The sequence below is a fragment of the Blastococcus sp. SYSU DS0533 genome (assembly GCF_054050775.1).
On the sequence record NZ_JBJGZZ010000003.1, the window covers coordinates 55,648 to 113,318 of the forward strand.

General features: G+C 73.5%; 46 protein-coding genes and 2 pseudogenes (2 of these 48 only partly in view). 32 read left to right on the forward strand and 16 right to left on the reverse strand.

Going from position 1 to position 57,671, the window contains the following annotated elements; genetic code table 11:
* The 7 genes from ACI79W_RS05165 to ACI79W_RS05195 form a co-directional block, all read left to right on the forward strand.
* On the forward strand, positions 1–364 hold the final stretch of the coding sequence (locus ACI79W_RS05165; RefSeq protein WP_456561003.1) for a F0F1 ATP synthase subunit delta. The gene continues 509 nt to the left of window position 1, outside the view; the window shows 364 of its 873 coding nt (coding positions 510–873); its start codon lies beyond the left edge, outside the window; the stop codon is at positions 362–364.
* A gap of 49 nt (positions 365–413) precedes the next feature.
* Positions 414–2,051: a F0F1 ATP synthase subunit alpha gene (atpA, locus tag ACI79W_RS05170; RefSeq protein WP_456561004.1), complete on the forward strand. Its 1,638-nt coding sequence runs from the start codon at positions 414–416 to the stop codon at positions 2,049–2,051.
* 4 nt (positions 2,052–2,055) lie between these two features.
* Entirely contained in the window at positions 2,056–3,027 is a 972-nt protein-coding gene (locus ACI79W_RS05175; RefSeq protein ID WP_456561005.1) for a F0F1 ATP synthase subunit gamma, read from the forward strand.
* Positions 3,028–3,075: 48 nt separating this feature from the next.
* Positions 3,076–4,518 carry a F0F1 ATP synthase subunit beta gene (gene atpD, locus ACI79W_RS05180; RefSeq protein WP_456561006.1) on the forward strand — a complete coding sequence of 481 codons (1,443 nt, stop codon included), beginning with the start codon at positions 3,076–3,078 and terminating at the stop codon, positions 4,516–4,518.
* A 226-nt stretch (positions 4,519–4,744) separates the two neighbouring features.
* Positions 4,745–4,933, forward strand: a complete 189-nt coding sequence (locus tag ACI79W_RS05185; protein ID WP_456561007.1) for a hypothetical protein — start codon at positions 4,745–4,747, stop codon at positions 4,931–4,933.
* Positions 4,934–5,064: 131 nt separating this feature from the next.
* Positions 5,065–5,454, forward strand: coding sequence for a F0F1 ATP synthase subunit epsilon (locus tag ACI79W_RS05190; RefSeq protein ID WP_456561008.1), 390 nt, complete (start codon positions 5,065–5,067; stop codon positions 5,452–5,454).
* 19 nt (positions 5,455–5,473) lie between these two features.
* The gene (locus ACI79W_RS05195; RefSeq protein ID WP_456561009.1) at positions 5,474–5,875 is read left to right on the forward strand and encodes a DUF2550 domain-containing protein; all 402 of its coding nucleotides are present in this window, start codon (positions 5,474–5,476) and stop codon (positions 5,873–5,875) included.
* 41 nt (positions 5,876–5,916) lie between these two features.
* On the opposite strand, the gene ACI79W_RS05200 is transcribed toward ACI79W_RS05195, so the two are convergent.
* Positions 5,917–6,528 carry a cob(I)yrinic acid a,c-diamide adenosyltransferase gene (locus tag ACI79W_RS05200; RefSeq protein ID WP_456561010.1) on the reverse strand — a complete coding sequence of 204 codons (612 nt, stop codon included), beginning with the start codon at positions 6,526–6,528 and terminating at the stop codon, positions 5,917–5,919.
* A 183-nt stretch (positions 6,529–6,711) separates the two neighbouring features.
* On the opposite strand from ACI79W_RS05200, the gene murA reads away from it, so the two are divergent.
* Positions 6,712–7,992, forward strand: a complete 1,281-nt coding sequence (gene murA, locus ACI79W_RS05205; protein WP_456561011.1) for a UDP-N-acetylglucosamine 1-carboxyvinyltransferase — start codon at positions 6,712–6,714, stop codon at positions 7,990–7,992.
* Here murA and ACI79W_RS05210 read toward each other — a convergent pair.
* Positions 7,989–8,315: a hypothetical protein gene (locus ACI79W_RS05210; protein WP_456561012.1), complete on the reverse strand. Its 327-nt coding sequence runs from the start codon at positions 8,313–8,315 to the stop codon at positions 7,989–7,991. The genes murA and ACI79W_RS05210 overlap by 4 nt on opposite strands.
* Positions 8,316–8,415: 100 nt before the next feature.
* Between ACI79W_RS05210 and ACI79W_RS05215 the strand changes: the two genes are divergently transcribed.
* Positions 8,416–10,446, forward strand: coding sequence for a protein meaA (locus tag ACI79W_RS05215; protein WP_456561013.1), 2,031 nt, complete (start codon positions 8,416–8,418; stop codon positions 10,444–10,446).
* Here the strand turns inward: ACI79W_RS05215 and ACI79W_RS05220 are convergent.
* Both ACI79W_RS05220 and ACI79W_RS05225 read right to left on the reverse strand, forming a co-directional pair.
* A pseudogene (locus tag ACI79W_RS05220) lies at positions 10,364–11,058 on the reverse strand (YqjF family protein). The gene ACI79W_RS05215 and the pseudogene ACI79W_RS05220 overlap by 83 nt on opposite strands.
* Positions 10,989–11,333, reverse strand: a pseudogene (locus ACI79W_RS05225) (DUF2071 domain-containing protein); the annotation flags it as partial. The pseudogenes ACI79W_RS05220 and ACI79W_RS05225, both read right to left, overlap by 70 nt.
* Here ACI79W_RS05225 and ACI79W_RS05230 point away from each other — a divergent pair.
* Both ACI79W_RS05230 and ACI79W_RS05235 read left to right on the forward strand, forming a co-directional pair.
* Positions 11,238–12,008, forward strand: coding sequence for an enoyl-CoA hydratase-related protein (locus ACI79W_RS05230; RefSeq protein ID WP_456561014.1), 771 nt, complete (start codon positions 11,238–11,240; stop codon positions 12,006–12,008). The pseudogene ACI79W_RS05225 and the gene ACI79W_RS05230 overlap by 96 nt on opposite strands.
* A 189-nt stretch (positions 12,009–12,197) precedes the next feature.
* The gene (locus tag ACI79W_RS05235; protein WP_456561015.1) at positions 12,198–13,544 is read left to right on the forward strand and encodes a dicarboxylate/amino acid:cation symporter; all 1,347 of its coding nucleotides are present in this window, start codon (positions 12,198–12,200) and stop codon (positions 13,542–13,544) included.
* Between the two features lie 51 nt (positions 13,545–13,595).
* Here ACI79W_RS05235 and ACI79W_RS05240 read toward each other — a convergent pair whose 3' ends face one another.
* A complete protein-coding gene (locus tag ACI79W_RS05240; RefSeq protein WP_456561016.1) occupies positions 13,596–14,489 on the reverse strand; it encodes a hypothetical protein in 894 nt (297 codons plus the stop codon).
* 46 nt (positions 14,490–14,535) lie between these two features.
* Positions 14,536–15,753, reverse strand: coding sequence for a sensor domain-containing phosphodiesterase (locus tag ACI79W_RS05245; protein ID WP_456561017.1), 1,218 nt, complete (start codon positions 15,751–15,753; stop codon positions 14,536–14,538).
* 110 nt (positions 15,754–15,863) lie between these two features.
* Between ACI79W_RS05245 and nucS the strand changes: the two genes are divergently transcribed.
* The 3 genes from nucS to ACI79W_RS05260 all read left to right on the forward strand — a co-directional run bounded on the left by nucS (position 15,864) and on the right by ACI79W_RS05260 (position 18,734).
* A complete protein-coding gene (gene nucS, locus ACI79W_RS05250) occupies positions 15,864–16,535 on the forward strand; it encodes an endonuclease NucS (RefSeq protein ID WP_456561018.1) in 672 nt (223 codons plus the stop codon).
* A 108-nt stretch (positions 16,536–16,643) separates the two neighbouring features.
* Positions 16,644–18,425, forward strand: a complete 1,782-nt coding sequence (locus ACI79W_RS05255) for a 3-hydroxyacyl-CoA dehydrogenase family protein (RefSeq protein WP_456561019.1) — start codon at positions 16,644–16,646, stop codon at positions 18,423–18,425.
* Between the two features lie 3 nt (positions 18,426–18,428).
* Complete coding sequence (locus ACI79W_RS05260) at positions 18,429–18,734, forward strand: hypothetical protein (protein WP_456561020.1); 306 nt, start codon at positions 18,429–18,431, stop codon at positions 18,732–18,734.
* A gap of 9 nt (positions 18,735–18,743) precedes the next feature.
* Here ACI79W_RS05260 and ACI79W_RS05265 read toward each other — a convergent pair whose 3' ends face one another.
* The 4 genes from ACI79W_RS05265 to mce form a co-directional block, all read right to left on the reverse strand.
* A complete protein-coding gene (locus ACI79W_RS05265; protein ID WP_456561021.1) occupies positions 18,744–19,985 on the reverse strand; it encodes a class F sortase in 1,242 nt (413 codons plus the stop codon).
* A 71-nt stretch (positions 19,986–20,056) separates the two neighbouring features.
* Positions 20,057–21,313, reverse strand: coding sequence for a hypothetical protein (locus ACI79W_RS05270; RefSeq protein WP_456561022.1), 1,257 nt, complete (start codon positions 21,311–21,313; stop codon positions 20,057–20,059).
* Between the two features lie 160 nt (positions 21,314–21,473).
* The gene (gene ccrA, locus ACI79W_RS05275; RefSeq protein ID WP_456561023.1) at positions 21,474–22,805 is read right to left on the reverse strand and encodes a crotonyl-CoA carboxylase/reductase; all 1,332 of its coding nucleotides are present in this window, start codon (positions 22,803–22,805) and stop codon (positions 21,474–21,476) included.
* 97 nt (positions 22,806–22,902) lie between these two features.
* Positions 22,903–23,364, reverse strand: a complete 462-nt coding sequence (mce, locus tag ACI79W_RS05280) for a methylmalonyl-CoA epimerase (RefSeq protein ID WP_456561024.1) — start codon at positions 23,362–23,364, stop codon at positions 22,903–22,905.
* 211 nt (positions 23,365–23,575) lie between these two features.
* On the opposite strand from mce, the gene ACI79W_RS05285 reads away from it, so the two are divergent.
* The 6 genes from ACI79W_RS05285 to ACI79W_RS05310 all read left to right on the forward strand — a co-directional run bounded on the left by ACI79W_RS05285 (position 23,576) and on the right by ACI79W_RS05310 (position 30,632).
* Entirely contained in the window at positions 23,576–24,766 is a 1,191-nt protein-coding gene (locus tag ACI79W_RS05285) for an acetyl-CoA C-acetyltransferase (protein WP_456561025.1), read from the forward strand.
* On the forward strand, positions 24,763–25,785 hold the full coding sequence (gene meaB / locus ACI79W_RS05290; RefSeq protein ID WP_456561026.1) for a methylmalonyl Co-A mutase-associated GTPase MeaB: 1,023 nt from the start codon (positions 24,763–24,765) through the stop codon (positions 25,783–25,785). Before ACI79W_RS05285 ends, meaB begins: the two co-directional genes overlap by 4 nt.
* A gap of 62 nt (positions 25,786–25,847) precedes the next feature.
* Entirely contained in the window at positions 25,848–27,317 is a 1,470-nt protein-coding gene (locus tag ACI79W_RS05295; protein ID WP_456561027.1) for a phytoene desaturase family protein, read from the forward strand.
* Between the two features lie 55 nt (positions 27,318–27,372).
* Positions 27,373–27,900 carry a MarR family winged helix-turn-helix transcriptional regulator gene (locus tag ACI79W_RS05300; RefSeq protein ID WP_456561028.1) on the forward strand — a complete coding sequence of 176 codons (528 nt, stop codon included), beginning with the start codon at positions 27,373–27,375 and terminating at the stop codon, positions 27,898–27,900.
* A 40-nt stretch (positions 27,901–27,940) separates the two neighbouring features.
* The gene (locus ACI79W_RS05305) at positions 27,941–29,620 is read left to right on the forward strand and encodes an acyl-CoA mutase large subunit family protein (RefSeq protein WP_456561029.1); all 1,680 of its coding nucleotides are present in this window, start codon (positions 27,941–27,943) and stop codon (positions 29,618–29,620) included.
* Between the two features lie 49 nt (positions 29,621–29,669).
* Complete coding sequence (locus ACI79W_RS05310) at positions 29,670–30,632, forward strand: tetratricopeptide repeat protein (RefSeq protein WP_456561030.1); 963 nt, start codon at positions 29,670–29,672, stop codon at positions 30,630–30,632.
* Between the two features lie 9 nt (positions 30,633–30,641).
* Here ACI79W_RS05310 and ACI79W_RS05315 read toward each other — a convergent pair whose 3' ends face one another.
* From ACI79W_RS05315 to ACI79W_RS05335, 5 genes are all read right to left on the reverse strand, one after another.
* Positions 30,642–32,033: a neutral zinc metallopeptidase gene (locus ACI79W_RS05315; RefSeq protein ID WP_456561031.1), complete on the reverse strand. Its 1,392-nt coding sequence runs from the start codon at positions 32,031–32,033 to the stop codon at positions 30,642–30,644.
* Between the two features lie 118 nt (positions 32,034–32,151).
* The gene (glgB, locus tag ACI79W_RS05320) at positions 32,152–35,079 is read right to left on the reverse strand and encodes a 1,4-alpha-glucan branching protein GlgB (protein ID WP_456561032.1); all 2,928 of its coding nucleotides are present in this window, start codon (positions 35,077–35,079) and stop codon (positions 32,152–32,154) included.
* Between the two features lie 52 nt (positions 35,080–35,131).
* The gene (locus ACI79W_RS05325; protein WP_456561033.1) at positions 35,132–36,514 is read right to left on the reverse strand and encodes a maltokinase N-terminal cap-like domain-containing protein; all 1,383 of its coding nucleotides are present in this window, start codon (positions 36,512–36,514) and stop codon (positions 35,132–35,134) included.
* On the reverse strand, positions 36,511–38,328 hold the full coding sequence (treS, locus tag ACI79W_RS05330; protein ID WP_456561034.1) for a maltose alpha-D-glucosyltransferase: 1,818 nt from the start codon (positions 38,326–38,328) through the stop codon (positions 36,511–36,513). Before treS ends, ACI79W_RS05325 begins: the two co-directional genes overlap by 4 nt.
* Before the next feature lie 95 nt (positions 38,329–38,423).
* Positions 38,424–40,457, reverse strand: a complete 2,034-nt coding sequence (locus tag ACI79W_RS05335) for an alpha-1,4-glucan--maltose-1-phosphate maltosyltransferase (RefSeq protein ID WP_456561035.1) — start codon at positions 40,455–40,457, stop codon at positions 38,424–38,426.
* 148 nt (positions 40,458–40,605) lie between these two features.
* On the opposite strand from ACI79W_RS05335, the gene glgP reads away from it, so the two are divergent.
* A complete protein-coding gene (gene glgP / locus ACI79W_RS05340) occupies positions 40,606–43,155 on the forward strand; it encodes an alpha-glucan family phosphorylase (protein WP_456561036.1) in 2,550 nt (849 codons plus the stop codon).
* 122 nt (positions 43,156–43,277) lie between these two features.
* Positions 43,278–44,231, forward strand: coding sequence for an FHA domain-containing protein (locus tag ACI79W_RS05345; RefSeq protein ID WP_456561037.1), 954 nt, complete (start codon positions 43,278–43,280; stop codon positions 44,229–44,231).
* A gap of 237 nt (positions 44,232–44,468) precedes the next feature.
* Here ACI79W_RS05345 and glgX read toward each other — a convergent pair whose 3' ends face one another.
* Positions 44,469–46,619, reverse strand: a complete 2,151-nt coding sequence (glgX, locus tag ACI79W_RS05350) for a glycogen debranching protein GlgX (protein WP_456561038.1) — start codon at positions 46,617–46,619, stop codon at positions 44,469–44,471.
* A 70-nt stretch (positions 46,620–46,689) separates the two neighbouring features.
* On the opposite strand from glgX, the gene ACI79W_RS05355 reads away from it, so the two are divergent.
* The 10 genes from ACI79W_RS05355 to ACI79W_RS05400 all read left to right on the forward strand — a co-directional run.
* Positions 46,690–47,496, forward strand: a complete 807-nt coding sequence (locus ACI79W_RS05355) for an ABC transporter ATP-binding protein (RefSeq protein WP_456561039.1) — start codon at positions 46,690–46,692, stop codon at positions 47,494–47,496.
* 10 nt (positions 47,497–47,506) lie between these two features.
* Positions 47,507–48,295 (forward strand): enoyl-CoA hydratase/isomerase family protein, encoded by a 789-nt coding sequence (locus tag ACI79W_RS05360; RefSeq protein WP_456561040.1) that lies wholly within the window; start codon positions 47,507–47,509, stop codon positions 48,293–48,295.
* 5 nt (positions 48,296–48,300) lie between these two features.
* Entirely contained in the window at positions 48,301–49,413 is a 1,113-nt protein-coding gene (cds1, locus tag ACI79W_RS05365; RefSeq protein ID WP_456561041.1) for an L-cysteine desulfhydrase Cds1, read from the forward strand.
* A 134-nt stretch (positions 49,414–49,547) separates the two neighbouring features.
* Complete coding sequence (locus ACI79W_RS05370; RefSeq protein WP_456561042.1) at positions 49,548–50,327, forward strand: electron transfer flavoprotein subunit beta/FixA family protein; 780 nt, start codon at positions 49,548–49,550, stop codon at positions 50,325–50,327.
* A gap of 33 nt (positions 50,328–50,360) precedes the next feature.
* Positions 50,361–51,323, forward strand: coding sequence for an electron transfer flavoprotein subunit alpha/FixB family protein (locus ACI79W_RS05375; protein ID WP_456561043.1), 963 nt, complete (start codon positions 50,361–50,363; stop codon positions 51,321–51,323).
* A gap of 179 nt (positions 51,324–51,502) precedes the next feature.
* The gene (locus ACI79W_RS05380) at positions 51,503–52,903 is read left to right on the forward strand and encodes an MFS transporter (protein ID WP_456561044.1); all 1,401 of its coding nucleotides are present in this window, start codon (positions 51,503–51,505) and stop codon (positions 52,901–52,903) included.
* Positions 52,900–54,105, forward strand: a complete 1,206-nt coding sequence (locus ACI79W_RS05385) for a cysteine desulfurase family protein (RefSeq protein ID WP_456561045.1) — start codon at positions 52,900–52,902, stop codon at positions 54,103–54,105. The genes ACI79W_RS05380 and ACI79W_RS05385 overlap by 4 nt, the downstream gene beginning before the upstream one ends.
* A 2-nt stretch (positions 54,106–54,107) precedes the next feature.
* The gene (gene mnmA, locus ACI79W_RS05390) at positions 54,108–55,187 is read left to right on the forward strand and encodes a tRNA 2-thiouridine(34) synthase MnmA (protein WP_456561257.1); all 1,080 of its coding nucleotides are present in this window, start codon (positions 54,108–54,110) and stop codon (positions 55,185–55,187) included.
* 143 nt (positions 55,188–55,330) lie between these two features.
* On the forward strand, positions 55,331–57,190 hold the full coding sequence (locus ACI79W_RS05395; protein WP_456561046.1) for a bifunctional metallophosphatase/5'-nucleotidase: 1,860 nt from the start codon (positions 55,331–55,333) through the stop codon (positions 57,188–57,190).
* A gap of 50 nt (positions 57,191–57,240) precedes the next feature.
* On the forward strand, positions 57,241–57,671 hold the 5' end (the start) of the coding sequence (locus ACI79W_RS05400) for a methionine synthase (protein WP_456561047.1). Its footprint extends 580 nt past the window's final position; 431 of the gene's 1,011 nt are visible here — the first part of the coding sequence; it begins with the start codon at positions 57,241–57,243; its stop codon lies beyond the right edge, outside the window.

The window sequence follows — 57,671 nt, forward strand, 5'->3', positions numbered from 1 at the left end:
GGCCGCCCTGCTCGACCAGTTGCTCTCCGGCCGGGTCAGCCCGGTGACCGAGCTCCTGCTGCGGAACGTGCTCACCACCTCGCACGCCGGCACGGCGGGCGTCGCGGTCGAGCGCCTCTCCGAGGTCGCCAGCCGTCGCCGCGGCCAGTCCGTGGCCCGGGTGACGACGGCGGTGGCCCTGACCCCGGCGCAGGAGCAGCGGCTGGTCGACGTGCTCGGCCGCCTCTACGGGCGGACCATCGGGTTGCAGGTGACCGTCGACCCGACGGTCCTCGGCGGTCTCCTCGTCCAGGTGGGCGACGAGGTCATCGACGGCAGCATCGCCCACCGGCTGGAAGCCGCCCGACGGCAGCTCGCCGGCTGACCGCCCACCACCACAGATCACGACCCCGCAGGGAAGAGGACTCAGAGCCATGGCCGAGCTGACGATCTCCGCAGAAGAGATCCGCAGTGCCATCCAGAACTACGTCACCGAGTACTCGCCTGACGTGTCCCGCGAAGAGGTCGGGATCGTCACCGAGGCCGGCGACGGCATCGCCCGGGTCGAGGGCCTGCCCTCGGTCATGACCAACGAGCTGCTGGAGTTCGAGAGCGGCGTCCGCGGTCTGGCGCTGAACCTGGACGTCCGCGAGGTCGGTGTCGTCATTCTGGGTGACTTCTCCGGCATCGAGGAGGGGCAGCAGGTCCGGCGCACCGGTGAGGTGCTCTCGGTGCCCGTCGGCGACGGCTACCTCGGCCGCGTCGTGGACCCGCTGGGCAACGCGATCGACGGTGCCGGCCCCATCGCCACGACCGGCCGGCGCGCCCTGGAGCTGCAGGCCCCCACCGTGGTGCAGCGCCAGTCGGTGCACGAGCCGATGCAGACCGGCATCAAGGCGATCGACGCCATGACGCCGATCGGCCGTGGTCAGCGCCAGCTGATCATCGGCGACCGCCAGACGGGCAAGACGGCGATCGCGATCGACACGATCATCAACCAGAAGCAGGCCTGGGCGACCGGTGACCCGTCGCAGCAGGTGCGCTGCATCTACGTCGCGGTCGGCCAGAAGGGGTCGACGATCGCCTCCATCCGGTCCGCCCTCGAGGACGCCGGCGCGATGGAGTACACGACCATCGTCGCGGCCCCGGCCTCCGAGGCCGCCGGCTTCAAGTACATCGCTCCCTACACCGGCTCGGCCATCGGGCAGCACTGGATGTACGAGGGCAAGCACGTCCTGATCGTCTTCGACGACCTGTCCAAGCAGGCCGAGGCCTACCGTGCCGTCTCGCTGCTGCTGCGCCGCCCGCCGGGTCGCGAGGCCTACCCGGGTGACGTCTTCTACCTCCACTCCCGCCTGCTGGAGCGCTGCGCGAAGCTCTCGGACGAGCTCGGCGCCGGGTCGATGACCGGGCTGCCGCTCATCGAGACCAAGGGCAACGACGTGTCGGCCTACATCCCGACCAACGTCATCTCGATCACCGACGGCCAGATCTTCCTCGAGACCGGTCTGTTCAACTCCGGTGTCCGCCCGGCGATCAACGTGGGTATCTCGGTGTCGCGCGTGGGGGGCTCGGCGCAGATCAAGGCGATGAAGTCGGTCGCCGGCCGCCTGCGCCTGGACCTGGCCCAGTACCGCGAGCTCGAGGCATTCGCCTCCTTCTCCTCGGACCTGGACGCCTCCAGCCGCGCGACCCTGGAGCGCGGTCAGCGCCTCGTCGAGCTGCTCAAGCAGGGCCAGTACTCGCCGTACTCGGTCGAGCGCGAGGTCGTCTCCCTGTGGCTGGGCACCACCGGCAAGCTCGACGTCGTCCCGGTGAGCGATGTGCGGCGCTTCGAGTCGGAGTTCCTCGACTTCGTGTCCCGCAACCACGACGGCATCCTGGACACCATCCGGACGTCCAAGAAGCTCGAGGACGACACCGTCCGGAACCTGGAGCAGGCGGTCGACGCGTTCTACGGCCAGTTCACCACCGGTGAGGGCGAGTCGCTCCGGGTGAACGAGCCCGAGGCCGAGGCCATGGACGCCTCGGAGCGGGGTCAGGAGCGCGTCCAGGTCAAGAAGAAGGCCTGACGCCATGGCAGCCTCTCTCCGCGCGCTGCGGCGCCGCATCCGCTCCACCCAGTCGACGAAGAAGATCTTCTCGGCCCAGGAGCTGATCGCCGGTGCTCGCATCGTGCGCGCGCAGGCCCGGGTGGAGGCCTCCAAGCCCTACGCCCGGGAGATCACCCGCGTGCTGTCGGCGCTGGCGTCCTCGGCGTCCCTGGACCACCCGCTCCTGACCGAGCGGGAGAACCCGCGCCGGGCGGCGGTCCTGGTCATCACCTCCGACCGCGGGTTCGCCGGCTCGTACAACGTCAACGTGCTCCGGCGCACCGAGGAGCTGCTCTCCCTGCTCCGGCAGGAGGGCAAGGAGCCGGTCCTCTACGTGGTCGGCCGGAAGGGGGAGACCTACTACTCCTTCCGCAACCGCGAGATGGCCGACACCTTCACCGGCTTCTCCGAGCAGCCCGGCTACGCCGACGCCCAGCGCGTGGGGGAGCAGCTCATCGCCGCCTTCACGGCCGGTCAGGACGACGAGGACGGCGGCGCAGGTGCCGACGGCATCCTCGGCGTCGACGAGCTGCACATCGTCTACACCGAGTTCCGGTCGCTGCTCTCGCAGATCCCCGTCGCCAAGCGGATGGCTCCGCTGGAGGTCGAGGAGGTCGAGGAGTTCGACTACGAGCGGGAGGACCGGGAGCGGGAGAACGCCGCCGCCCACGAGCTGCCGACTGCGTACGAGTTCGAGCCCTCGGCCGAGGGGCTGCTCGACGCGTTGCTGCCGAAGTACATCACCACCCGCATCTACGCGGCGATGCTCGAGGCGGCCGCCTCCGAGTCGGCCTCGCGCCGACGGGCGATGAAGTCGGCCTCCGACAACGCCGAGGAGCTGGCGAAGAACCTCTCCCGGCAGGCCAACCAGGCCCGCCAGGCGGAGATCACCCAGGAGATCAGCGAGATCGTCGGTGGTGCCGACGCGCTGGTCTCCGCCGGTTCGAACGACTGATCCACCGAACAGCAGACCACCGAGCCCCAGGGCAGGAGAGCAGTACAGATGACCGTCACCGAGGACCGTCCGACCACCTCGCAGACCACCGGCAGCGGCCGCGTCGTGCGGGTCACCGGGCCGGTCGTCGACGTCGAGTTCCCTCGCGACGCGATGCCCGACCTGTTCAACGCCCTGAAGGTCGATGTCACGCTGGCCGACCTCGGCAAGACCCTCACCCTCGAGGTCGCCCAGCACCTGGGTGAGAACGTCGTGCGCACCATCTCCATGGCCCCGACCGACGGTCTCGTCCGCGGCGCGGAGGTCACCGACACCGGCAACCCGATCATGGTGCCGGTCGGTGACGTGACCAAGGGGCACGTCTTCAACGCCCTGGGTGACTGCCTGGACACCCCCGGCTACGGCGAGGACGCGCCCCACTGGTCGATCCACCGGCACGCGCCGCGGTTCGACCAGCTCGAGGGCCGTACCGAGATGCTGGAGACCGGCATCAAGGTCATCGATCTGCTCACCCCGTACGTCGCCGGCGGGAAGATCGGCCTCTTCGGCGGTGCCGGCGTCGGCAAGACCGTGCTGATCCAGGAGATGATCCGCCGCGTCGCCCAGGAGTTCGGTGGCGTGTCCGTGTTCGCCGGTGTGGGTGAGCGCACCCGCGAGGGCAACGACCTCATCACGGAGATGACCGAGTCCGGCGTCATCGAGTCGACCGCACTGGTCTTCGGCCAGATGGACGAGCCGCCGGGCACCCGCCTGCGCGTCGCCCTCTCAGCGCTGACGATGGCCGAGTACTTCCGCGACGAGCAGAACCAGGACGTGCTGCTCTTCATCGACAACATCTTCCGGTTCACCCAGGCGGGGTCCGAGGTGTCCACGCTGCTGGGCCGCATGCCCTCGGCCGTGGGGTACCAGCCGACCCTGGCCGACGAGATGGGTGAGCTGCAGGAGCGGATCACCTCGACCCGCGGCCGCTCGATCACCTCGCTGCAGGCGATCTACGTGCCCGCGGACGACATCACCGACCCGGCGCCGCACACCACGTTCGCCCACCTCGACGCGACGACCGTGCTCTCGCGGCCGATCTCGGAGAAGGGCATCTACCCGGCCGTGGACCCGCTGGACTCGACCAGCCGGATCCTCGACCCGCAGTACGTGGGCCAGGAGCACTACGACATCGCCCAGCGGGTGAAGCAGGTGCTGCAGCGCTACCAGGAGCTGCAGGACATCATCGCGATCCTCGGTATCGACGAGTTGTCCGAGGAGGACAAGGTCACGGTGAACCGGGCGCGTCGCGTCGAGCGGTTCCTCTCGCAGAACATGTTCGTCGCCGAGGCGTTCACCGGTCAGCCGGGCTCGTTCGTCCCGCTGTCGGAGACCCTGCAGGCCTTCAAGGCCATCACCGAGGGCGAGTACGACAACGTCCCGGAGCAGGCCTTCTTCATGTGCGGTGGCCTCGAGGACCTCGAGAAGAACGCCGCGAAGCTCAAGAAGTAAGAGGACCCCGCTGCCCCCCGCGCCTCGCTCCGCTCGGCGCGGGACCCTGCAGCGGGGCCACCTCGGCACGTCGCCAGGGCCGGGTCTCCGTGAGGAGGCCCGGCCTTCGGCGTCGGTGGGTCACCCGTCCGGGTGGATTCCGGTCGGCCGATGTTCGAGAGGGGGGCGGCCTGCCGACCATCCCGGCAGGCGCACCCGGGGAGCGGGTGCCGGCACGAGGGGCGACGTGGAGCGGGACAGCGCGGTACTGCCGCCCGGGAGCCGTGAGGCGCTCGACTGGACCTGGCCGCCGTACGCACCGGTAGAAGGGCGTACCGCGGACTTCGACACCGAGCACTGGGCGTCGGCCACCTGCGTCCGCCATCCCTGGGTGCGCGTCGGGCGCTGGACGATCCTCTACCGCCGCGCCGCCTGACGCACCCCCGGCGTCCTCACCTCTCCGGAACCGGGGTGGTGCCCCGGACAGCGCCGATGGCCCCGGTGGACCGGGGCCATCGGCCCCGTGGCTACAGTGAAGACCCGTCCGCGTGGATCCCGAGGAGTGTCGTGGCGACCCTGCAGGTCGAGTTGGTGGCCGTCGAGCGCAAGATCTGGTCCGGCGAGGCCACGAGCGTCATCGCCCGCACCACGGAGGGCGAGCTCGGCGTCCTGCCCGGGCACACGCCGCTGCTGGGCCAGCTGGCCGACGGCGGTGTCGTGACCATCCACACCGAGTCAGGCGAGGACATGGTCATCGCCGCCCACGGCGGTTTCCTCTCCGTCACCGAGCGGGGTGTCTCGATCCTCGCCGAGACGGCCGAGATCTCCTCGGAGATCGACGTGGAGCGCGCCCGTGAGGCCCTGCGCCGCGCCGAGAGCGGGGGCGACGACCCCGAGGCGGTCGCCGCCGCACGCCGCGCCCAGTCGCGGCTGAGGGCGGCCGGCGCGAGCGACTGACCTGGTCGGCGAGCGCGGGATGACCACCGCCCTGTGGGTGCTGATCGGCGTCCTGCTGCTGCTCGTCGTCGTGGTCTTCCTGCTGCGCCGCCGCTTCCTGCTCTCGGGGCTCGGCGCGGTCACGATGTGGCTGCGCCCCGAAGGCGCGCCCCGGTGGTCTGTGGGCGTCGCCTGGTACGGCGGTGATGCCCTGCTGTGGTACCGGGCGCTGTCGCTGTCGGTGCGGCCGCAGCAACGGCTCACCCGCGCCGGTTTCCGCGTGCTCGCGCAGCGGCCTGCGCACCGCGACGACCTCGCCCTGCCGTCCGACGTCCACGTCCTGCAGTGCAGCACCGCGCAGGGACGGCGGGAGCTGGCGATGGACCGCTCGACGGTGACCGGTTTCCTGTCCTGGGTGGAGTCGGCCCCGCCGGGGAGCTGAGGCGAGGCCTCCTGTGGCCCACGCGCCCCGATGGCGGTCGCTCACTCCTCCCGGCCTGCGGCCGCCCGCTGGGCGTGCACACCGCTGTGCGCACCGGGCTCCCACAGGATGTCGCCGTCGGGGTTGGCCACGCGGCCGAGGATGAACACCAGGTCCGACAGCCGGTTCAGGTAGCGGGCCGTCTCCGGGTTGGTTCGCTCGGCATCGCTCTCCAGCAGCGCCCACACGCTGCGCTCGGCCCGGCGGACGACCACCCGCACCTGGTGCAGCAGCGCGGCCAGCGGAGTCCCCCCGGGCAGGATGAAGCTGTCGAGCTTCGGCAGCGTCTCGTTGTAGGTGTCGCACGCCGCCTCGAGCCGCTCGGTGTAGGCCGCCGTCACTCGCAGCGGCGGGTACTGCGGCTCGGCGACGATCGGTGTGCAGAGGTCGGCTCCCACGTCGAACAGATCGTTCTGGATGCTGCGGAGCAGGTCCACGAGCGCCGGCTCCGGGGAGCCGAGCGCGATCGCCACGCCGATCGCGCTGTTGGCCTCGTCCACGTCGGCGTAGGCGACCAGCCGGGGATCGGTCTTGGCCACCCGGCTCATGTCACCCAGGTGTGTCTGACCGGCGTCGCCGGTCCTGGTGTAGATGCGCGTGAGCCGGACGGTCATGCACGGAGCCTAGTGAAAGGACCCCGCTGCCCCCACCGCTCGCAGGCTCGCGGCGGGCCCCTGCAGCACGGCCGTTCCAGGACGTCACCTGGCGCTCGGCGCGGGTTCCTGCAGGAGGGGCCGCTCCGGCACGTCACCGGGCGCGCGGCGGGGCCCCGGTGGCGGTCACCGTAGGGTGGTCCGGTGCAGTGCTTCGAGGTGACCGGGGGAGCGAGGCTCGCGGGCCGGGTGCGGGTCACCGGTGCCAAGAACAGCGCCCTGAAGCTCATGGCGGCGACGCTCCTCGCATCAGGGCGCTCCACCATCGACGAGGTCCCCGACATCCTCGACGTGGCGATCATGAGCGAGGTGCTGCGCCGGCTGGGCTGCGCCGTGTCGTACGAGCGCACCCCCGGCAGCGGAGGTGGTGGCCGGCTGACCATCGACGTCCCGGACGCGCCCTCGACCGAGACCGACTACGACCTGGTCCGCCGGATGCGCGCCTCCATCAGCGTGCTGGGACCGCTGGTCGCCCGCTGCGGCAGCGCCCGCGTCGCGCTGCCCGGTGGAGACGCGATCGGTTCCCGGGGGCTGGACATGCACATCTCCGGCCTGGAACGCCTCGGCGCCACCATCGTCAGCGAGCACGGCTTCCTCGTGGCCACGGCCCCACGGCTGACCGGGACCTCGATCTGGCTGGACTTCCCCTCCGTCGGTGCCACGGAGAACCTCGTCATGGCAGCGGTGCTGGCCTCGGGCACGACCGTGGTGGACAACGCCGCACGCGAGCCCGAGATCGTCGACCTCTGCCGGATGCTCGGCGAGATGGGGGCGCGCATCGACGGCGCCGGCACGTCCACGATCACCGTCGAGGGCGTGGACTCGCTGCGGCCGGTCGAGTACACGACGGTCCCCGACCGCATCGTGGCCGGCACCTGGGCCATCGGGGCGGTGATGACCCGCGGTGACGTCGTCATCGAGCGGGGCGTCGCCGAGCACCTCACCGTCGCCCTGGACAAGCTGACCGACGCCGGGGCCCTCGTCGAGGCGCTGCCGGACGGCATCCGCGTGGCCATGGAGGCGCGGCCGCGCTGCGTGGACGTCGTCACCCTGCCCTTCCCCGGGTTCCCCACCGACCTGCAGCCGATGGCGGTGGCGCTGGCCGCCGTCTCCACGGGCACGGCGCTCATCACCGAGAACGTGTTCGAGGGCCGGTTCATGTTCGTCAACGAGCTGGTGCGGCTGGGCGCCGACGTCCGCATCGACGGCCACCACGCCGTCGTCCGGGGGCGTGAGCGCTTCTCCAGCGCCCCGGTGCTCGCGACCGACATCCGCGCCGGCGCCGGGTTGGTGCTGGCGGGCCTGTGCTCCGACGGCGTCACCGAGGTGCAGGACGTGCACCACGTCGACCGCGGGTACCCGGACTTCGTCGACCAGCTGGCGGGTCTGGGCGCCGTGGTCCGGCGCACCGAGCGGTCGGACTAGGCACCGCCGAACGAGGCGGCCAGCCGCCGCGCGCGGTCGGCGTCCTCGGGGAACACCAGCACCTCGGCGCGGTGGGCCGCGGGGAAGCGCACGGTGGAGCGGATCCCCGCGTCGGAGAGCAGCGCGCGCAGCGCCAGGGCGGACTCGCGGCGGCTCAGCGTCGCGACGTGGGTGAGCAGCCCGTCGTCCACCGGCCGGCGGCGCCGGCGGTCGCGGGCCAGGTCGCTGCCGAAGGCCCACCGGGTGAACAGTGCCAGCAGCGCGAACGCGGTGAGAGCGATCACCGGCCCGCCGGCGTGCAGCAGGCTGTCCGCGACCGCCACCGTGCTCCTCCTTCCGCGTCCACCCTCCAGCGAGTGTGCCACCGCACACATCGGCGGGCGGGGCTGCTACCGGTCGGTAACCGCCCTACACTCCGCCGGTATGCCGTTCCCGCAGAAGCCGGAGGAGCGTGACCGCCCCTGGGTCATGCGCACCTACGCCGGCCACTCCTCGCCGGCCGAGTCCAACGCCCTCTACCGCCGCAACCTGGCGAAGGGGCAGACCGGTCTCTCGGTCGCCTTCGACCTGCCGACGCAGACCGGCTACGACCCCGATGACGAGCTCGCCCGCGGGGAGGTCGGGAAGGTCGGCGTCCCCGTGTCCCACATCGGTGACATGCGCGCGCTCTTCGACGGCATCCCGCTCGACGAGATGAACACGTCGATGACGATCAACGCCACGGCGATGTGGCTGCTCGCGCTTTACCAGGCGGTCGCGGAGGAGCACGGCCACGACGTCGCCAAGCTCGCGGGGACGACGCAGAACGACATCATCAAGGAGTACCTGTCGCGGGGGACCTACGTCTTCCCGCCGGCGCCCTCCATGCGGCTGATCACCGACATGGTCGCCTACACGGTGACGACGATGCCGAAGTGGAACCCGATCAACATCTGCAGCTACCACCTGCAGGAGGCCGGGGCCACGCCGGTGCAGGAGATCGCCTACGCGATGAGCACGGCGATCGCCGTCCTGGACTCGGTCCGCGACTCCGGGCAGGTGCCGCAGGAGCGCTTCGGCGAGGTGGTCGCGCGCATCTCCTTCTTCGTCAACGCCGGGGTCCGGTTCGTCGAGGAGATGTGCAAGATGCGGGCCTTCACCCAGCTCTGGGACGAGCTGACGAGGGAACGCTACGGCGTCGAGGACCCCAAGCACCGCCGCTTCCGCTACGGCGTGCAGGTCAACTCGCTCGGTCTCACCGAGGCGCAGCCGGAGAACAACGTCCAGCGCATCGTGCTGGAGATGCTCGCCGTCACGCTCTCCAAGGACGCCCGCGCCCGCGCCGTGCAGCTGCCGGCGTGGAACGAGGCCCTGGGCCTGCCGCGCCCCTGGGACCAGCAGTGGTCGCTGCGCCTGCAGCAGGTCCTGGCCTACGAGACCGACCTGCTCGAGTACGACGACCTGTTCACCGGCTCGGTCGTCGTGGAGAAGAAGGTGGCCGAGCTCGTCGAGGGCGCCCGGGCCGAGATCGCCCGGGTGCAGGAGATGGGCGGCGCCGTCGCCGCGGTCGAGTCCGGCTACATGAAGGGCGAGCTGGTGGCCTCGCTGGCCGAGCGCCGGCGCCGGATGGAGAGCGGCGAGGACGTCGTCGTCGGGGTCAACAAGTTCGACACCACCGAGCCCAACCCGCTCACCGCCGACCTCGACACCGCGATCATGGTGGTCGACCCGGCCGTCGAGGCCGCCGCCCAGGAGGCGGTGCGGAAGTGGCGGGCCGAGCGCGACCAGGCCGCCGCCGACCGCGCGCTCGCCGCCCTCCGCGAGGCGGCGGCCGGTGACGCGAACCTCATGCCCGCGACCCTGGACTGCGCGCGCGCCGGGGTGACGACGGGGGAGTGGGCCGGCGTGCTGCGGGAGGTGTTCGGCGAGTACCGGGCCCCCACCGGGGTCGCGGCTGCCGCCGGTGGGGGTGAGGCCGACGAGACCCTCACCCAGGTCCGCGAGCGGGTCCGCGCCACCGGGGAGGAGCTGGGCGGGCGGCTGCGCTTCCTGGTCGGCAAGCCGGGCCTGGACGGCCACTCCAACGGCGCCGAGCAGATCGCCGTGCGCGCCCGCGACGCCGGCTTCGAGGTCATCTACCAGGGCATCCGGCTGACGCCGTCGCAGATCGTGAGCGCCGCCGTCGAGGAGGACGTGCACGTGGTCGGCCTGTCGGTGCTCTCCGGGTCCCACCTGCAGGTGGTGCCGGCGGTCCTCCAGGGGCTCCGGGACGCCGGCATGGACGACGTGCCGGTCGTCGTCGGCGGGATCATCCCCGACAGCGATGCCCGGCGGCTGCGCGAGCAGGGCGTCGCCCGGGTGTTCACGCCCAAGGACTTCGGCCTGAACGACATCATGAGCCAGGTGGTCGACGTGGTCCGCGAGGCCAACGGTCTCCCCGCCCAGCCCCGGGAGCAGGTGCCCACGCCGGCCTGACCACCGGCCCGAAGCGGACGTCGACACCCGGGGAGAACAGCACGCGGTCGGGCGGGCCGGTCAGACCGGCCAGCCCGGCCGCGGCGAGCAGCGAGTCGTCGAGGTCGACGACGTCGGCCCGGTGCAGCGGCCATGCCGGGTGCTCGTTGGGCCAGTGCACCGGCCCGCCGCGCCCGGGCCGGTGCAGGCCCCAGCGGGCGGTCAGGAAGTGGTCCAGCCGGTCCGGCTCGGGCAGCCGGTCGCCCACCCGGAGCGTGAGCCGGCTGCGGGCACCGCGAGGACCGGGCCAGCGCCGGCGGCAGCGGTAGGTGAGCAGGTCGCCGGTCCGCTCGATCCGCAGCGCGACCACGCGTACGGCAGCCGGGCGGCCCAGCGCGCGGTGACCACGGGCAGCAGCCGTTCGGCGTCCAGCGACCGGAGGACGACGCCGTGGCGTCCCCGGGCGTCGACCGAGTAGAGCCGGACGTTCGTCTCGGCGAACGAGCCGAGGTGGGGGATGCCGGCGCCCCGAACAGCCCGATCCACTCCATGCGGAACGGGACCAGCCCGACGAAGGTGTCGTCGTCGAGCACGTCGGGACGGGTGCCGGCCGGGAGCAGCGGCGCGACGCACGCCGGGTCCACCTCCCAGTGGAGGAAGGCGACGTCCCGCCAGCCCTGGGTGAACACCGTAGGACCCGCCGGCCGGGGGGCGGTCGGGCTGATCGGTTCGGTGCCGGGCACCCGCCCAGCGTCCCCGGTGCGGGAGCGATCGTCATTGCCGACCGCACCCGGGCGTGGTGGGCTCGGGGCATGGCTGACGGAGCACCCCGGGTCGAGCGCGACGGCGACGTCGTCCGCATCACGATGACGCGTGCGGCGAAGCGCAACGCGCTGTCCCGCGAGCACCTGGCGCAACTGCTCGACGCCGTCACGGAGGCGGGGGAGAGCGACGCCGCGGCGATCGTGCTCGGGGCGGAGGGGCCGGTGTTCAGCGCCGGTCACGACTTCGCCGACGTCGCCGGTGCCGCGCTGCCCGAGGTGCGCAGCCTGCTGCGGCTGTGCACGGAGCTGATGCAGACCGTCCAGGACGTGCCGCAGGTCGTCGTGGCCCGCGTGCACGCCCTCGCCACCGCCGCCGGCTGCCAGCTGGTGGCCTCCTGCGACCTGGCCGTCGCGGCGGAGTCCGCCGGGTTCGCCGCGCCCGGCGGCAAGGGCGGCTGGTTCTGCCACACCCCGATGGTCGCCATCGCCCGCAACGTCGGTCGCAAGCGGGCGATGGAGCTCGCGCTGACCGGCGACGTCATCGACGCGGCGACGGCGCTGGACTGGGGGCTGGTCAACCGCGTGGTGCCCGACACCGAGCTGGACGCCGCCGTCGACGACCTCGTCCAGCGGGCCACCCGGGGCTCGCGGGCCAGCAAGGCCTGGGGCAAGCAGACCATGTACGCCCAGCTGGACCGGCCAGAGCGGGACGCCTACACGACCGCGATCGAGGTCATGGCCGCGGCCAGCCAGCTGCCGGGTGCGCGTGAGGGCATGGCGTCGTTCCTCGAGAAGCGGCGTCCCGTCTGGCCCGACTAGGGCACCTGGCCGGGTGAACCCGGCCACAGGGCGGAATGCCCGGGGCCGCCGGAGAACTGAGCTACCCGTGCAGAACATCTGGGGGCTGACGCGACGGCGCACCGTCGACTTCGGCCGCGTGACGGTGGAGCGCTGTCGGGGCTGACGCGCCCCCACTCGCTCCTCCTCACCCAGAACGGAAACATCCCCGTGCTCGCTCGTCTCCGCCGCGTGCCCTTCGCGGCGCAGGTTCTCCTCGCCCTGGTCGTGGGCGTGGCCCTCGGGTTCGTCGCCCGTGAGCTGGGCCCCGTCGCCGACGGCTCGCCCAACTGGCTCACCAGCACCCTCCAGACGATCGGCGGCACCTTCGTCACGCTGCTGAAGACCCTCGTCCCCCCGCTGATCGTCACCGCGGTGATCGTCAGCATCGCCAACCTCAAGCAGGTCTCCAACGCCGCGCGGCTGGCCGCCCAGACGCTGCTGTGGTTCGCCGTCACCGCGCTGATCGCCGTCGGCATCGGGATCGCGCTCGGCCTGCTCACCGAGCCCGGCCGCAACAGCTCGGTCGACGCCGCGACGCAGGCCGACCCCGGCCGGACCGGCTCCTGGTTCGACTTCCTGAACGGCATCGTGCCCGGCAACATCCTCGGCCTGCAGGGCTCGGCCGAGGGTGCTCTGTCGTTCAACGTGCTCCAGCTGATCGTCATCGCCGCGGCCATCGGCATCGCGGTGCTCAAGGTCGGCGAGGCGGCCGAGCCCTTCCTCACCGTCGTCCGCTCCGCGTTGGCCGTCGTCCAGAAGGTGCTGTGGTGGGTGATCCTCCTCGCGCCGCTGGGCACGGTCGGTCTGATCGGCAACGCCGTCGCCAGCTACGGCTGGGAGTCCCTCGGCTCGCTCGGCGTCTTCGCCGGCGCCGTCTACGCCGGTCTGGCGCTGGTGCTGTTCGTCGTCTACCCGGTGCTGCTCAAGCTGCACGGCCTCTCGCCGCTGCGGTGGTTCGCCGGTGCGTGGCCCGCGATCCAGCTGGCCTTCGTCTCCCGCTCGTCGATCGGCACGCTGCCGGTGACCGAGCGGGTGACCGAGCAGAACCTGGGCGTCCCGCGGTCCTACGCCTCCTTCGCCGTCCCGCTCGGCGCGACGACGAAGATGGACGGCTGCGCGGCGATCTACCCGGCGCTGGCGGCGATCTTCGTCGCCCAGTTCTTCGGGGTGGACCTGGGCATCACCGACTACCTGCTCATCGTCCTGGTGTCGGTCATCGGCTCGGCGGCCACGGCCGGCGTCACCGGTGCGGTGGTCATGCTGACCCTCACGCTCTCCACCCTCGGCCTGCCGCTGGCCGGCGTGGGCCTGCTGCTGGCCGTCGACCCGATCCTCGACATGGGCCGCACCGCGGTGAACGTCGCCGGTCAGGCGCTGGTGCCGACGATCGTGGCGAAGCGGGAGGGCATCCTCGACCTCGATCGCTACCGGGCGACGCGGACGGTCGACCCGCTGGCCTCCGTCGAGGAGCGCGCCGGCGTCGACGTCGACCTGCGGCAGCCCGCCACCGCGTAGGCGACCGTTCGCCGACGGGCCCGGACCTCGCACGAGGTCCGGGCCCGTCGCTCACCCCTCGGTCAGATCCGCGCAGCCGGACTCGTGCGGCAGCAGCGGCCGGAGCACCACCGCCCACCGCGACCCGTCCTCGCCGACCCAGGGGGTGGCCGAGTTGCCCCCCGAGGTCGCCTCGAGCACCGCCTGGGCCTGTTCCCCGGTGGCGGTCACGCACGTGGTGCCCGGCCCGATCGGCTCGCCCGGCAGCGCCGGCCCCGGCCACGGACGCTCGGCCTGCGGGGGGTCCACCTCGACGTAGGGGCTCACCACCGCGGCCACGGCCTCCGGCTGGTACGGCTCGGGGCCGCTCACCCGGTCGGCGCCCAGGGCGGCGACCGGGTCGCGCAGCGCCTCGGCCAGCTCCGAGAGCCGGGCGCGGGCGGCCGCTTGCTGCTCGGTGATCCCCGGCTCGAGCTCGCCCCGGGGGCCGGCGCCCATGCCGAGGGCGTACACCTCCCGGGTGACCGTCTCGCCGCCCGTGCGGACGGTGAAGCGGGTGCTGGTCACGTCGGCGACCGGGGGGCTGCCGAGGTCGCCGGTCTCCGTCACCCCGGCGGCGATCGCCCGCTCGACCAGGTCGCGCACGCCGCCGTCACCGAGCCGGTGCACCTGCAGGTTGGGCAGCGCGGGGGCCGGCCAGACGGCGATCACGGGGCCGTCGGTGATCAACCGGCCGTCCGCGTAGAGGGTTGCGGACGGCACCCGCCCGGCCAGCATCGCCGGGGTGGTGAAACCGCCGACCTCCCTCACCTGGAGGACGACGGTGGCGTCGTCCCCGGCGGGGGACGGCGGCTCCGCGGCGGGCGTGCCGCCACCACCGGCGCCGCCAACGGCCGCGTCGGCGCAGGCGGCGAGCAGCAGGGCCAGGACCAGCAGGGTGGCGGCGCGCAGCGGACGGGTGCTCATACCCCTGACGACGGGCCGGGCCGGCCGGGAGGTTCCCCGGTGGCGCTCACCCGGGGTTCCCGTCGAGCACCTCGGCCGCCGGCCGCGGGTGGCCGAACAGGTAGCCCTGCCCGTAGCGGACCCCGCGGACGACGAGGACCTCGCGCTCGTCGGCGTGCTCGACGCCCTCGGCCACCAGCCGCGCACCGGTCTCGTCGGCGAACGCCACCATCGCCGAGGTCATGGCCTGGCGGGCCGGGTCGGTGTGCAGCCCCATGACCAGCCCGATGTCCAGCTTGATGACGTCGGGGTCCAGCCGCAGGATGTGCCGCAGGCTGGCGTAGCCGGCGCCCGCGTCGTCCACGCCCACGGCGACCCCCGCGCGGCGCAGCCCCTGGGTGACCGAGACGACCGCCTCGTAGTCGTCGACGCGGCTGTGCTCGGTGATCTCCACGGCCAGCGGGCAGCCGGAGTGGCCCAACAGCACGTCGACGACGGTCGGGCACAGCAAGGCGTCCGGGGAGAGGTTCACCGCCAGCGTCAGGCCGCCGCGCAGCTGACCGGCCTCGGCCAGGGTCGCGCGCAGCGCCTCCTCCTCGAGCTCGACGCCGATCCCGACCGCGGCGGCCTCGCCGAACAGCGCCGCCGGCCCGTCCCCGCCCCACCCCGGGAAGCGGCTGAGCGCCTCGTAGCCGACGGTCCGCCCGGTCACCATGTCGACCACCGGCTGGAGGTGCACCTCGACCGCGCCCTCCGCCAGGAAGGCGCGCACTCGGGCGCGGCGGGCGGCGAGGTCGGAGGCCGTGGCGGCACCGGCGTGCCGGAGGTGGTCGCTGATCAGGTCGGCCAGCAGCTCCACCGTGCGCACGGACGCCCCGTCCAGCTGGGTGCCGGGGTCGCGGCTGAGGCAGCAGAGCATCCCGATGGGGCGCGCGTCGTGCCCCCGCACCGGTGCGCCGACGTAGGAGCCGATGTGGAGGTCGCCGGTCACCTCCAGGTCCCGCGTCCGGGGATCGCGCGCCGCGCCGGTGACGACGGCGGGGAGCTGGCCGCTCAGCACGCGCACGCAGTAGGAGCCTTCCAGGGGCGCCGTCATGCCCTCCTGCACGTTCATGGCGTCGAGCTCACCTGTCGCGGCGGTGATCAGCTGGCTGCCCTCGGTGAACAGCGATACCCAGGCGACCTCCATGCCCAGCCGGGCGCGGGCGGCGTCGAGCAGCCAGTGCACCCAGTCGCCGGCCAGCCGGTCCGCGTGAGGGGTGCCGGTCGCCGCCGCTGCGCTCACCCGCCCATTCTGGGGCGCCGGGGGCCGCGCGACCACGGTTCCGCACCGGGATCTTTCCGGAACTCGGCACCGGCCCGGGCGCCGGTCGCGGCGCGGTAGCGTCGGCTCCCGTGCGCCTGGTCATCGCCCGCTGCTCCGTCGACTACGTCGGTCGGCTCACCGCCCACCTGCCGATGGCGACCCGCCTGCTGCTGGTCAAGGCCGACGGCTCGGTGTCGGTGCACGCCGACGACCGGGCCTACAAGCCGCTGAACTGGATGAGCCCGCCCTGCCGGCTGGACGAGGCGCTGACCGACGGCTCGGGCACGTGGACGGTGACGAACAAGGCCGGCGAGCAGCTGATCATCAGCATCGAGGAGGTGCTGCACGACCACGCCCACGACCTCGGGGTCGACCCCGGGCTGCGGAAGGACGGCGTCGAGGCCGAGCTGCAGCGCCTCCTCGCCCTGCACGTGGAGACGTTCGGGCAGGGCTGGTCGCTGGTGCGCCGGGAGTACCCGACGGCCATCGGGCCGGTGGACCTGCTCTGCCGGGACGCCGAAGGCGGTGTCGTGGCCGTCGAGGTCAAGCGCCGGGGCGAGATCGACGGGGTCGAGCAGCTGACGCGCTACCTGGAGCTGCTCAACCGCGACCCGCTGCTGGCCCCGGTCAAGGGCGTGTTCGCCGCGCAGGAGATCAAGCCGCAGGCGCGGGTGCTGGCGACCGACCGCGGCATCGACTGCGTCACCGTCGACTACGCCCTCCTCAAGGGGACCGACGACCCGTCCCAGCGCCTGTTCTGAGAGCACCCCTCCGCCCTCACCGCGGGCGAGCCCTGCAGAGGGGCCGGGGATCGCCGGTCACCCGTGATGAGACACTTCCCGCCATCACCGGTGATGGGAGACGGCAACGTGGCCAGGGAACTGAACGAGGTCGGCGTCGTGGGGCTGGGCACCATGGGTGCCGGCATCACGGAGGTGCTCGCACGCGCGGGGCTCTCGGTCACCGCCGTGGAGACCGGTGAGGAGGCCCTGGCCCGCGGCCGGGCCCACGTCGAGCAGTCCACCGACCGGGCGGTCGCCCGCGGCAAGCTCGACCCCGCCGACCGCGACGCGATCTTCGAGCGGATCCGCTTCTCCACCTCGCTGGAGGACCTGGCGGACGCGGAGCTGGTCATCGAGGCCATCCCCGAGCGGATGGAGCTCAAGGCCGACGTCTTCGCCAAGCTCGACAAGATCTGCCCGCCGGACACGATCCTGGCGACCAACACCTCAAGCCTCTCGGTGACCGAGCTGTCGGTGGTCACCGGCCGGCCGAGCAAGGTGATCGGGATGCACTTCTTCAACCCGGCGCCGGTCATGAAGCTGGTCGAGGTGGTCCGCACCGTCGTCACCGAGCCCGCGGTCGTCGAGACCGTCGAGGCGCTCGCCGACCGCCTGGGCAAGGTCGACGTGACGATCGGCGACAAGGCCGGGTTCATCGCCAACGCGCTGCTGTTCGGCTACCTCAACCACGCCGTCTCGATGTACGAGAACCGCTACGCCTCGCGCGAGGACATCGACGCCGCCATGCGGCTGGGCTGCGGCCTGCCCATGGGCCCGCTGTCGCTCATGGACCTCATCGGCATCGACACCGCCTACGAGATCCTCGACACGATGTACAAGCAGTCGCGGAACCGGCTGCACGCGCCCAGCCCCGTGATCAAGCAGATGATGACCGCCGGGCTGCTGGGCCGGAAGTCCGGTCGCGGCTTCTACACCTACGCCGAGCCCGGCTCGGCCGAGGTCGTCCCGGACGACCGGACCCCCACCCCGGGCGGGGCCGCGGCGGGTGCCCGCGATGTGCGGACCGTCGGCGTCGTCGGTTCCGGCACGATGGCCACCGGGATCATCGAGGTCGTCGCCAAGGGCGGCTACGACGTGCGGTTCGTCGCCCGCTCGCCCGAGAAGGTGGAGAGCGTCACGACGGCGCTGACCAAGAGCCTGGACAAGCAGGTCGTGCGCGGTCGCCTCGAGGAGGCGGCCAAGGCCGAGATCCTGGGGCGGGTCTCGGGCACCACCTCGCTGGACGACCTCGCCGACCGCGACCTGGTCATCGAGGCCGTCGTCGAGTCCCTCCCGGTCAAGGAGGCGCTGTTCGCCAACCTCGGCGAGATCGTCAAGCCGGGGGCGGTGCTCGCCACGACCACCTCGAGCCTCCCGGTCATCGAGTGCGCCAAGGCCAGCGGTCGCCCGGCCGACGTCGTGGGCATGCACTTCTTCAACCCGGCGCAGGTGATGAAGCTCGTCGAGGTCGTCTCGACGATCTCGACGTCGCCCGACGTCGCCGCGACCATCCACGCGGTGTCGGCGCAGCTGGGCAAGCACGCCGTCTCCTGCACCGACCGTGCCGGCTTCATCGTCAACGCGCTGCTCTTCCCGTACCTGAACGACGCGGTGAAGATGCTGGAGGCCCACTACGCCACCGCCGACGACATCGACGCCGCCATGAAGGTCGGCTGCGGTTACCCGATGGGCCCCTTCGAGCTGCTGGACGTCGTGGGCCTCGACGTCTCGCTCGCGATCGAGAAGGAGCTCTACACCGAATTCCGCGAGCCCGGGTTCGCGCCGGCGCCGCTGCTGGAGCACCTGGTGACCGCCGGCTACCTCGGCCGCAAGACCGGCCGCGGGTTCCGGGACTACGCCAGCCGCTGACGCGTGCCCCGTCGCCGCCCGCGGACCGGGTCGCGCCCCCCAGGGCGTGACCCGGTCCGTCGTACCGAGCAGGTCGAGGAGGCCGGCGACGGCGACTGGGTCGTCCGCGCCATCACCGGCGCCGCGACGGGCAAGACCTACCGCTGCCCGGGATGCGACCAGGAGATCCGCACGGGGACGCCGCACGTGGTGGCCTGGCCGGCCTACGTCCGGGACTCCGACCTGGAGCCGTGGGACGTCGACTCTGCGGCCGACCTCCGGCGGCACTGGCACACCGCGTGCTGGCGCTCGCGGGAGCGCCGCAGGTAGCGGCTGCGGTCAGCCGACCAGCCGTCCGGAGACCACCACGTTGTCCCGGTAGCCGCCCGTCGCCGCGTCGAACTCGCCGCCGCAGGTGATCACCCGGAGCTCCGCGTCCGGGGTGGGCCCGTAGACGGCCTCCCCGGGGAACGCGTCCTTCGCGTACCGGTCGACGGCGGTGATCCGGAACCGGGCCACCTTGCCGTCGGCCCGCTCCACGAGCACCTCGTCGCCAGGGACCACCAGGGGGAGCCGGCTCAGCGCCCCGGGGCGCCCCGACCAGTCCACGTGCCCGGTGAGGACCGCGGGACCGGGGGCGCCGGGCCGCGGGCCGCCGGTGAACCAGCCGACGAGGGCCGGGTCGGCCGGCGGGACGAGCGCGCCGGTGCCGTCCAACCCGGCTCCGACCAGCGGTGCGTCGATCCCGGCGGCGGGGACGCGCAGGCGCACGGGGGCGGCGGCCGCCAGGTGCGCGGCCGCTGACCGGGGGGCCTCCACCGCGACGGCGACGGCGCGGGGGAGCCAGCCGGCGAGCGGACCGGCCGGGCCGCCGCCGGCCGCGACCGCGCCCACGGGCCGCACCGCGGGGCCGGCGGCGTCGGGCACCACCCGCAGGTCCACACCCCCTCCGGGTCGGGCCAGGACCAGGACCGTCCGCACCGTTCCGGCGGGCAGCTCGACCTCGGCGGCGGCACCGGTGGCCGGGACGGACAGGCGGTGCCGGCCGGCGGGCACGCTCACGGGCGGTGCGACGCCGGGGGACCGCAGGGCGGCGGCGAGCTGGGGCCCACCGTCGAGCAGCACGTCGAGCGGGCCCGTGCCGGGCGCCGCCCCGATCACCCGCACCCGTGCCGCCCCGGCGGGCGGTGCGCTCAGGTCGTCGTCCAGCGGCTGCAGGGTGAGCGCGGCGAAGGTGCCGGCGAGCGCCACCGTGCGGGCCTGCCCGGGGGAGAGCTCGAGGCGGGCGGAGAGCACCGGCGGGGTGGCGGCCGGTGCGCCGGCCGCCCGGATGCTGACCGCGTAGGCGCCCGCGGGCAGCTCCGCGTAGCCGTCCACCTCGCCGTACCCGATCCCCGTGGCGACGGCGGGGCCGGGGTCGGTCAGCACCTCACCAGGCGGTGCCGCGGGCGTCAGGGAGACGTCGACCGCCGGGGTGTCGGGGGAGAGGTGGGCCACCCGCAGCAGCGCCGTGCCCTCGTCGTCGGCCACGGCGCGCTCCGGCGCGCCGAGGACGCCCACCAGCACCGCCAGCGACAGCACCAGGAGGGCGGGGAGCCCGCGCCGGCCCGTGCCGCGGTAAGGCGGGGAGCCGGGGGCGGAGCCGCCCTGCCTCAGGAGCGGCCGACCGGCTCGTCGACCGACTCGTCCGACTCCTGCGCGGCGTGGGACGTGCCGCTGGCCGGCCGCGGCGGCAGCGGCAGGGCGCGGGTGGTCGGCTCGGCGCGCTTGACCGCGGGGAACGTGGCGGTCACCGGCTCGGCACGAGTGGGCTGGCGGGCCGCCGCGGCCTCCCCTTCACCCCGGGTCACCTGCACGGCCGGCTGCTGCCCCGTCTGGGGCCCGGCGACCGGGGCGGGAGCCTGGCCGGCGGGAGCGGCGGTCTCCGAGCGCTCCGACTGCGCGGCCTGGACCGGCTGCGGGGCGGTGGCCGGCTGCCCCCCGGACGGCTGGGGAGCGGGCTGCTGGGGAGCGGGCTGCTGGGCAACCTGCTGCTGGGGAGCGGCCTCGGGGGTGCGGGTGGTCGGCTGCGGGCGCCGCTCGGTGCCGGCGTCGTCGCGGGGGTCCTGCTTGCGGTCGCCCAGGTCGGGCAGGTCGTCCAGCAGGCGCCGGGCCTGCACCAGCCGGCTGGTGAGCTCGTCGCGGACCTCGCGGATGGCCTCGGCTCGGGCCTCGGCGTCGGCGACGAGCTGGGCGGCGTGCTGCTCCGCGGCCGCGATCCGCTGGCGGGCGGCCTGGGTGGAGACGCGCTCGCGCTCCTCCTCGACCCGCGCCGCCTCGGCCCGGCGCGCGCGCTGCGCGATGTCGAAGTCCTCCTCGACCTTGGCGCGGCGGGCCTGCGACTCGGCGTCGAGCCGGGCGACCCGCTCCTGCGCCTTGGCGACCAGCTCGTCGGCGCGCTGCTGCGCCTTCTGCGCGATCTGCTCGGCGCTCTGCCGTGCCTCGGCGATCATGCGCTCGACCTCGGCCTGCCCGGCGGCGTGGCGCTCCAGCAGCGCCCGCTCCTCGGCGGCGGTCTGCTCGCGCACGGCCATGGCGTCGGTCTCGGCGGCGCGGCGGATCTCCGCCGCTTCCTCCTCGGCCAGCTGCAGCATGTGCTGGATGCGCTCGCTGATGTTCTCGAACGTGGGGGCGGCGGCGTTGGCGGCCTTGCGGCGGAGCGTCTCGATCTCGCCGTGGAGCGCCGACAGCTGGCTGGCCAGGTCCGACGACCGCGCGACGGCGGCATCGCGGTCGGCGAGGGCGATGCGGAAGTCCGCCTCCAGCCGCTCGATCGTGTCGGCGACCTGGTTCCGGTCGTACCCCCGCAGGACCACGTCGAACGAGTGCTGCGCCTCGTGCACCGGCATGTCACGGCGGGGGTCGTTCATGGGTTCCATCCTCGCAGAAGGGGGAGGGCTCGTCACCGTCCCGGGCGGAGTCCGCCCCAGATGCCCCGGACGTCCCAGGTGGCACGCCGGGCGGTGCGCGCGGGGGCCGGGCCGCGGTTGAGCGGCCCGGCCCCCGGTGAGTTGCTGGAAGGGTGACCTTTCAGACCCCGCGGAAGCGGTTGATCGCCTCGATGTGCTTCTCGCGCTTCTCGGCGTCCTTGACGCCCAGCCCCTCCTGCGGGGCGAGGGTCAGCACGCCGACCTTGCCCTGGTGGGCGTTGCGGTGGACGTCGAGGGCGGCCTGGCCGACCTCCTCCATCGGGTAGACCTTCGACAGCGTCGGGTGGATGAGGCCCTTGTCGATGAGCCGGTTGGCCTCCCACGCCTCCTTGTAGTTGGCGAAGTGCGAGCTCAGGATCTTCTTGAGGTTCATCCAGAGGTACCGGTTGTCGTACTCGTGCAGGTAACCGGTGGTGGAGGCGCAGGTGATGATCGTGCCACCCTTCTTGGCGACGTAGACGCTGGCGCCGAAGGTCTCCCGGCCGGGGTGCTCGAAGACGATGTCGACGTCCTCACCGCCGGTCAGCTCGCGGATCTTCTTCCCGAAGCGCTGCCACTCCTTGGGGTCCTGGGTGTCGTCGTCCTTCCAGAACTGGTAGCCCTCGGCGGATCGGTCGATGACCAGCTCGGCGCCCATCCTGCGGACGATCTCGGCCTTCTCCGGGCTGCTCACCACGCACACCGGGATCGCGCCGCCGTTCAGCGCCATCTGGGTGGCGTAGGAGCCCAGGCCGCCCGAGGCGCCCCAGATCAGCACGGTGTCGCCCTGCTTCATGTTGGCGCCGTTCTTGCTCACCAGCTGCCGGTAGGCGGTCGAGTTCACCAGACCCGGGCTGGCGGCCTCCTCCCACGAGAGGTGGGCGGGCTTGGGCATCAGCTGGTTGCTCTTCACCAGTGCCAGCTCGGCGAGACCGCCGAAGTTGGTCTCGAAGCCCCAGATCCGCTGCTGCGGGTCCATCATCGTGTCGTCGTGGCCGGCCGGGTCCTCCAACTCCACCGACAGGCAGTGCGCCACGACCTCGTCGCCCGGCTTCCACTTGTTGACCCCGGGGCCCACGCGCAGGACGACGCCGGCCAGGTCCGAGCCCACCACGTGGTAGGGCAGGTCGTGCCGCTTGGTCAGCTCGGAGACGCGGCCGTAGCGCTCGAGGAAGCCGAAGGTGGAGACCGGCTCGAAGATCGACGTCCAGACGGTGTTGTAGTTCACCGAGGACGCCATCACGGCCACGATGGCCTCGCCCGGGCCGAGCTCCGGCGTCGGGACCTCCTCGACGTGGAGGGACTTGCGCGGGTCCTTCTCCTTGGTGGGCAGGCCCACGAACATGTCCTGCTCGTCCTTGCGGACCAGCACGGCGCGGTAGGACTCCGGCACGGCCAGGCCGCCGAGGGCGTCCAGCTGGTCGGCGAGGATGGCGTCCGTGATCTCGTTCACGCGAACTCCCGGGTCATCGGTGGCCGTCGTCGGCCGGCTCGGAGGGCGGTGCGGGTGCGGAGAGGTTACCGATCGGTAACCGCGCGGCTCGGGGTGGTCAGCGGGCGGTGGGGGCGGCCGGCTCGACGAGCTCGACGAGGACGCCGCCGGCGTCCTTGGGGTGGACGAAGTTCACCCGGCTGTCCGACGTGCCGCGCTTCGGGGTGTCGTAGAGCAGCCGCAGGCCGCGTTCGCGCAGCGTCGCGCTGACCGCCTCGACGTCGTCGACCCGGAAGGCGAGCTGCTGCAGTCCGGGGCCCGAGCGGCCGATGAACTTGGCGATCGTGGATTCCGGGGTCAGCGGCGCGAGCAGCTGGATCCTGGTCTCGCCGGTGCCGACGGCGAGCATGGCCTCGCGGACGCCCTGCTCCTCGTTGGTCTCCTCGTGCACCGAGTGCACCCCGAAGGCCCGGGCGTAGAAGGCGATCGCCTCGTCCAGGTCCGGGACGGCGATGCCCACGTGGTCGATGGTCGTCAGCAGGCCCTCGGGCAGCCCGGGGCGCTCGGCGTCGTTGCTCACGCAGGCATAGTGCCGTCAAGACGTCTGAGACGACACGTCGGTGTGGTGGGGCTCACGCCCGCGACGTGACCTCGACCACTCGTCCGGCCCTGCCGCCCCTCGGGCGGCCGTCCTATCCTTCCCGGAAGGCCCGACGCCGCGCCGGTACCACCGTCGCGGTGCGTCCCGACAACGTGGTCGCCACCGGCGGCGGCCCGGCACTGGAGGCAGCATGTCCCGCTCGGTCATCGTCAGCGGCGCCCGTACCCCGATGGGCCGGCTCCTCGGCTCGTTGAAGGACTTCTCGGCGGCCGACCTCGGGGGCGTCGCCATCAAGGCCGCGCTCGAGCGGGCCGGCATCTCCGGTGACCAGGTGGACTACGTGATCATGGGCCAGGTCATCCAGGCGGGGGCCGGCCAGAACCCGGCCCGTCCCGCCGCGGTGGCCGGCGGCATCCCCATGTCGGTCCCGTCGCTGACCATCAACAAGGTCTGCCTCTCCGGCATGAACGCGATCGCGCTGGCCGACCAGCTCATCCGCGCGGGTGAGTACGACGTCGTCGTCGCCGGCGGCATGGAGTCGATGACCCAGGCGCCGCACCTGCTGGCGGGCTCGCGCACCGGCACGAAGTACGGCGACACCAAGCTCATCGACTCGATGGCCCACGACGGGCTGTCGGACACCTTCGACCAGGTGGCGATGGGCGCGCTCACCGAGCAGGCCAACAGCCGCTACGACCTGACCCGCGAGGAGCAGGACGCCTTCGCCGCCGCCAGCCACCAGAAGGCCGCCCGCGCCGCCAAGGACGGGATCTTCGACGAGGAGATCACCCCGGTCCTCATCCCGCAGCGCAAGGGCGACCCGATCGAGTTCCGCGAGGACGAGGGCATCCGCCCCGACACCACCGTCGAGAGCCTCTCGAAGCTCAAGCCGGCCTTCGCCGAGGACGGCACGATCACCGCCGGCACCGCCTCGCAGATCTCCGACGGCGCCTGCGCCGTCGTGGTGATGAGCGCGGAGAAGGCCGCCGCGCTGGGCTGCACGGTGATCGCCGAGATCGGCGCGCACGGCGTGGTCGCCGGCCCGGACGCCACGCTGCAGAGCCAGCCGTCGCGCGCGATCCAGAAGGCCTGCGAGCGGGAGGGCATCGACCCGACGTCGCTGGACCTGGTGGAGCTGAACGAGGCGTTCGCCGCGGTCGGCATCGTCTCCACCCGCGAGCTGGGCATCGACCCGGAGAAGGTGAACCCCAACGGCGGCGCCATCGCCCTGGGGCACCCGGTCGGCATGAGCGGCGCCCGCATCGTGCTGGACCTCGCGCTCGAGCTGCGCCGCCGCGGCGGTGGCGTCGGTGCCGCGGCGCTGTGCGGCGGCGGCGGCCAGGGCGACGCCCTGATCCTGCACGTGCCCGCGAAGGCGTGACGGAGGGGCTCGCCGTCCAGCCCGACGCCCCCACCGGCCCACGTGGCCGACGAGGGCGCCGGGCCGTCGACGTGCCCACCCTCGTGGCGCGTGCCCGCGAGGGCGACGCCCGGTCGGTGGCCCGGCTGATCTCGCTGGTGGAGGACGCCAGCCCGGCGCTGCGCGAGGTGGCGGCGGCGCTGGCCCCCCACACCGGCACCGCCCAGGTCATCGGGCTCACCGGTTCCCCGGGGGTCGGCAAGTCGACGTCGACCACCGCGCTCGTGCGGGCGCTGCGCCAGGCGGGCAAGCGGGTCGGGGTGCTGGCCGTCGACCCGTCCTCGCCGTTCTCCGGCGGCGCGCTGCTGGGTGACCGCGTGCGCATGCAGGACCACGCCGGCGACAGCGGCGTCTTCATCCGCTCGATGGCCTCCCGCGGGCACCTCGGCGGGCTCTCCTGGGCCACGCCGCAGGCGCTGCGCGTGCTGGACGCGGCCGGCTGCGACGTCGTGCTCGTCGAGACCGTCGGCGTGGGGCAGTCGGAGCTCGAGATCGCCTCGCTCGCCGACACCACCCTCGTGCTGGTCGCCCCCGGCATGGGTGACGGCATCCAGGCGGCGAAGGCGGGGATCCTGGAGGTCGCCGACGTCTTCGTCGTGAACAAGGCCGACCGGGACGGCGCCGATCAGACGGTGCGCGACCTGCGCTACATGCTCTCCCTCGGCGGGCGGCACTCCGAGGCCGGTCACTGGCGCCCGCCGATCTGCCGCACGGTGGCCGCGCGCGACACCGACAACGGCGTGGACGAGGTGCTGGCCCGGATCGAGGAGCACCGGCAGTGGCTGGAGGCCTCGGGTGAGGGGCACCGCCGGCGCAGCGAGCGGGCCGCCCGCGAGATCGAGGCGATCGCACTGGCCACGCTCCGGGAGCGGATGGGCGACGTGCGGGGGTCGGCGGCGCTGGGTGCGCTGGCCGACGCGGTCGTGAGCGGCGGGACCGATCCCTACCGGGCCGCCGACGAGCTGCTCGGCCAGCTGTAGCCGCTGGCCGCGCAGGTCCGGCGCCCACCGGCCAGGATGGGACGGGTGAACGGACTGCGGCAGTGAACGGCAAGGCGGATGCCGTCGTCGTCGGAGCGGGCCCCAACGGGCTGGCCGCCGCCCTCCGCCTCGCCGCCGCGGGGCTGCGGGTGCAGGTGGTCGAGGCGGCCGGACGGCCCGGTGGCGGGATGCGCACCGAGGAGCTCATGCGCCCCGGCTTCCACCACGACGTCTGCTCGACGGTCCAACCGCTGGCCGCCGCGGCGCCCTTCTTCCGCGAGTTCGACCTGCCGGCGCGCGGGGTGCGCCTGGTGTACCCGGAGGTCAGCTTCGCGCACCCGCTGGACGGCGGCCGGGCGGCGGTCTCGCACCGCTCCCTGGAGCGGACCGCGGCCGGCCTGGGTGCGGACGCCGACGGGTACCGCCGGCTCTTCGAGCCGCTCGTGGAGCACGGCGCCGACATCGTCGACTTCTTCCTCACCAGCCGGCTGCGCAGCCTCCCGACGCGCAGCCCGGTGCAGATCGCCAGGTTCGGGCTCACCGGCCTGCCGAACGTCCGCTGGCTGGCGCACCGATACTTCGACACCGCCGAGGGGCGTGCGCTCCTCGCGGGAGCCGCGGCACACGGGATGCTCGACCTCCGACAGCCGCTGACCTCGGCGCTCGGCATGCTGCTCGCGATGCTGTCCCACCACGTCGGGTGGCCGCTCGTCGAGGGCGGGTCGCAGAAGCTCGCCGACGCCATGGTGACCGCCCTGGAGGAGCAGGGCGGCGAGGTCGTCACCGGCCACCTGGTCACCGACCTGCGCGAGTTCGAAGGCGTGCCGGCGGTGCTGCTCGACACCTCGCCCGGCGCCTTCGTGGCGATGGCCGGGGACCGCGTGCACGAGGGGTACCGCCGCTGGGTGCAGCGCTACCGGCACGGCGCCGGCGTCTTCAAGATCGACTGGATCCTCTCCGAACCCGTCCCGTGGGTGAACGCCGACGTGCGCCGCGCCGGGACCATCCACGTCGCCGGCACGCTGGAGGAGACGATCGCGGGGGAGCGGGCGCCGAACGAGGGCCGGGTCACCGACCGGCCCTACGTGCTCGCCGTCCAGCCGACGGTGCCCGACCCCAGCCGCGCGCCGGGCGGTGGGCACGTCTTCTGGGCCTACGTGCACGTGCCGCACGGCTCCGACGTCGACATGACCGACGCGATCGAGCAGCAGGTCGAGCGGTTCGCGCCCGGCTTCCGCGACACGATCGTCGACCGCCACACCAAGAACGCCGTCGCGATGGAGCAGTGGAACCCGACCTACCTCGGCGGTGACATCTCCAACGGCCAGACCACCCTCCGGCAGATGCTCGCCCGCCCGGTCCCGCGCTGGAACACCTACAAGACGCCGGCCCGCGGGGTGTACCTCGCGTCGTCGGCGACCCCGCCCGGTCCCGCCGTCCACGGCGCCTGCGGCGACCAGGCCGCGCGCGTCGCCCTGCGCGAGGTGTTCGGCGTGCGGCACGTCCCCCAACTCCGGCCGCCGCTGCGCTGAGCGTGCGCCTCGTGGCGGTCACGGGCGTCCCCGAGGCACAGGTACCGTGCCGCGCATGGTCCGACCGCTGGGGCTGCCGTTCGACCCGATCGAACGCGCCGGGGAGAAGTGGGAGGAGCACTTCGGCCCGTCGTCGGCGATGCGGGCGGCGACGTCGGTGTTCCGCGTCCAGCAGATCCTGCTCGCCCGCTTCGACGAGGTGCTGCGCCCGCTGGAGCTGACCTTCGCCCGCTACGAGGTCCTCGTGCTGCTCACCTTCAGCCGGTCGGGGGAGCTGCCGCTCAAGGTGATCGGCAGCCGGCTGATGGTGCACCCGACGAGCATCACGAACGCCATCGACCGGCTGGTGGCCGCCGGGTACGTCGACCGCCGCCCGAACCCGGCCGACGGGCGCGGCGTCCTGGCGGCGATCACCGCGCGCGGCCGCGCCGTCGTGGCAGAGGGGACGCAGGCGCTCACCGCTCTCGACTTCGGGCTGGCGGAGCTCGCGCAGGAGGAGCACGAGGCGCTGTTCACGACGCTGCGCCGGGTCCGGCTCGGTGCGGGGGACGTGGCCGCGGAGCCCGTGGGCGACGCGCCGTGACGCTCGACACACGATAGTTGGACGTCCTAGCATCTCGGGCATGAGCGATGACGCCCGGCAGCGGTGGCAGCAGCGGTACGACGCGGCGCTGGCCGCCGGGCGGGTGCGCGACGCGGACTTCACCACCCTCTCGGGGGTGGAGGTGGACCCGGTGTACGGCCCGGCAGACGAGAGCGCCGTCGAGGGCTTCGAGCGGATCGGCTACCCGGGTGAGTTCCCGTTCACCCGGGGCCTGCACGCCACCGGCTACCGCGGCCGGGCCTGGACCATCCGGCAGTTCGCCGGCTTCGGCAACGCCCGGCAGACCAACGAGCGCTACAAGATGATCCTGGCCGAGGGTGGCGGCGGGTTGTCGGTCGCCTTCGACATGCCCACGCTGATGGGCCGCGACTCCGACGACCCGCGCAGCCTCGGGGAGGTCGGGCACTGCGGCGTGGCGGTGGACACCGCCGTCGACATGGACGTGCTCTTCGACGGCATCGACCTCGAGGCCACCACGACGTCGATGACCATCAGCGGCCCCGCCGTCCCGGTCTTCTGCATGTACCTGGTCGCCGCCGAACGCCAGGGCGCCGACATCGGCCGGCTCAACGGCACCCTGCAGACCGACATCTTCAAGGAGTACATCGCGCAGAAGGAGTGGCTCTTCCCGCCGGAGCCGCACCTGCGCCTGATCGGTGACCTCATGGAGTACTGCGCCGAGCACATCCCGGCGTACAAGCCGATCAGCGTCTCCGGTTACCACATCCGCGAGGCCGGTTCGACGGCCGCGCAGGAGCTCGCCTACACGCTGGCCGACGGCTTCGCCTACGTGGAGCTGGGGCTGTCCCGCGGCCTGGACGTCGAGCAGTTCGCCCCCGGGCTCTCGTTCTTCTTCGACGCGCACATCGACTTCTTCGAGGAGATCGCCAAGTTCCGCGCCGCCCGCCGCATCTGGGCCCGCTGGCTGCGCGACGTCTACTCCGCGACGACCGAGAAGGCGCAGCAGCTGCGGTTCCACACCCAGACCGCCGGCGTCAGCCTCACCGCCCAGCAGCCGGACAACAACATCACCCGGACGGCGGTGGAGGCGCTGGCCGCGGTGCTCGGCGGCACGCAGTCGCTGCACACCAACGCTCTCGACGAGGTGCTGGCCCTGCCCAGCGCCAAGGCGGCGCAGATCGCGCTGCGCACCCAGCAGGTCATCGCCGAGGAGACCGGCGTCATGAACGTCGCCGACCCGCTGGGCGGCTCCTGGTACGTCGAGGCGCTGACCGACGAGCTCGAGCGCCAGGCGGAGGAGATCTTCGCCCGCATCCGGGACATGGGGACCGACGGCACCATGACCTCGGGCATCCTGCGCGGCATCGAGGACGGCTGGTTCACCGGCGAGATCGCCGAGGCGGCCTTCGCCTACCAGCGGGCCCTGGAGAAGGGCGACAAGAAGGTCGTCGGCGTCAACACGCTGGTCGGCTCGGTCGACGCCCACGACAAGCTCGACATCCTGCGGGTCAGCCACCAGGTGGAGGTCGAGCAGAAGGCCGAGCTGGCCGGTCGCCGGCAGCAGCGGGACGACGAGGCCGCCCGTGCGGCCGTCGCGCGCATGGTCGAGGTCGCCCGGACCGAGGAGAACATGGTCCCCGCGATGCTCGACGCCGTGCGCGCCGAGGCCTCCCTGGGCGAGATCTGCGACGCCCTCCGCGCGGAGTGGGGCGGCTACACGGAGCCCGCCCGCTTCTGAGAGGGCGGCCGTTCCAGCGACTCCGGTGCGAAGTGGGATGATCGAGGTCATGCAGCCCACCCGCCCCGGACGTCCCGACCCGCGCGCGCAGGCACAGCAGGCGCAGATGGCCGCCGCCATGGCCGGCGCGGTCGACCTCGCCGCCGTCAAGGCGCGCTCGGAGGCCGCGGCGCGCGCCCAGGCCGCCCCGCCGCCGAGCGCCACCGCGCCGGCGGGTGCACCGGGCGCCGCGGTCGTCGACGTCACGGAGGCGACCTTCCAGGCCGAGGTGCTGGACCGGTCGTTCCAGGTGCCGGTCGTGCTCGACCTGTGGGCCGAGTGGTGCGGGCCGTGCAAGCAGCTCTCCCCGGTGCTCGAGCGGCTCGCCGTCGAGGGCGGGGGCTCGTGGGTGCTGGCGAAGGTCGACGTCGAGGCGAACCCCGCGCTGGCCCAGGGGTTGCGCGTGCAGGGCATCCCCGCCGTCAAGGCGGTGTGGCAGGGGCAGCTGGTCGCCGAGTTCACGGGGGCGATCCCGGAGGAGCAGGCCCGCCAGTTCGTCACCGAGCTGGTGCAGGCCACCACCGGCGGCGCCGTCCCCGGCGCCGAGCCGCAGGGCGAGGTGGAGGACCCGCGGCTGGACGCGGCGGAGGCCGCGCTGGAGCGCGGTGACCTCGCCGCGGCCGAGGCGGCCTACCAGGCGATCCTGGCCGAGGAGCCCGACCACCCTGACGCCGGCATCGCGCTGCGCCAGGTGCAGCTGTTCCGCCGGGCCGAGGAGGCCGGCCCCGATGCGCTGGCCGCCGCGGACGCCGCACCCGACGACGTCGCCGCGCAGACCCGGGCCGCCGACTACCTCCTCGGCACCGGCAACATCGAGGCGGCGTTCGACCGGCTGCTCGACGTGGTACGCCGTACCGCGGGGGAGGACCGCGACGCGGCGCGCAAGCACCTGGTGGAGCTGTTCGCGGTCGTCGGCGACGCCGACCCCCGCGTCGCGTCCGCCCGCCGGCAGCTCACCGCCGCGCTCTTCTGACCGGCGAGGTCAGCCGCCGACACCGCACGCCTCGCCGCCGTCCAGGAAGCCGCTGCGGAAGGCGCCGACCAGCTCGAAGCCCGAGGCGTCGGTCCGGGGGAAGACGTCGTCCTCGACGCCGTACCGCAGCAGGAACTGAACGGCCTCGTCGAGGTCGCCGGGGCTGATCTCGGCCCCGACGACGTCGGCGAACTCGGCGTCGTACCACTGCGCCTCGTACCACCCGGTGAGGCAGACAGCCGAGCGGATCGCCTCGCCGTCCTCCACCGAGAGGCCGGCCTGGTCGCGCGCCGCGAGGGCGTAGGGCAGGGCCAGAGCCGTGGCGAACGCGAAGTCGCCGATCTCGTCGTAGGCGGGGATCGCCAGGTCGGTCTCGTCGATGTAGACCGTGCGGTTCTCGGCGCAGTAGCCCAGGTCGCGGCCGTCGAGCCCGTCGCAGCCCGGCGCGGTGCCGTCGAACCCGGCGATCCCGGGCTCGTCGAACTCACCGCCGAACGCCGCCGGGAAGACCTCGTCCCAGAAGACGGGCAGGGTGGTGCCGACCCAGTCGACGATGTCGGCGAAGGCGGCGTTCCCCTGGTCGAGGTCGGTGGGCGTGAACTCCGCGGCGGTGAACAGCCGATCCTCGCCGAACGCGTCGCGGCAGGTGCCCAGGCCCCGCTCGAACCCGTCGTAGAACGCGGAGACGCGGTCGAAGTAGGAACCGTGCGCCTCGACGTCGTCCGGGTCGCTGCCCACGTCGTCGCGAAGCAGGAGGAAGCCGCGCACGACCTCGTCGAGCTCTGGCTCGCGCAGCGAGAGGTGGCCGGCCCGGCCGTCCGCGACCCAGCGCGTCCAGGCCCCGGCCAGGCAGTCGGCCTGGGTCTCGTCCTGGATGCTGCGGCCGGACTCGGCGAACCCGAAACGACCCTGCATGGCATGCCCGAACTCGTGCGCCATGACCACCGGTACGAGGAAGCGGCCGTAGTCGTCGGAGAGCTCCTGCAGCAGCGCGCGGTCGTAGGCGATGACGTCGCAGGCCGGGTCGTAGAACGCGTTGCCGGCGACCTCCTCCGGCGGGGTGTAGGAGTCCTCGCAACCGATCCCGGTCTCCGGATAGGCGTCCTCGTCGAGGGCCTCCGAGTCGACCGAGAAGTACCCACCCTCCAGCGGCGCGTACGGCTCGCCGAAGTGCTCGGGGTAGGCCTGCGTCCAGAAGGCGTCGAGGTCGGCCAGGGCGTTGCGGGCGAACTGGTCGATCGGCTCGTCCCCCGCCCCGGTCACGGGGAACTCGGCGGCGCTCACGTCGGTCGGCCCGTCGTCTCGCGGGCTCGCCTGCCCGCGCACGGTGCCGGCGGCGCAGCCGGTGAGCAGGAGCCCCGCGACGACCAGGGGGGTCACCCGGTGCAGCAACTGTCTCATCGGGTGGTTCCTCCACGGGCGGGCGGGCGTGCGCCGCACAGCATGCCCGGTGCGCCGGGGGAGCGGCGACCACCGGGCCGCACCGGAGCGGCGCGACCCGGTGGTGGCCGACCGGGGGTCAGCCCTCGTGCAGGAACCAGACGGTGCCCAGCGGTGGGGCGGAGATCGTCGCCGAGTACGGCTGGCCGTGCCAGGGCTCCGGCTCCGCCTCGACCCCGCCGTAGTTGCCGACCCCGGACCCGCCGTACCCCTCGGCGTCGGTGTTGAGCACCTCGCGCCAGTGGCCGGGGCGGGGCAGCCCGATCCGGTACTCGTGGTGGGGAGCCCCGGAGAAGTTGACGACGCAGGCGAGCGCGGAGCCGTCCGCGGGCTCGCCGGCCTCGTCGTCCCCCCCGGCGGTGGCGGGAGAGGCGCTCTGCGGCACGGCCCCGTACCGCAGGAAGGAGAGCACGTTGCCCGAGGCGTCGTTGGCGTCGATCCACTGGAACCCGGCCGGGTCGACGTCCAGCGACCAGAGGGCGTCGCACTCCCGGTACCGGCTGTTGAGGTCGGTGACCAGCTGCAGCATGCCGCGGTGCGCGGGGTCGTCGAGGTGCCACCAGTCCAGGGAGCGGCTCTCCGCCCACTCCGAGTCCTGGGCGAACTCCGACCCCATGAACAGCAGCTGCTTGCCGGGGTGGGCCCACATGTAGGCCAGGTAGGCGCGCAGGTTGGCCAGCTGCTGCCACCGGTCCCCGGGCATCTTCCGGAGCATCGAGCCCTTGCCGTACACGACCTCGTCGTGGCTGATCGGCAGGACGTAGTTCTCGCTGTACGCGTAGTGCATCGAGAACGTGAGCTGGCCGTGGTGGTAGCTGCGGTAGATCGGCTCGCGCTCGACGTAGGAGAGCGAGTCGTGCATCCAGCCCATGTTCCACTTGAAGCCGAAGCCCAGGCCGCCCAGGTGGGTGGGGCGGGTGACCCCCGGCCACGCGGTGGACTCCTCGGCGATCGTCACGACGCCGGGCACCTCGCGGTAGACGGTGGCGTTGAACTCCTGCAGGAAGGCGACCGCCTCCAGGTTCTCGCGCCCGCCGTACTTGTTGGGCACCCACTCGCTGCGCGAGTAGTCCAGGTAGAGCATCGAGGCGACCGCGTCGACGCGGATGCCGTCGACGTGGAACTCCTTGCACCAGTACAGCGCGTTCGCGACCAGGAAGTTGCGGACCTCGGACCGGCCGAAGTCGAAGACGTAGGTGCCCCAGTCCAGCTGCTCGCCCCGGCGTGGGTCACCGTGCTCGTAGAGCGGCGTGCCGTCGAAGCGGGCCAGCGCCCACTCGTCCTTGGGGAAGTGGGCGGGTACCCAGTCGACGATGACGCCGATGCCGGCCTGGTGCGCCCGGTCGATCAGGTAGCGCAGGTCGTCCGGGGTGCCGTAGCGGGACGTCGGCGCGTAGTAGGAGGTGACCTGGTAACCCCAGGAGCCGCCGAACGGGTGCTCGGCCAGCGGCATGAACTCGATGTGCGTGAACCCGGCGTCCCGGACGTAGTCGACGAGCTGGTCGGCCATCTCGCGGTAGGAGAGCCCCTGGCGCCAGGAGCCGGCGTGCACCTCGTAGACGCTCATCGGCCGCTGGTGCCAACCCGCCTCGGCGCGCTGCTCGAGCCAGGCGCCGTCGGCCCACTCGTAGGTGGACTCGGTGACGACGGAGGCGTTCAGCGGCGGTACCTCCGTGGCGAAGGCGAGCGGGTCGGCCTTCTCCCGCCACGTCCCGTCGGCGCCCAGGACGTGGTAGCGGTACCGGGTGCCCACCTGTGCGCCCGGGATGAAGATCTCCCAGACGCCGGAGGAGCCGAGCATGCGCATGGGGTAGGCGCGGGCCTGCCAGTAGTCGAAGTCGCCGGTGACCTTGACGCCCTGGGCGTTGGGTGCCCAGACGGCGAAGGAGACGCCCTCGACGGTGCCGCGCGGGGTCTCGTAGCGCCGGACGTGGGCACCGAGCACCTCCCACAGCCGCTCGTGGCGCCCCTCGCGGATCAGGTGCTCGTCGACCGGCCCCAGCGTGGGCAGCCAGCGGAAGGGGTCATCGACCGTGTGGGTGGTCGTCCCGCCCTGGCCGTCGCCGTAGACGACCTCGATCCGGTAGTCGCCGGGCTGGCGGGGGAGAGCAGCCTCGTAGATGCCGCCGCCGTGGAGCTGCGCCGCCTCGTAGCGGCTGCCGTCCTCGTCCAGGACGGCGACGCTGACGGCGTCCGGGCGCAGCGTGCGCACCGCCCAGCCGTCGGCCGCGCGATGGGCGCCGAGGACGCGGTGCGGGTCGCGCGACCAGCCCTCGACGATCGCGCGGAGGTCCTCCTCGCCGAACTCCTCGACGTCGGCGTCCCCGGCGGCGCCCGCGGTCGTGCCGCCCGCGGGTGCCTCCGCGTCGGTGGGGGCGACGTCGGTGGGGGCGACGGCGGTGGGGGCGACGTCGGTGGGGGCGACGTCGGAGGTCGAGGTGCCGGCCGGGGACGCCGCGCCGCCGCCGAGGACCGGCGCCGCGGGCTCGGCGGAGCCGTCCGAGCCCGCCCGGTCCTCGGTCGGCGCCTGCGGGGTGGGCGGCGTCGCCGGGTCGGGATCGGGGGCCACCGGCTGACCGGCCGGGGCGCCGGTGCCGTCACCGGGCTCGGCGATCGGCGCCGGCGCGACCGCCGGGTTGGCGGTGACCTCGGTGTCCTCGCCGCCCGGCTCCGGGGTGGCCTCGGTGGCGGTGGGCTCGGCGGCCACCTTCTTGGCCGTCGACCGCTTGGCCGCCGTCGCCCTCGTGCCGGTGGCTGCGTCGGCCGCGGCCGCCTTCTTCGCCGGTGCGGCCTTCTTCGCCGGTGCCGTCTTCTTGGCGGCCGCCGTCTTCTTCGCCGGCGCCGTCTTCTTCGCCGCGGCGCGCTTCGTGCTCTTCCTGGCCGGCTCCGCGTTCACCGGCGGCTCGCTGCCCGCAGCCGCCTCCGCCTGCGCCACCTTCTCCTCCACGGCGCGCTGCAGATCGTCCTTGCCGGCCACGGGGCTCTCGCCTCGGTCGTCGGTCGTCATCGTCTCGCCGTCCTCGTCCGTTCTCGGTGCTCTGGTCCGTCGGTTCGGGGCCTCAGTCGCGGCCGGCGAGCCGGGCGATCGACTGGAGCGGGATCATCAGCCAGTGCGGACGGTTCCTCGCCTCGTAGACGCATTCGTAAACCGCCTTGTCGGCCTCGAACGCCCGAAGGAGTGGTGAGTCCCCGCACGGGTCCATCCCGCTCGCCTCCGAGTAACCCGCGCAGAACGCAGCCCGGTTGCGGGCCGCCCACTCCTGGGCGCGGTACTCGCGCTGGGAGTCCTCGGGCTGCTCGACGAGCAGGTGCCGGGCGGCGTAGTCGAAGCTGCGGAGCATCCCGGCGACATCGCGCAGCGGGCTGTCGAGCTCGCGCCGGGCGGCCAGCGGACGGGCCGGCTCGCCCTCGAAGTCGAGGATGATCCAGCCCGTGGCCGTGCGCAGCACCTGGCCCAGGTGGAGGTCGCCGTGCACCCGCTGGCGCACGACCGGCTCCTCGCTACCGGCGACGGCGGCGTACACCTCCCGCAGCCCCTCGGCGTGCTCCCGCAGCTGCGGCACGATCTCCACGGCGGCGTCCAGCCGGTCCGACATCTGCTGGGCGACGGTGGCCAGCCACCCGGGAGCGGCCTCCTCGGTGGGCAGGACCCGCGCCAGGTCGGCGTGCACCGACGCCGTCGCGGCGCCCAGCCGCTCGCTGTCGGCGGCGAAGTCGCCGCCGACCTCGTCGGCGTGCAGGTCGCCCTCCGCGTAGAGGTCGCGGACGCTCGCGGTGGCCAGCCGCCAGCCGTCGCTGGCGTTGGGGACGAAGGTCTGCAGCATGGCGACCGTCGCCGGGTCCCCGCCCTGCGGGTCGTCGATCTCGATGTGGCCCAGCAGCGCGGCGATGTGCGGGTTGTCCGCCCGGCGCAGCGCGTCGTGGATCTCGACGTCGGGGTTGAGCCCCGGCTCCAGGCGGCGGAACAGCTTGAGGATCGCCTCCTGGCCGTACACCAGCGAGGTGTTGCTCTGCTCGGTGGAGACGATGTCGCCCGGCAGCCCCTCGGGGATGTCGCCCTCACCGGCGGGGGAGAAGTGCATCGGCCCGACGGACGAGCCCTGGGCCAGGTGGATCAGCCACGGCGCGGTGGACTCCCGGTCGCGCATCGCGTCGTAGGCGTAGGTCTCGGTGCCCTCGTTGGCGACCGCGCCGACGAGCGCGGTCTCCAGGTCCTCGGCCGGGTGGTCGCGCCAGGACAGCGGCACCAGGTAGGTCTCGACCACGTCGTCGGCGTACCGGATGCGGACCCGGTGGACCGAGAGCACCGGGTTCCCGCGGTCGAGGAAGAACCCGTCCTCGGTGACCTCGGCCCACTCGCGGCCCTTGCCGCCGAACCACCGCTGCTGCGGGATCCAGTCGCGGAACAGGTCGGTCAGCGCAGTTCTGGGATCGGCGCTCATCGGGGGTCTCCGGACTCGTCGGACGGCTCGTCGGCGGCGCTGACCACGCCTGCGGCCAGCAGGGTGTCGGCCACCGCGCTGGACGTCGCGCTGGCCCAGTCCTCGTGCTCCTCGGGAGCCGGCTCGGTCGGCTTGGACAGCTCGAACCAGTAGAAGCCGTGCCCGGCGAGGGTGAGCATGTACGGCAGGACGCCGATCTGCGGGAACTCCACCCGCCCGGTCAGCTCGATCGGCGTGTAGCCCTCGAACTCGCGCAGGTCCAGCTCCACCGGCTGCGGGAAGCGCGAGAGGTTGTTGACGCAGAGCACGATGTCGTCCCCGAACCGGCGGACGAACGAGAGGACCGTCGGGTTGCGGGAGCCGACCTCCTCGAACGTGCCCAGCCCGAACGTCGGGTGCTGGCCGCGGACCTGGATCATCCGCCGGACCCACTGCAGCAGCGAGTTGGTGTTGCGCAGCTGCGACTCCACGTTGGTGACCTGGTAGCCGTACACCGGGTCCTGGTTCAGCGGCAGGTACATGCGCTGCGGGTCGGCGGTGGAGAAGCCGCCGTTGCGGTCGGGGGTCCACTGCATCGGGGTGCGGACGCCGTCGCGGTCACCGAGCCAGATGTTGTCGCCCATGCCGATCTCGTCGCCGTAGTACAGGACCGGGGAACCCGGCAGCGAGAGCAGCAGCGCGTTGAACAGCTCGAGGGTGTTGACGTCGTTGTCCAGCAGCGGGGCCAGCCGCCGGCGGATGCCGATGTTGGCCTTCATGCGGGGGTCCTTGGCGTACTCCGCCCACATGTAGTCGCGTTCCTCGTCGGTGACCATCTCGAGCGTCAGCTCGTCGTGGTTGCGGAGGAAGACGCCCCACTGGCAGTTGTCGGGGATGTCCGGCGTCTGCGCCATGATCTCCGAGATCGGGAACCGCTGCTCCCGCCGGACGGCCATGAACAGGCGCGGCATCACCGGGAAGTGGAAGGCCATCTGGCACTCGTCGCCGTTCTCGCCGAAGTACTCCACGACGTCGGCCGGCCACTGGTTGGCCTCGCACAGCAGCACCCGGTCGGGGTAGTCCGCGTCGACGACCTTGCGCACCTCCTTGAGGAACTCGTGGGTGCGCGGCAGGTTCTCGCAGTTGGTGCCCTCCTCCTCGAAGAGGTAGGGCACGGCGTCGAGGCGGAAGCCGTCGATGCCGAGGTCGAGCCAGAAGCGCAGGGCGTCGAGGATCGCCTCCCGCACCTTCGGGTTCTCGAAGTTCAGGTCGGGCTGGTGCGAGAAGAACCGGTGCCAGAAGTACTGCTTGCGCACCGGGTCGAACGTCCAGTTGGAGCTCTCGGTGTCGACGAAGATGATCCGCGCGTCGGCGTAGCCGCTGTCGTCGTCGGCCCACACGTAGAAGTCGCCGTAGGGCCCCTCGGGGTCGCTGCGGCTGGCCTGGAACCAGGGGTGCTGGTCCGAGGTGTGGTTCATGACGAAGTCGATGATCACGCGCATGCCGCGGGCGTGGGCCTCGTCGAGGAACTCCTTGAAGTCCTCGATGGTCCCGAACTCGGGCAGCACCGCGGTGTAGTCGCTGACGTCGTAGCCGCCGTCCCGCAGCGGGGAGGCGAAGAACGGGGGCAGCCAGAGGCAGTCGACGCCGAGCCACTGCAGGTAGTCGAGCTTGTCGCGCATGCCGCGGAGGTCGCCGACGCCGTCGGCGTTGCTGTCGGCGAAGCCGCGGACGAGGACCTCGTAGAAGACGGCGCGCTTGTACCACTCGGGGTCGGTGCCCGGCGGCGGCAGGGCGGAGTGGCCCGCGGGGGCGTCGGGGACGGGAACGGACATCGGGAGCGGGTTCCCCTCTCGGGAGAAGGACCCCGTCCTCCCCACCCTTCGCAGGCTCAGGGCGGGACCCGGGACGGGGCCGGAGATCGATCTCTTCAGGAGACGGGCGGGGGGAACTGGACGGGACGCGGGAAGCTGAGGGAGAACACGTGCGCCGGCTCCCGGTAGGGGTCGAGCTCCACGTAGTTGAACTGGCCCCAGTCGTACCGGGCGCCGGTCAGCTCGTCGGTGACCCCGAACCGCTCGTGCCAGTCCAGCCCGAGCGCCGGGAGGTCCAGCGCCGTCGTCCCGATCTGCGTGTCCCGGCTGGAGAGGTTCACGACCACCAGGACGGCGTCGTCGGACGCCGGGTCGGTCTTGGAGAAGCAGAGCAGGTTGGGGTTGTCGACCTGGTGGAACCGCAGCGTGCGCAGCTGCTGCAGCGCCGGGTGGGCCCGCCGCACCTCGTTGAGCCGCCGCAGGTAGGGGGCGAGGCTCCGCCCCGACGCCTCGGCGCCGGCCCAGTCGCGCGGCCGGAGGACGTACTTCTCGCTGTCCAGGTACTCCTCGCTGCCGGGCTTCACCGCCACGTGCTCGAACAGCTCGAAGCCGGAGTAGACACCCCAGGTCGGGCTCATCATCGACGCCAGCACGGCGCGGATCTTGAACATCGGCGGGCCGCCGAACTGGAGCGACTCGTGGAGGATGTCCGGGGTGTTCACGAAGAAGTTCGGCCGCATGTAGTGGCTGTTGGAGGCCAGCTCGCGGCCGTACTCCTCCAGCTCCTCGCGCCCGGTCCGCCAGGTGAAGTACGTGTAGGACTGCGTGAAGCCGAGCCGGGCGAGCTGGTGCATCATCGCCGGCCGCGTGAACGCCTCGGCGAGGAACAGCACGTCGGGGTGGCTCTGCTTGACGTCCCAGATCAGCCAGTGCCAGAAGTTCAGCGGCTTGGTGTGCGGGTTGTCGACGCGGAAGATCTTCACGCCGGCGTCGATCCACACCTGGATCACCCGGCGGCACTCGGCGTAGATGCCCTCGGGGTCGTTGTCGAAGTTGATCGGGTAGATGTCCTGGTACTTCTTCGGCGGGTTCTCGGCGTAGGCGATCGTGCCGTCGGGCTTGGTGGTGAACCACTCCGGGTGCTCGGCCACCCACGGGTGGTCCGGGGCCGCCTGCAGCGCGAAGTCCAGCGCCACCTCCATGCCCAGCTCGCGGGTGCGGGCGACGAAGGCCCTGAAGTCGTCCATCGTGCCGAGCTGCGGGTGGACGGCGTCGTGCCCGCCCTCGGCGCTGCCGATCGCCCACGGCGAGCCGACGTCGTCCGGGCCGACCTCGTGCGGGTTGCCGCCGGGGAACTGGCTGGAGTTGGGGCCCTTGCGGTTCACCCTGCCGATCGGGTGGATCGGCGGCAGGTACACGACGTCGAACCCCATGTCGGCGACGGCGGGCAGCCGGTCGGCGGCCGTGGTGAAGGTGCCGTGGGTCGGCACCCCGGCGACCACCGGGCCCTCCGACCGCGGGAAGAACTCGTACCAGGAGCCGAAGAGGGCCTCCTTGCGGTCCACCCAGACCTCGTAGCGCTGCGAGCGGGTGACGAGCTCGCGGACCGGGTGCTCGTGCAGGTACCGCTGCAGGCCGGCGGCGAGCGCCGGGGCGATCCGGACGGTGAGCTCCTGCGAGGTGTCCCGCAGCGCCGTGGCCGCGGCCTCGACGCGACCGCGCCAGTCCTCCCCGGCCCCGGCGGCCACCCGGTCGAGCAGGCGGGCGCCCTCCTCGAGGTCGTTGGCCAGCTCGTCCGGGCCCTGCCCGGCCTCGACCTTCACCTCGACGGCGTGCCGCCAGGTCGCCAGCGGGTCGCTCCAGGCCTCCACGCGGAAGGTCCACAGCCCCTCGCGGTCGGGCACGACCGTGGTCAGCCAGCGGTCCGGCTCGGGCGGCAGCTTCGCCATGCGCAGGAAGGGCCCGCTCGCTTCGTCACCGCCGGGTGGCGTCCAGACGACGTTCGCCGCGACGGCGTCGTGGCCCTCGCGGAAGACGGTGGCCGTGATCGGGACGTGTTCCCCGACCACGGCGCGGGCGGAGAAGGACCCGCAGGACACGACGGGGGCGACATCGGTGATGCCGAGGCGGAGATCAGCGCGGCCAGTCATCGCCGACCACGCTACTGAGCTGCCGCCTCACCAGCATCTCGGCGGGCGATCCGGCTCCCGGGGCTCACCCGTCCGGGCTGCGCCGTGCCCTTCCGGACCGGTGCGCGACGCACCTGCCGGTGGGCCCGGATCTCGCTAGGCTCACCCGGTGCGAGCACTCCGCAGGTTCACCGTCCGCGCGGCTCTGCCGGAGCCGCTCCTGCCCCTGTCCCAGCTGGTGATGAACCTCCGCTGGTCCTGGCACGCCGAGTCCCGCGACCTCTTCGAGGCGCTGGACCCCGACCTGTGGCGCCGCTGCGGCGGCGACCCGGTCAAGGCGCTCGGCGAGGTGTCGGCCGAGCGGCTGGCCACGCTGGCCAAGGACCGGCGCTTCGTCCGCCGGCTCACCGACGCCGTCGACGACCTCGAGGAGTACCTCACCACGCCGCGCTGGTACCAGTCGCTGGGCGACGAGGCGCCGCGCAGCATCGCCTACTTCTCCGCCGAGTTCGGCATCACCGAGGTGCTGCCGCAGTACTCCGGCGGGCTCGGCATCCTGGCCGGCGACCACCTGAAGGCCGCCTCCGACCTGGGCGTCCCGCTGATCGGGGTCGGCCTGCTCTACCGGGCCGGCTACTTCAGCCAGGGGCTGTCGGCCGACGGCTGGCAGCTCGAGCACTACCCGTCGCTGGACCCGCACGGCCTGCCCATCAAGCTGCTGCGCCAGGCCGACGGCTCCGCCGTGGTCATCACCGTGCCGCTGCCCGAGGGGCGCACGCTGCACGCGCACGTCTGGCGCGCCCAGGTGGGCCGGGTGTCGCTGCTGCTGCTCGACAGCGACATCGAGGAGAACGCGCCCGCCGAGCGGCTGGTCACCGACCGGCTCTACGGCGGCGACGAGGACCACCGCCTCCGCCAGGAGATGCTGCTGGGCATCGGCGGGGTGCGGGCGGTGCGCGCCCACTGCTCGCTGACCGGCACCCCGCAGCCGGAGGTCTTCCACGCCAACGAGGGTCACGCCGGCTTCCAGGGCGTCGAGCGCATCCGCGAGCTCAGCGAGGCGCACGGCCTGAGCTTCGCCGAGGCGCTGCAGGCCGTCCGCGCGGGCACCGTGTTCACCACGCACACCCCCGTGCCGGCGGGCATCGACCGGTTCCCCAAGGCGCTCATCGAGCGCTACTTCGCCGGGTTCGGCGTCCCCTTGGAGCAGCTGCTCACGCTGGGTGCCGAGGACGACCCGGCAAAGTTCAACATGGCCCACATGGGCCTGCGGCTGGGCCAGCGGGCCAACGGCGTCAGCCAACTGCACGGGCACGTCAGCCGCGGCATGTTCAACGACCTGTGGCCAGGCTTCGACGAGGGCGACGTGCCGATCGGCTCGATCACCAACGGCGTCCACGCCCCCACCTGGACCGCGCGCGAGCTGGTCGAGATGGGCACGCAGACGTCCAGCCAGGGCGACCCCGTGGAGGTCGACGGCGAGGTGCACTTCGACGGGGCGGACCGCATCCCGCCCGCCGAGCTGTGGGGCACGCGGCGCATGCTGCGCGCCCGCCTGGTCGACGAGGTGCGCCGGCGTGTGCGGGACACCGCCCTGTCGCGCGGGGCCACCGAGGCCGAGGTCGGCTGGACCGACAGCGTCTTCGACCCCGACGTCCTCACCATCGGCTTCGCCCGCCGGGTGCCCTCCTACAAGCGCCTCACCCTGATGCTGCGGGACCCCGCGCGGCTCAAGGCGCTGCTGCTGGACCCCGAGCGGCCCGTCCAGCTGGTGATCGCCGGCAAGAGCCACCCCGCCGACGACGGCGGCAAGAAGCTGATCCAGCAGATGGTCGCCTTCGCCGACGACCCGGAGATCCGGCACCGGATCGCGTTCCTGCCCGGCTACGACATCGGCATGGCGCGCTACCTCTACTGGGGCTGCGACGTCTGGCTGAACAACCCGCTGCGCCCGCTGGAGGCCTGCGGGACCTCCGGCATGAAGGCGGCGCTCAACGGCGGGCTGAACCTCTCCATCCGCGACGGGTGGTGGGACGAGTGGTTCGACGGTCAGAACGGCTGGGCGATCCCGACCGCCGACGGCGTCGCCGACCCCGACCGCCGCGACGAGGTGGAGGCCCGGGCGATCTACGACCTGCTCGAGAGCCAGGTGCTGCCGCGGTTCTACGAGACCGACCGCGACGGGATCCCCGGCCGGTGGGTCGAGATGGTGCGGCACACGCTGCGCGAGACCGGTCCGCGGGTGCTGGCCACCCGCATGGTGCGCGACTACGTCCGCGACCTGTACGTGCCGGCCGCGGGCTCGGCCCGGTCGATGGCCGCCGAGGGGTACGCGCCTGCGCGCACGGAGGCCTCGTGGCGGGCGCACCTGCTGGCCCACTGGCACGACGTCCGGGTGGCGCACGTGGAGGCGACCGGTGCCGGTGACACCCCCGAGATCGGCTCGACGCTGGCGCTGCGCGCCGAGGTGGAGCTGCCCGGGTTGCAGCCCGACGACGTCGAGGTGCAGGCCGCCTACGGCCGGGTGGACGACGCCGACGGGCTGCACGAGGTGACCACCGTGCAGATGAGCCACGAGCACACCGACGGTTCGCGGCACTGGTTCACCGCCACCCTGCCGCTGGAGCGGACGGGCGCGTTCGGCTACACGGTGCGGGTGCTCCCGCACTCCGAGCATCTCGCCGACCCGGCCGAGCTCGGCGTGGTCAGCACCGCCTGAGGGGGAACCAGCGGGCACTCGGGCCACGCGGGTCACAGTGACCTCGTGTGACGTCGTCGCGCCCCGGCGTGGCGGTGGCCCGCGGCCAGCCAGAACGCTCGTGCATCACTAGGCTGGACGCCATGCCCGACCGCTGTGAAGTCCTCCCCGGAGATGCCGTCGTCGCTCGCCGTGGCGGCGGCCTGCTGTGGGTCGACGCTCCCGGCTCGCCCGCCCTCGTGTCGGCCCTGCACGCCTGCCTGGGTGTGTCGGGTCCCGGGGCCGACCGCGTGCTGGCCGCCGTGGCCGGTGAGGTGAGCTCCCTGGCCTCCGGTGGCGCCTCGTTCGCCCTCGTCCTCACCTCCGACGCCGGTACCGGGGTCGCGCTGTGGGCGGGCAAGGGCCAGCCGGCCGTCGACGGGGTCCCGGTCTCCGGCTCGTCGATCGACGGGGGGAGCCTCGCCACCGGTTTCTCGCTGGGGCAGTCGCTCTACGTCGGCCCCGGCCAGTCCGCGCCGGGCACCCCGCCGGGGGTGAGCTACGACCTGGTCGAGGGCACCGTGCCCGGCGGCGGGGCGACCCTGCACCTGACCGGGGCGGCGCCCGCCGCCGCCGCCGCGACCCCGGCGCAGTCGTTCGCGGCGAGCACGGACTCCGGCTTCGGCGCCGGCCGGGGTGCCTCCGCGGCCGCGGCCGCGGCCCGCCCCGAGTCGGGCGAGCAGACCGCCTTCTGGCGGCCCGAGACGACCGAGGCCGCGCCGATCCTGCGCTTCGACGACGGCATGGTCGTGACCATCGACGAGGACCTGGTCCTCGGGCGGCGTCCCGACAACCACGAGATGGTGTCCAGCGGCTCGGCCCGCGCGGTGCCGATCGCCGACACCCAGAACGTCCTCTCCTCGGCCCACGCGGCGCTGACCCGCAACGGCCGCGAGGTCTCGCTGGTCGACCTCGGCTCGCTCAACGGCACCCACGTCGCCGGCCCCGAGGCCACCGAGTGGACCCAGCTCGAGCCGGGCGTGGCCCACCCGCTCTCCGACGGCGACCGCCTCCTCCTGGGCTGGACCGTCATCACCTTCGAGCAGCCGCAGGACTGACGGCCCGCAGCGTTGGACGCCGGTGACCCGGAACCCTCGCGGTCCCGGGTCACCGGCGTTGGTCGACCCCGAGGGTGCCTGGACCGTCCGGCCAGGGCCGAGGTGGGATGCGGCCGTGCACTTCGAAGCCCTGCCGCCGACGTCGTCGAGGTGGTGGACGAGTCCGACGCGGACCTGCACGGCTGGGACCACGGCCCCGACCTGGACCACCCGGTGCGGCTGAGGCCGCGCTGACCGTCAGGGGCGGCGTTCGACCCGCAGCAGCCAGACGCACCGGCCGGGCAGCTCCACCGGCCCCGGCGGGAGGAAGGTGAGCGCGGGCGGGGTACCGCGGGCGTACTCGGTGGAGAGCACCAGCTCGTAGCCGTCGGCCCACGGCGAGCCGGGCAGCTCGACGGTCACCGGGTCGGGCCCCGCGTGCAGCTGCACCAGGTAGGAGTCGTCGACCACCGGGTGCCCGTGCTCGTCGCGGTTCCGGATGCCGCGGCCGTCGAGGTACATGCCTACGGTCTGCAGTCCCGTGTCGAACCAGTGCGCGGTGGTGAGCTGGCCGCCGCCCGGGGCGAACCAGGCGAGGTCGCGGGTGCCCTCGGTGCCCGCCAGCTCGTGGCCCTCGAAGAAAGCCTCCTGCCGCAGCACCGGGGCGCCGCGCCGGAGCCGGACCAGCCGGGTGGTGAAGGCGAGCAGGTCCTCGTCGGCGGCCGCCCAGTCCAGCCAGGAGACCTCGTTGTCCTGGCAGTAGGCGTTGTTGTTGCCGCCCTGGGTGCGGCCCAGCTCGTCGCCGGCGGTCAGCATCGGCACACCGGTGGAGAGCAGCAGCGTCGCCAGCATGTTGCGCACCTGGCGGGCGCGCAGCGCGGTGACCTCCGGGTCGTCGGTGGGCCCCTCGACGCCGCAGTTCCAGTTCCGGTTGTGGCTCTCGCCGTCCCGGTTCTCCTCGCCGTTGGCCTTGTTGCGCTTGTGCTCGTAGGTGACCAGGTCGGCGAGCGGGAAGCCGTCGTGCGCGGTGACGAAGTTGATGCTGGCGAACGGGCGGCGGCCGTCGGAGCGGTAGAGGTCCGAGGAGCCGGTGAGCCGGTAGGCGAGGTCGCGCACGCCCACGTGCGCCCCCGCCCAGACGTCCCGCACTGTGTCGCGGTACTTGCCGTTCCACTCGGTCCACGGCGGCGGGAAGTTGCCGACCTGGTAGCCGCCGGGGCCGACGTCCCACGGCTCGGCGATGAGCTTCACCTGGCTGACCACCGGGTCCTGGTGCACGACGTCGAAGAAGGCCGACAGCCGGTCGACGTCGTGCATCGAGCGGGCCAGCGCGGAGGCGAGGTCGAACCGGAAGCCGTCGACGTGCATCTCGGTGACCCAGTAGCGCAGCGAGTCCATGAGCAGGCCCAGCACCGCCGGCCGGCGCACGTCGAGGGTGTTCCCGCAGCCGGTGTAGTCGGTGTAGCGGGCGGGGTTGCCGCCGTCGAGCCGGTAGTAGCCGGGGTTGTCGATGCCCTTGAACGACAGCGTGGGCCCGGTGTGGTCCCCCTCGGCGGTGTGGTTGTAGACCACGTCGAGGATCACCTCGATCCCGGCGGCGTGCAGCTCCTTCACCATCGTCTTGAACTCGGTGACCTGCTGCCCGCCGCTGCCCGCGGCGCTGTAGGCCGCGTGCGGCGCGAAGTAGCCGAGGGTGTTGTAGCCCCAGTAGTTGGTCAACCCGCGGCGCAGCAGGTGCGGCTCGCTGACGAAGTGGTGCACCGGCAGGAGCTCGAGCGCCGTCACCCCCAGCGCCAGCAGGTGCTCGACGAACGCGGGGTGGGCGAGGCCGGCGTAGGTGCCGCGCAGGTGCGGCGGCACGCCCGGGTGCCGGGCGGTGGCCCCCTTGACGTGCACCTCGTAGATCACGGTGTCCGACCAGGAACGCCGCAGCGGGCGGTCGCCGTCCCACGGGAAGGGGTCGTGGACGACGACGCCGCGCGGCACGTGGGGCGCGGAGTCCTGGTCGTCGGGGACGGCGGAGTCGGGGTGGTCGAAGGGGTGCCCGAAGAGCGCGGTGTGCAGCCGCAGCTCGCCGTCGACGGCCCGCGCGTAGGGGTCGAGCAGCAGCTTGGCCGGGTTGCAGCGATGGCCGGACGACGGGTCGTAGCCGCCGTGCACCCGGTAGCCGTAGCGCTGCCCCGGGCCGACGCCCGGGAGCCGGCCGTGCCAGACCTGGTGGGTGGTCTCCTCCAGGCGGTGCCGGTGCTCGGTGCCGTCCGGGTCGAACAGGCAGAGGTCGACGGCGGAGGCGCCGGCCGACCACAGCGCGAAGTTCGTCCCGCGGCCGTCCCACACGGCACCCAGGGGCGCGGGCGCCCCGGGCAGCACGTCGGGGATGAGGTGTCCGGCCGCTGCGTGTTCGGTCACCGGGCGATCGTGCCTCCTCCTCACCCGGAGGGGGCGCACCGACCGGCGCGAGGGTTGGTTGGATGGGGGCGTGCCGAATGCTGACGCCCTCGCGGGGGCGGTCGTACGGATGACCGGGGTCGACGTCGTGCGGGGCAGCAACCACCTGCTCCGCGGCGTCGACTGGGCGGTGGAGGAGGACCACCGCTGGGTGGTCCTGGGCCCCAACGGGGCGGGGAAGACCACGCTGCTGCAGCTCGCCGCGGCGCAGCTGCACCCGACGCGGGGCGAGGTGCGGCTGCTGGGCGAGACGCTCGGCGCCGTGGACGTCTTCGAGCTTCGGCCCCGCATCGGGCTGACCAGCGCCTCGCTGGCCCAGCGGATCGCGCCGGCGGAGAAGACCGGTGACGTCGTCGTCTCGGCCGGCTACGCCGTCGTCGGCCGGTGGCGGGAGCGCTACGACGTCCACGACCTGACACGGGCCGGGATGCTCATGGCGCAGTGGGGCGTGGCCCAGTACGCGCACCGGCCGTTCGGCACGCTCAGCGAGGGCGAGCGGAAGCGCACCCAGATCGCCCGCGCGCTGATGCCCGACCCGGAGCTGCTGCTGCTCGACGAGCCCGGTGCCGGCCTCGACCTCGGGGGGCGAGAGGACCTCGTGTCCCGGTTGTCGGACCTGGCCCGCTACCACTACGCGCCCGCGCAGGTGCTGGTCACCCACCACGTCGAGGAGATCCCACCGGGCTACACCCACGCGCTGCTGCTGCGGGAGGGGGAGGTCGTGGCCTCCGGCGCCGCCGACGACGTCCTCACCGCAGGGCACCTGTCGGACACCTTCGGGCTCCCGCTCGAGCTGACCCGCACCGATGGCCGCTTCACCGCGCGACGCGCTCGATAGGGTGCGGTCCATGGCATCGACGCCCGAGTTCGTGACCCTGCAGGTGGCCGACGGGGTGGGCACGATCCGCCTCGACCGGCCGAAGATGAACGCGATCGACGAGCAGCTGCACATGGAGGTCCGGGCCGCGGCGCTCGAGGCCGGCGAGCGGGCCGACGTGCGGGCCGTCGTCCTCTACGGCGGGGAGCGGGTCTTCGCCGCGGGCGCGGACATCAAGGCGATGTCGCAGCTGGACGGGCGCGCGATGGTCGCCTGGGGTCGCGAGCTGCAGAACTCCTTCCGCGCGGTGGCGCGGATCCCGAAGCCGGTCATCGCCGCCGTCACCGGCTACGCCCTCGGCGGTGGCTACGAGCTGGCGCTGTGCGCGGACTTCCGGGTGCTCGGCGCGGGCGCGAGGGTCGGCCAGCCCGAGATCCTGCTCGGCGTCATCCCGGGCGCCGGCGGCACCCAGCGGCTGGCCCGGCTGGTCGGCCCGGCCCGGGCGAAGGACCTGGTCTTCACCGGCCGGCACGTCGCCGCGGAGGAGGCCCTCGAGATGGGGCTGGCCGACGCCGTCGTCCCCGACGCCGAGGTGTACGACACCGCCCTGGCCATGGCGCGCAAGCTCGCCGCCGGCCCGCCGCTGGCCCTGGCCGCCGCGAAGCGCGCCATCGACGAGGGGCTGGACCTGCCCCTGGACCGGGGGCTGGACCTGGAGAGCCGGCTGTTCGCCGAGCTGTTCGACACCGCGGACCAGGCGAACGGCATGCGGTCGTTCCTCGAGAACGGCCCGGGCAAGGCCGAGTTCACCGGCCGCTGACCCGCGTGGACGACGTCGTCGACCGGTCCGACCCCGGTGGCCGGGCCTGGGTCGACCGGGCGGTCGCCGTCGTCGAGGCCGATGCGCGGCGGAGCGCGGACACCCACCTGCTGGTCTACCCGCTGCCGCCCGAGTGGGGCGTGGACCTCTACCTGAAGGACGAGTCCACCCACCCCACGGGCAGCCTCAAGCACCGGCTGGCGCGGTCGCTGTTCCTGTACGGGCTCTGCTCCGGGCAGATCACCGAGGGCAGCACGGTCGTCGAGGCATCCAGCGGGTCGACGGCGGTGAGCGAGGCCTACTTCGCCCGGATGCTCGGCCTGCCCTTCGTCGCGGTGATGCCCCGCTCCACCAGCCCGGAGAAGGTGGCGCTCATCGAGTTCCACGGCGGGCGGTGCCACTTCGTCGCCCGGGCCCCCGACATCTACGAGGAGGCCCGCCGGCTGGCCGCCGACTGCGGGGGGCACTACCTCGACCAGTTCACCTACGCGGAGCGGGCCACCGACTGGCGCGGCAACAACAACATCGCCGAGTCGATCTTCGAGCAGCTCTCGGCCGAGCCGCACCCGGTGCCCGAGTGGGTCGTCGTCGGGGCAGGCACCGGGGGCACCAGCGCGACCATCGGCCGCTACCTGCGCTACCGCCGGCACCCCACCCGGCTGGCCGTCGTCGACCCGGAGAACTCCGCCTTCTTCCCGGGCTACGCAGCGGTCGACCCGGGCTGGACGACCGGGACCCCGTCGCGCATCGAGGGCATCGGCCGACCGCGCGTGGAGCCCTCCTTCGTCCCGACCATCGTCGACCGGATGATCGCCGTGCCCGACGCGGCGTCCCTGGCCGCGATGCGCCACCTGGAGCGGGTCACCGGGCGCCGTGCCGGGGGTTCCACCGGCACGAACCTCTGGGGCGCCTTCGGGCTGGTCGCCGAGATGGTCGCCGCGGGGCGCCGTGGGAGCGTCGTCACGCTGCTGTGCGACGGCGGGGAGCGGTACACACGCACGTACTACTCCGACGACTGGGTGGCCGAGCAGGGCCTGGACCTGGCGCCCCACGCGGAGACCCTCCGGCGGTTCGCGGCGACGGGGGAGTGGCCGGTGCCCGCCCCCGGCGCCGGGTGATGTGGCTCACCCGCCCCTCGTACCGCCGCGCCGTTACCGCGCAGTAGCCTCCATGATCGGTGCACATCCCCTGGTGAGTGCAGGCGGGCCACCGTGCCCGCGAACCCGACCCCATCGCGGAGGTAGGTCTGGCGATGAACATCGTCGTTCTGGTCAAGCAGGTCCCCGACTCCGGCAGTGAGCGCAAGATGGACCCGGCGGACAACACCGTCGCCCGCGCCACCGCCGACAACGTCATCAACGAGATGGACGAGTACGCCATCGAGGAGGCGCTCACCATCAAGGAGGCGCAGGGCGGGGAGGTCACCGTCCTCACCGTCGGCCCCGACGACGCCACCGACGCCATCCGCAAGGCGCTGTCCATGGGCGCCGACAAGGCCGTCCACGTCAGCGACGAGGCCATCCACGGCTCCGACGCCACGCAGATCAGCGCCGTCCTGGCCGCCGCCCTGCAGCAGATGGAGTACGACCTGGTCATGTGCGGGGCCGAGGCCACCGACAGCCAGATGAGCGTCATGCCGGCGCTGCTGGCCGAGCGGCTGGGCATCCCGCAGCTCTCCGGTGCCCGGAAGGTCACCATCGAGGGCGGCACCGCCAGGGTGGAGCGGCAGACCGACGGCGGCTACTGGGCCCTCGAGGCCCCGCTCCCGGCGATCATCTCGACCTGGGACACCATCAACGAGCCGCGCTACCCCTCGTTCAAGGGCATCATGGCCGCGAAGAAGAAGCCGGTCGAGTCCAAGACGCTGGCCGACCTGGGCGTCGACGCCTCCGCCGTCGGCCTGGCCAACGCCGCCACCCAGGTGCTCGACTTCGCCGGCCGCCCGCCCAAGGGCGAGGGCGTCAAGGTCACCGACGAGGGCGACGGCGCGCAGAAGTTCGTCGACTTCCTCGCCAGCCAGAAGATCGTCTGAGCCCGGCCCGGATCGAAGGAAGAGGAGAAACCCATGGCAGAGGTCCTGGTCCTGGCCGAGCTGAACCCGGCCGGCGGCGGCGTCCGCAAGACCACCCTGGAGGCCCTCACCGCGGCGCGTGCCCTCGGTGAGCCCTCGGCCGTCGTCCTCGGTGCCCCCGGCACCGCGGCCGGCGTCCGCGATCAGCTCGCGGAGTACGGCGCGGCCACCGTCTACGTGGCCGAGTCGGCCGACATCGACGACTACCTCGTGGCCCCCAAGGCCGAGGTGCTGGCGCAGCTGGTGGGCGAGAAGTCCCCGGCCGCCGTCGTCATCCCGTCCTCCCCGGAGGGCAAGGAGATCGCCGCCCGCCTGGCCGTCAAGACCGGCAGCGGCTTCCTGACCGACGTCACCGAGATCGCCGCCGACGGCACCGCGACCCAGGCCGCGTTCGCCGGGGCGACGATCGTCCACTCGAAGGTCGTCACGGGCACCCCGATCTACACCCTGCGCGGCAACTCGGTCACCCCCGAGCCGGCCCCGGCCGCCGGTGCCGAGCAGACCGTCGACGTCGCGGTGAGCGACGCGGCGAAGCAGGTCCGGGTCGTCGAGCGCGTCGTCGAGCAGAAGAGCAACCGCCCCGAGCTCACCGAGGCCTCGATCGTCGTCTCCGGTGGCCGCGGTGTGGCCAGCGCCGAGAACTTCTCGATCATCGAGGGCCTGGCCGACTCGCTCGGTGCGGCCGTCGGCGCCTCGCGCGCCGCGGTCGACTCCGGCTTCTACCCGCACAGCTTCCAGGTGGGTCAGACCGGCAAGACCGTGTCGCCGCAGCTGTACGTGGCCGTCGGCATCTCGGGTGCCATCCAGCACCGCGCCGGCATGCAGACCAGCAAGACGATCGTCGCCATCAACAAGGACCCCGAGGCGCCGATCTTCGAGCTGGCCGACTTCGGCGTCATCGGTGACCTGAACACCATCGTGCCGGCCGCCACCGAGCAGATCAACGCCCGCAAGTGAAGGCCCCCGTCCTCCTCACGCCTCGCTCCGCTCGCCGTGAGCCTCTGGACGGGGCCGGCCGCGCGGGCTGAACCCGCAAGGCTCGGATAACCGGTCGAGCGCCGATCCCCGTGGGGATCGGCGCTCGAACCGTTCCGGCAGCCGGGAAGCAGCCGGGGGCGCGGGTGGTTGCGCACCGCGTGGACACGGGAACGCCCCCGACGCTGTTCGACCGGGCGCACCGGCTCACCACCGCCGGGTTGCTGATGCTGGTCACCTTCGTCGCCTTCGAGGCGATGGCGGTGGCGACGGCGATGCCGACCGCGGTCGCGGAGCTGGACGGGCTGGCCTGGTACGCGTGGCCGTTCAGCGCGTTCCTGGTCGCCTCGGTGGTCGGGATGGTGCTCGGCGGCGACCTCGGTGACCGCCGCGGGTCCCGCGTCGCCCTCCTGACCGGGGTGGGGGTGTTCGCAGCCGGGCTGCTCGCCGCCGGCCTCTCGGACCACATGGCGCTCTTCGTCGCGGCCCGGGCGCTGCAGGGCGTCGGCGGCGGGGTCATCGCCGTCTCCCTGTACGTCGTGGCCGGGCAGGCGTTCGCCCCGGGGCTGCGGCCGCGGCTGTTCGGCGCGTTCGCGGCCGCGTGGGTGCTGCCGGCCCTGGTCGGCCCCGTCGTCGCCGGGCTGCTCACCACCCACCTCACGTGGCGGCTGGTCTTCCTCGGCCTGCTGCCGCTCATCCTCCTGGGGCTCGGCCTGGTCCTGCCCGCCGTCCGGGCGCTGCCCCGGCCCGCCGCGGTCGCAGGACCCGCCTCCGCCCGCCGCTGGTGGGCCCTGCTGGCAGGCGTGGGCATCGCCGCGCTGCAGTACGCCGGCCAGCGCCTGGACCTGCTCGCGGCCGGGATCGCCGTCGCGGGGCTGCTGGCGCTCGTCCTCGGACTGCGCCCGCTGCTGCCGCCCGGGACCGCCGCCGCGCGCCCCGGGCTGCCCGCGGTGGTCGCCGGCCGCGGCCTGCTGGCCGGCGCCTTCTTCGGCATGGACGCCCTGCTGCCGCTGGCGCTCACCGAGCTGCACGGCTACTCGGCCACCGCCGCGGGGATCCCGCTGACCGCCGGGGCCCTGGGCTGGGCCACCGCCTCGCAGCTCCAGGGCCGCAACCCCAACTGGTCGCGGGTGCGGCTGCTGCGGCTCGGGTTCGGCGTGCTCACCGCCGGGTTGCTGGCCACGGCCGCCATCGCCGTTCCCGGCCTCGGCGGGTGGCCGGCCTACGCGAGCTGGGCCGTCGCCGGGCTCGGCATGGGGCTCGGGATGCCCAGCCTCAGCGTGCTCCTGCTGGACCGCTCGTCGGACCAGACCCGCGGCGCGGACTCGGCGGCCTTCCAGATCGCCGACGTCACCGGCGCCGCCGCCTGCGTCGGGGTGGTGGGGGTGCTCGTCGCCGCGGCCGCCGGCGGCGCGCTCCCGCTGCCGTCCGCGGTGGTGGCCGGGGTGGTGCTGCTCTCGGTCGTGGCGGTCACCGGTGCGGTGCTCGCCCCGCGGGCGGGTGGTCCTCCGGCGGCGGCAGCCGGTCCCGCCGTCCCCGCGACTACCCTGAGCGCGTCATGACCTACTCGGAACCGGTCTACCTCGACCACGCGGCGACCACGCCGATGCTGCCCGAGGTGCTGGCGGCGATGACCGGCCAGCTCGGTCGCGTGGGCAACGCCTCGTCGCTGCACGCCAGCGGCCGGGCGGCGCGCCGCGCCGCGGAGCAGGCCCGCGAGCGGCTGGCCGAGGCGCTGGGCGCGCGGCCGTCCGAGGTGCTGTTCACCGGCGGTGGCACCGAGAGCGACAACCTCGCCGTCAAGGGGCTGTTCTGGGCCCGCCGCGCGGCGGACTCCCGCCGTCGCCGGATCGTCGTCAGCCCGGCCGAGCACCACGCCGTCCTGGACAGCGTCGAGTGGCTGGCCAAGCACGAGGGCGCCGAGGTCACCTGGCTGCCGGTCGAGCCCTCGGGTCGGGTGACCCCCGCTGCGCTGGCCGATGCGCTCGGCGACGGCAGCGACGTCGCCGTCGCCAGCGTCATGTGGGCCAACAACGAGATCGGCGCGGTGAGCGACGTGGCCGCGCTCGCGGCGACCGCGCACGACGTCGGCGTGCCCTTCCACACCGACGCGGTGCAGGCGGTCGGGCAGGTGCTGGTGGACTTCGGCGCGAGCGGCGTCGACGCGCTCACCATGACCGGGCACAAGCTGGGCGGCCCGATGGGGGCCGGCGCGCTGCTGCTGCGCCGCGACGCCGAGTGCACCCCGCTGCTGCACGGCGGCGGCCAGGAGCGCGACGTCCGCTCCGGCACGCTGGACGTCGCCGCCATCGTCGGGCTGGCGGTGGCGGCGGACGCGGCCGTGCAGGGGCGCGTCGAGCGGGCCGCCGAGCTGGCCCGGCTGCGCGACCGGCTGGTGGCCGGTGTCGTGGAGCAGGTGCCCGACGCGCAGCTCAACGGTCCGGCGTTGGACGACGTCGTCCGTTCGGGGCCCGGCCGCCTCCCCGGCAACGCCCACCTGTCCTTCCCGGGCGCCGAGGGCGATGCGCTGCTCATGCTGCTCGACGCCCGGGGGATCGAGTGCTCGACCGGCTCCGCCTGCAGCGCGGGGGTGGCGCGGCCCAGCCACGTGCTGCTGGCCGTGGGCGCCGACCCCGACCGCGCCCGCAGCTCCCTGCGGTTCAGCCTCGGGCACACGAGCACCGACGCCGACGTCGACGCCCTCCTGGACGTCATCGCCCCGGTGGTGGAGCGGGCCCGGCGGGCCGGGACGGGGCGCCGGTGAGGGTGCTGGCCGCGATGAGCGGGGGCGTCGACTCCGCCGTCGCCGCGGCCCTCGCCGTCGACGCCGGGCACGACGTCACCGGTGTGCACCTGGCGCTCTCCCCGGACCGGCAGACGCTGCGCAGCGGCGCCCGCGGGTGCTGCAGCGTCGAGGACGCCCACGACGCCCGGCGGGTCGCCGACGAGCTGGGCATCCCGTTCTACGTGTGGGACCTGGCCGAGCGGTTCACCGAGGACGTCGTCGACGACTTCGTCGCCGAGTACGCCGCCGGGCGCACGCCCAACCCGTGCCTGCGCTGCAACGAGAAGATCAAGTTCTCGGCGGTGCTGGACCGGGCGCGGGCGCTGGGCTTCGACGCCGTCGTCACCGGGCACCACGCGCGGCTGGCCGACGGCGAGCTGCGGCGGTCGGTCGACGCCGCCAAGGACCAGTCCTACGTGCTCGGCGTGCTCACCGCCGGGCAGCTGGCGGCGGCGGTGTTCCCGCTCGGCGGGATGACCAAGGACCGGGTGCGGGAGATCGCCGCCGAGCGCGGGTTCGGCGTCGCGGCGAAGCCCGACTCGCACGACATCTGCTTCATTCCCGACGGCGACACCCGCGGCTTCCTGGCCCGCCGGCTGGGCAGCCGCCCGGGACCGGTGGTCGACGCCGCCACCGGCGCGACCGTCGGGGAGCACGGGGGCACCTACGGGTTCACCGTCGGCCAGCGGCGGGGGCTCGGCGTCAGCGCCGGTGACTCGCGGCCCCGCTACGTGCTGGGCATCGAGCCGGTGACCCGCACCGTCACCATCGGCACCGCCGACCTCGCCGGGGTGGCCTGCGTGGTCACCGCGGCCCCCACCTGGACCGGGGTGCCGCCGGCGCTGCCGTTCCGGGCGGAGGTGCAGCTGCGCGCGCACGGCACGCCGGTGCCCTGCGAGGTGACCCGTGACGACGGCGGTGGACTGCGGATCCTGCTCGACGAGGAGCAGCGCGGGGTGGCTGCCGGGCAGTCCGCGGTGCTCTACGCACCCGACCCGCAGCGCGGGGACCTGGTCCTCGGCCAGGCCGCGGTCCGGAGCGCCGCCGCGACGCGGGGCTGAGGCCGGTCACCGGTCGCCGGACCTCGCGGGAACGGGACGGCGAACACTCGCCGACGACGGCGCGGGTCGGGCGATCCCGGCTGGCGGGTCGCGGGGGACCGTGATCACCTCGGGGTGACCTGGTTCCTGGACGGGGAGGTGCCGTGCCCCGGGTCCGTCCTGCCCGAGCGCCCCTCCTGGTCGTCCTGCTGCTCGTCCTGACCGCCTGCCGTTCGACCGTGGCGGCCGATGACGACGAGTTCCCTGTGCCCGCCGCCGTGTCCCCGGTCGTCGCCGACACCCCGGTCCAGCTGCTGGCGATCAACGACTTCCACGGGCAGCTGCGCCCGCCCCGGGGGCCGGCCGGGACCCTCGAGACGGGTGTGCCCGGCCCGGGCGCCGACGGGCAGCCGGGCACCGCGGACGACGGCCCCCAGCTCGTCGGTGGCGCGGCGCACCTGGCCCGGACGCTGGCGGAGCGGCGGGCCGATTTCGGCGGGGAGCCGCAGGACTCGCTCACGCTGGGCGCCGGGGACATGGTCGGCGCCTCGCCGTTCGTCTCGGGTGCGTTCCGCGACGAGCCCGCGATCGAGGTGCTCGACGAGCTCGGCCTGGACCTCTCCGCCGTCGGCAACCACGAGTTCGACCGCGGGGTGCAGGAGCTGCTGCGGCTCTCGTCCGCCGGCGACGGCTGGTCCTCGGACGACGTCGACGCGTGCGCAGGGGTCGTCGCCGAGGAGACGGGGTGCTTCTCCGGCAGCACCGGGGAGCCTTTTCGCGGAGCCGGGTTCGGCTACCTGGCCGCGAACGTCGTCGACCGGGGGACCGGTGCCCCGGTCCTGCCGCCCTACGCCGTCGTGCGGACCTCCGGTGGTGTGGAGATCGGCATCGTGGGCGTGGTCACCGCCGACACCCCGGGGATGGTGCTGCCGTCCGGGATCGCCGGCTACGAGTTCGGTGACGAGGCGGAGGCGGTGAACCGCTACGCCGAGGAGCTGCAGGACCGCGGGGTGGAGGCGATCGTGCTGCTGGTCCACGAGGGCGGTGCGCAGGGCGGCGCCTACGACGAGTGCGCCGGTGACCTGGCCGGCACGGCCATCGAGGAGATCAACGCCGCCGTGACACCGGCGGTGGACGTCGTCGTCAGCGGCCACACCCACGGCTCCTACGACTGCCGGCTCCCCGACCCGGGCGGCGCGCCGCGCCCCGTCGTCCAGGCCGGCGCCCACGGCACCGCGGTCGTCGACCTCCGGTTCGTCGTCGGTGCCGACGGGCACGTGCGGCGGGACACCGTCACGTCGTCCGTCGTGCCGGTGCTGCGCACCGAGCCGGATCCGGAGGTGGCGCGGATCGTCGAGCACTGGGCCGCCCGGGCGGAGCAGGACGGAGCCGGCACCCCTGTCGCCGTGCTGACGGGGGACGTCCGCCGCGGCCCCGGCCCGTCGTCGCCGCTGGGCGTGCTGGTGGGGGACGCGATGCTGGCGGCTGCGACCGCCGAGGTCGCAGGGCCGGCGCCGCTGGCCGCCTTCACCAGCAGCGGGAGCATCCGCACCGACCTGGTGGTGCCCGGTGGAGCCGGCCGCGGGGAGGTCCGGCGCCAGGACGTCTACGCCGTGGTGTCGCTGCCCTACACCGTCGACGTCGTCACCGTCTCCGGGGCGGCGATCCGGCAGGCGCTGGAGCAGCAGTTCACCGAGGACGGCGGGCTCGGGCCGTTCCCGCTCGAGGTCTCCGGCGGCGTGGCGTACTCGTACGACCCCGCGCGCCGGCCCGGCGACCGCGTCGACCCGTGCTCCCTCGTCCTCGGGGACCAGCAGGTCGACCCTGCGGGGAGCTACCGGATCGCCCTGACCTCGCACCTGCGGGCGGGGAGCGACGGGTACACGGCATTCACCTCCGGTGGTGGCACGGTCCGCGGGCCGGAGCTGCCGGACGCCCTCGTGGAGCACCTCGCCGCCCGGTCGCCGGTCGACCCGCCCTCGCCGGCCCGGGTGGTGGCCACCGCGGAGCGGGAGGCCTGCTGATCCGGCCGACCGTCGAAGGGGTCGTCCGACCGGCGGGCTAGCGTCGTGGCATGGCTGCATCGACCGAGAGCGGGCGTCCGGCACCCGGGACGTGGGGGCCCGCCTCCGGCGTCGGATCGCTGCCCGGCAGCGACCCGGCCGAGGCGGTGCGCACCGTCGTGGGCGAGCTGCCCGGGTTCGCGCACCTGCCGGAGCTGCCGGGGCGGGGCGCCGGCGCCGACATGCTGGGGCGCAGCGCCGCCCTGCTGGTCGACCTCGCCGTCGACCTGACCCCGGCGGGCTGGCGGCTGGTCCCGCGGCCCGGGATGGACCAGCAGCGGGCCGAGGAGTTCCTCGCGCGCGACCTCGACGCCCTGCACGACGTCGCCGAGGCCTGGACCGGACCGCTCAAGGTGCAGGCCGCCGGGCCGTGGACCCTCGCGGCGGGGCTCGAGCGGACGCGCGGGGACCGCGCGGTCGTGGACCCGGGCGCCCGCCGCGA

Excerpts from the sequence above, each read along its gene's own strand:
- atpA (WP_456561004.1), top strand. The coding sequence starts at position 414 with ATGGCCGAGCTGACGATCTCCGCAGAAGAGATCCGCAGTGCCATCCAG.
- ACI79W_RS05175 (WP_456561005.1), top strand. The coding sequence starts at position 2,056 with ATGGCAGCCTCTCTCCGCGCGCTGCGGCGCCGCATCCGCTCCACCCAG.
- atpD (WP_456561006.1), top strand. The coding sequence starts at position 3,076 with ATGACCGTCACCGAGGACCGTCCGACCACCTCGCAGACCACCGGCAGC.
- ACI79W_RS05195 (WP_456561009.1), top strand. The coding sequence starts at position 5,474 with ATGACCACCGCCCTGTGGGTGCTGATCGGCGTCCTGCTGCTGCTCGTC.
- ACI79W_RS05200 (WP_456561010.1), bottom strand. The coding sequence starts at position 6,528 with ATGACCGTCCGGCTCACGCGCATCTACACCAGGACCGGCGACGCCGGT.
- ACI79W_RS05215 (WP_456561013.1), top strand. The coding sequence starts at position 8,416 with ATGCCGTTCCCGCAGAAGCCGGAGGAGCGTGACCGCCCCTGGGTCATG.
- ACI79W_RS05230 (WP_456561014.1), top strand. The coding sequence starts at position 11,238 with ATGGCTGACGGAGCACCCCGGGTCGAGCGCGACGGCGACGTCGTCCGC.
- ACI79W_RS05240 (WP_456561016.1), bottom strand. The coding sequence starts at position 14,489 with ATGAGCACCCGTCCGCTGCGCGCCGCCACCCTGCTGGTCCTGGCCCTG.
- ACI79W_RS05270 (WP_456561022.1), bottom strand. The coding sequence starts at position 21,313 with ATGAACGACCCCCGCCGTGACATGCCGGTGCACGAGGCGCAGCACTCG.
- ACI79W_RS05285 (WP_456561025.1), top strand. The coding sequence starts at position 23,576 with ATGTCCCGCTCGGTCATCGTCAGCGGCGCCCGTACCCCGATGGGCCGG.
- ACI79W_RS05300 (WP_456561028.1), top strand. The coding sequence starts at position 27,373 with ATGGTCCGACCGCTGGGGCTGCCGTTCGACCCGATCGAACGCGCCGGG.
- ACI79W_RS05305 (WP_456561029.1), top strand. The coding sequence starts at position 27,941 with ATGAGCGATGACGCCCGGCAGCGGTGGCAGCAGCGGTACGACGCGGCG.
- ACI79W_RS05310 (WP_456561030.1), top strand. The coding sequence starts at position 29,670 with ATGCAGCCCACCCGCCCCGGACGTCCCGACCCGCGCGCGCAGGCACAG.
- ACI79W_RS05315 (WP_456561031.1), bottom strand. The coding sequence starts at position 32,033 with ATGAGACAGTTGCTGCACCGGGTGACCCCCCTGGTCGTCGCGGGGCTC.
- glgB (WP_456561032.1), bottom strand. The coding sequence starts at position 35,079 with ATGACGACCGACGACCGAGGCGAGAGCCCCGTGGCCGGCAAGGACGAT.
- ACI79W_RS05325 (WP_456561033.1), bottom strand. The coding sequence starts at position 36,514 with ATGAGCGCCGATCCCAGAACTGCGCTGACCGACCTGTTCCGCGACTGG.
- treS (WP_456561034.1), bottom strand. The coding sequence starts at position 38,328 with ATGTCCGTTCCCGTCCCCGACGCCCCCGCGGGCCACTCCGCCCTGCCG.
- ACI79W_RS05335 (WP_456561035.1), bottom strand. The coding sequence starts at position 40,457 with ATGACTGGCCGCGCTGATCTCCGCCTCGGCATCACCGATGTCGCCCCC.
- ACI79W_RS05345 (WP_456561037.1), top strand. The coding sequence starts at position 43,278 with ATGCCCGACCGCTGTGAAGTCCTCCCCGGAGATGCCGTCGTCGCTCGC.
- ACI79W_RS05360 (WP_456561040.1), top strand. The coding sequence starts at position 47,507 with ATGGCATCGACGCCCGAGTTCGTGACCCTGCAGGTGGCCGACGGGGTG.
- ACI79W_RS05370 (WP_456561042.1), top strand. The coding sequence starts at position 49,548 with ATGAACATCGTCGTTCTGGTCAAGCAGGTCCCCGACTCCGGCAGTGAG.
- ACI79W_RS05375 (WP_456561043.1), top strand. The coding sequence starts at position 50,361 with ATGGCAGAGGTCCTGGTCCTGGCCGAGCTGAACCCGGCCGGCGGCGGC.
- ACI79W_RS05385 (WP_456561045.1), top strand. The coding sequence starts at position 52,900 with ATGACCTACTCGGAACCGGTCTACCTCGACCACGCGGCGACCACGCCG.